General features: G+C 67.7%; 39 protein-coding genes and 1 tRNA gene (1 of these 40 running past the window's edge). 23 read left to right on the forward strand and 17 right to left on the reverse strand.

The genetic code is table 11. The features are described from left to right. Positions 1–1,189, forward strand: partial view of an SON protein gene (locus ACFWIW_RS19615; RefSeq protein ID WP_378369720.1) — the 3' portion only. It extends 65 nt beyond the left edge of the window; 1,189 of the gene's 1,254 nt are visible here — the last part of the coding sequence; its start codon lies off the left edge, out of view; the stop codon is at positions 1,187–1,189. A 67-nt stretch (positions 1,190–1,256) separates the two neighbouring features. On the opposite strand, the gene argG is transcribed toward ACFWIW_RS19615, so the two are convergent. Beyond that, a complete protein-coding gene (gene argG, locus ACFWIW_RS19620) occupies positions 1,257–2,705 on the reverse strand; it encodes an argininosuccinate synthase (RefSeq protein WP_240601050.1) in 1,449 nt (482 codons plus the stop codon). Between the two features lie 119 nt (positions 2,706–2,824). Between argG and ACFWIW_RS19625 the strand changes: the two genes are divergently transcribed. Continuing rightward, the gene (locus ACFWIW_RS19625; protein ID WP_378369721.1) at positions 2,825–4,381 is read left to right on the forward strand and encodes a molybdopterin-dependent oxidoreductase; all 1,557 of its coding nucleotides are present in this window, start codon (positions 2,825–2,827) and stop codon (positions 4,379–4,381) included. Between the two features lie 88 nt (positions 4,382–4,469). Next, positions 4,470–5,147 (forward strand): fasciclin domain-containing protein, encoded by a 678-nt coding sequence (locus ACFWIW_RS19630; protein ID WP_378369722.1) that lies wholly within the window; start codon positions 4,470–4,472, stop codon positions 5,145–5,147. A 59-nt stretch (positions 5,148–5,206) separates the two neighbouring features. On the opposite strand, the gene ACFWIW_RS19635 is transcribed toward ACFWIW_RS19630, so the two are convergent. The 5 genes from ACFWIW_RS19635 to ACFWIW_RS19655 form a co-directional block, all read right to left on the reverse strand. Then, positions 5,207–5,512, reverse strand: a complete 306-nt coding sequence (locus tag ACFWIW_RS19635; RefSeq protein WP_378369723.1) for a hypothetical protein — start codon at positions 5,510–5,512, stop codon at positions 5,207–5,209. Beyond that, positions 5,509–5,910 carry an Asp23/Gls24 family envelope stress response protein gene (locus ACFWIW_RS19640; RefSeq protein ID WP_378369724.1) on the reverse strand — a complete coding sequence of 134 codons (402 nt, stop codon included), beginning with the start codon at positions 5,908–5,910 and terminating at the stop codon, positions 5,509–5,511. Before ACFWIW_RS19640 ends, ACFWIW_RS19635 begins: the two co-directional genes overlap by 4 nt. Further along, a complete protein-coding gene (locus tag ACFWIW_RS19645; RefSeq protein ID WP_378369725.1) occupies positions 5,900–6,466 on the reverse strand; it encodes an Asp23/Gls24 family envelope stress response protein in 567 nt (188 codons plus the stop codon). Before ACFWIW_RS19645 ends, ACFWIW_RS19640 begins: the two co-directional genes overlap by 11 nt. Beyond that, entirely contained in the window at positions 6,457–7,038 is a 582-nt protein-coding gene (locus ACFWIW_RS19650) for an RNA polymerase sigma factor (RefSeq protein ID WP_378369726.1), read from the reverse strand. Before ACFWIW_RS19650 ends, ACFWIW_RS19645 begins: the two co-directional genes overlap by 10 nt. 147 nt (positions 7,039–7,185) lie before the next feature. Next, positions 7,186–7,959 (reverse strand): ABC transporter permease, encoded by a 774-nt coding sequence (locus ACFWIW_RS19655; RefSeq protein ID WP_378369727.1) that lies wholly within the window; start codon positions 7,957–7,959, stop codon positions 7,186–7,188. A 159-nt stretch (positions 7,960–8,118) separates the two neighbouring features. Between ACFWIW_RS19655 and ACFWIW_RS19660 the strand changes: the two genes are divergently transcribed. Continuing rightward, on the forward strand, positions 8,119–8,592 hold the full coding sequence (locus ACFWIW_RS19660; protein ID WP_378369728.1) for a MarR family winged helix-turn-helix transcriptional regulator: 474 nt from the start codon (positions 8,119–8,121) through the stop codon (positions 8,590–8,592). Between the two features lies 1 nt (position 8,593). On the opposite strand, the gene ACFWIW_RS19665 is transcribed toward ACFWIW_RS19660, so the two are convergent. Together ACFWIW_RS19665 and ACFWIW_RS19670 are read right to left on the reverse strand one after the other, a co-directional pair. Beyond that, entirely contained in the window at positions 8,594–9,757 is a 1,164-nt protein-coding gene (locus ACFWIW_RS19665) for an FAD-dependent monooxygenase (protein WP_378369729.1), read from the reverse strand. Positions 9,758–9,815: 58 nt separating this feature from the next. Next, entirely contained in the window at positions 9,816–10,961 is a 1,146-nt protein-coding gene (locus ACFWIW_RS19670; protein WP_378369730.1) for a CaiB/BaiF CoA transferase family protein, read from the reverse strand. Positions 10,962–11,098: 137 nt separating this feature from the next. Between ACFWIW_RS19670 and ACFWIW_RS19675 the strand changes: the two genes are divergently transcribed. From ACFWIW_RS19675 to ACFWIW_RS19710, 8 genes are all read left to right on the forward strand, one after another. After that, positions 11,099–11,917 carry an NAD(P)H-binding protein gene (locus tag ACFWIW_RS19675; RefSeq protein WP_378369731.1) on the forward strand — a complete coding sequence of 273 codons (819 nt, stop codon included), beginning with the start codon at positions 11,099–11,101 and terminating at the stop codon, positions 11,915–11,917. A 71-nt stretch (positions 11,918–11,988) separates the two neighbouring features. Beyond that, on the forward strand, positions 11,989–13,137 hold the full coding sequence (locus ACFWIW_RS19680) for a N(5)-(carboxyethyl)ornithine synthase (RefSeq protein ID WP_378369732.1): 1,149 nt from the start codon (positions 11,989–11,991) through the stop codon (positions 13,135–13,137). 69 nt (positions 13,138–13,206) lie between these two features. Beyond that, positions 13,207–13,476 (forward strand): hypothetical protein, encoded by a 270-nt coding sequence (locus tag ACFWIW_RS19685; RefSeq protein WP_378369733.1) that lies wholly within the window; start codon positions 13,207–13,209, stop codon positions 13,474–13,476. Between the two features lie 9 nt (positions 13,477–13,485). Continuing rightward, positions 13,486–14,877: a sensor histidine kinase gene (locus ACFWIW_RS19690; RefSeq protein ID WP_378369734.1), complete on the forward strand. Its 1,392-nt coding sequence runs from the start codon at positions 13,486–13,488 to the stop codon at positions 14,875–14,877. Continuing rightward, positions 14,874–15,536: a response regulator transcription factor gene (locus ACFWIW_RS19695; RefSeq protein WP_378369735.1), complete on the forward strand. Its 663-nt coding sequence runs from the start codon at positions 14,874–14,876 to the stop codon at positions 15,534–15,536. The genes ACFWIW_RS19690 and ACFWIW_RS19695 overlap by 4 nt, the downstream gene beginning before the upstream one ends. Before the next feature lie 60 nt (positions 15,537–15,596). Further along, positions 15,597–16,181 carry a DUF4956 domain-containing protein gene (locus tag ACFWIW_RS19700; protein WP_378369736.1) on the forward strand — a complete coding sequence of 195 codons (585 nt, stop codon included), beginning with the start codon at positions 15,597–15,599 and terminating at the stop codon, positions 16,179–16,181. Positions 16,182–16,210: 29 nt separating this feature from the next. Then, positions 16,211–16,942 carry a polyphosphate polymerase domain-containing protein gene (locus tag ACFWIW_RS19705; RefSeq protein WP_378369737.1) on the forward strand — a complete coding sequence of 244 codons (732 nt, stop codon included), beginning with the start codon at positions 16,211–16,213 and terminating at the stop codon, positions 16,940–16,942. A 57-nt stretch (positions 16,943–16,999) separates the two neighbouring features. After that, complete coding sequence (locus tag ACFWIW_RS19710) at positions 17,000–17,539, forward strand: hypothetical protein (protein WP_378369738.1); 540 nt, start codon at positions 17,000–17,002, stop codon at positions 17,537–17,539. Between the two features lie 25 nt (positions 17,540–17,564). Here ACFWIW_RS19710 and ACFWIW_RS19715 read toward each other — a convergent pair whose 3' ends face one another. Next, positions 17,565–17,720, reverse strand: coding sequence for a hypothetical protein (locus ACFWIW_RS19715; RefSeq protein ID WP_378369739.1), 156 nt, complete (start codon positions 17,718–17,720; stop codon positions 17,565–17,567). A gap of 222 nt (positions 17,721–17,942) precedes the next feature. Here ACFWIW_RS19715 and ACFWIW_RS19720 point away from each other — a divergent pair. The 6 genes from ACFWIW_RS19720 to ACFWIW_RS19745 all read left to right on the forward strand — a co-directional run bounded on the left by ACFWIW_RS19720 (position 17,943) and on the right by ACFWIW_RS19745 (position 32,889). Beyond that, positions 17,943–18,019 (forward strand) — tRNA-Ile (locus tag ACFWIW_RS19720). Between the two features lie 1,882 nt (positions 18,020–19,901). Next, entirely contained in the window at positions 19,902–23,426 is a 3,525-nt protein-coding gene (locus ACFWIW_RS19725) for a LamG-like jellyroll fold domain-containing protein (RefSeq protein ID WP_378369740.1), read from the forward strand. Positions 23,427–23,514: 88 nt separating this feature from the next. After that, positions 23,515–30,252, forward strand: a complete 6,738-nt coding sequence (locus ACFWIW_RS19730; protein WP_378369741.1) for a polymorphic toxin-type HINT domain-containing protein — start codon at positions 23,515–23,517, stop codon at positions 30,250–30,252. After that, positions 30,249–30,674, forward strand: a complete 426-nt coding sequence (locus ACFWIW_RS19735) for a hypothetical protein (RefSeq protein WP_378369742.1) — start codon at positions 30,249–30,251, stop codon at positions 30,672–30,674. Before ACFWIW_RS19730 ends, ACFWIW_RS19735 begins: the two co-directional genes overlap by 4 nt. Before the next feature lie 1,148 nt (positions 30,675–31,822). Further along, positions 31,823–32,527 (forward strand): DUF3558 family protein, encoded by a 705-nt coding sequence (locus ACFWIW_RS19740; protein ID WP_378369743.1) that lies wholly within the window; start codon positions 31,823–31,825, stop codon positions 32,525–32,527. A gap of 62 nt (positions 32,528–32,589) precedes the next feature. After that, positions 32,590–32,889: a Hint domain-containing protein gene (locus tag ACFWIW_RS19745; RefSeq protein WP_378369744.1), complete on the forward strand. Its 300-nt coding sequence runs from the start codon at positions 32,590–32,592 to the stop codon at positions 32,887–32,889. A gap of 379 nt (positions 32,890–33,268) precedes the next feature. On the opposite strand, the gene ACFWIW_RS19750 is transcribed toward ACFWIW_RS19745, so the two are convergent. Both ACFWIW_RS19750 and ACFWIW_RS19755 read right to left on the reverse strand, forming a co-directional pair. Next, positions 33,269–34,855 (reverse strand): TROVE domain-containing protein, encoded by a 1,587-nt coding sequence (locus ACFWIW_RS19750; protein ID WP_378369745.1) that lies wholly within the window; start codon positions 34,853–34,855, stop codon positions 33,269–33,271. A gap of 320 nt (positions 34,856–35,175) precedes the next feature. Continuing rightward, positions 35,176–35,454, reverse strand: a complete 279-nt coding sequence (locus ACFWIW_RS19755) for a DUF3892 domain-containing protein (RefSeq protein ID WP_038516826.1) — start codon at positions 35,452–35,454, stop codon at positions 35,176–35,178. Between the two features lie 246 nt (positions 35,455–35,700). Between ACFWIW_RS19755 and ACFWIW_RS19760 the strand changes: the two genes are divergently transcribed. Continuing rightward, entirely contained in the window at positions 35,701–36,243 is a 543-nt protein-coding gene (locus ACFWIW_RS19760; RefSeq protein ID WP_378369746.1) for a hypothetical protein, read from the forward strand. A gap of 67 nt (positions 36,244–36,310) precedes the next feature. Here the strand turns inward: ACFWIW_RS19760 and shbA are convergent, their stop codons facing one another. Then, positions 36,311–37,486, reverse strand: a complete 1,176-nt coding sequence (gene shbA, locus ACFWIW_RS19765; protein ID WP_378369747.1) for an RNA polymerase sigma factor ShbA — start codon at positions 37,484–37,486, stop codon at positions 36,311–36,313. A gap of 178 nt (positions 37,487–37,664) precedes the next feature. On the opposite strand from shbA, the gene ACFWIW_RS19770 reads away from it, so the two are divergent. After that, positions 37,665–37,916, forward strand: coding sequence for a WhiB family transcriptional regulator (locus tag ACFWIW_RS19770; RefSeq protein WP_378369748.1), 252 nt, complete (start codon positions 37,665–37,667; stop codon positions 37,914–37,916). 106 nt (positions 37,917–38,022) lie between these two features. Here the strand turns inward: ACFWIW_RS19770 and ACFWIW_RS19775 are convergent, their stop codons facing one another. Continuing rightward, the gene (locus ACFWIW_RS19775; RefSeq protein ID WP_378369749.1) at positions 38,023–39,588 is read right to left on the reverse strand and encodes an MDR family MFS transporter; all 1,566 of its coding nucleotides are present in this window, start codon (positions 39,586–39,588) and stop codon (positions 38,023–38,025) included. A gap of 37 nt (positions 39,589–39,625) precedes the next feature. Continuing rightward, the gene (locus tag ACFWIW_RS19780) at positions 39,626–40,252 is read right to left on the reverse strand and encodes a TetR/AcrR family transcriptional regulator (RefSeq protein ID WP_378369750.1); all 627 of its coding nucleotides are present in this window, start codon (positions 40,250–40,252) and stop codon (positions 39,626–39,628) included. Positions 40,253–40,352: 100 nt separating this feature from the next. On the opposite strand from ACFWIW_RS19780, the gene ACFWIW_RS19785 reads away from it, so the two are divergent. Together ACFWIW_RS19785 and ACFWIW_RS19790 are read left to right on the forward strand one after the other, a co-directional pair. Continuing rightward, positions 40,353–41,096 (forward strand): SDR family NAD(P)-dependent oxidoreductase, encoded by a 744-nt coding sequence (locus ACFWIW_RS19785; RefSeq protein WP_378369751.1) that lies wholly within the window; start codon positions 40,353–40,355, stop codon positions 41,094–41,096. A gap of 174 nt (positions 41,097–41,270) precedes the next feature. Next, positions 41,271–42,470: an LCP family protein gene (locus ACFWIW_RS19790; RefSeq protein ID WP_378369752.1), complete on the forward strand. Its 1,200-nt coding sequence runs from the start codon at positions 41,271–41,273 to the stop codon at positions 42,468–42,470. Here the strand turns inward: ACFWIW_RS19790 and ACFWIW_RS19795 are convergent. The 3 genes from ACFWIW_RS19795 to ACFWIW_RS19805 form a co-directional block, all read right to left on the reverse strand. Next, positions 42,379–42,741 carry a hypothetical protein gene (locus ACFWIW_RS19795; protein WP_378369753.1) on the reverse strand — a complete coding sequence of 121 codons (363 nt, stop codon included), beginning with the start codon at positions 42,739–42,741 and terminating at the stop codon, positions 42,379–42,381. The two genes, ACFWIW_RS19790 and ACFWIW_RS19795, sit on opposite strands and share 92 nt — an antisense overlap. A gap of 206 nt (positions 42,742–42,947) precedes the next feature. Beyond that, positions 42,948–43,262, reverse strand: coding sequence for a class I SAM-dependent methyltransferase (locus tag ACFWIW_RS19800; RefSeq protein ID WP_378369754.1), 315 nt, complete (start codon positions 43,260–43,262; stop codon positions 42,948–42,950). 355 nt (positions 43,263–43,617) lie between these two features. Beyond that, positions 43,618–44,871 (reverse strand): DUF222 domain-containing protein, encoded by a 1,254-nt coding sequence (locus ACFWIW_RS19805; protein ID WP_378369755.1) that lies wholly within the window; start codon positions 44,869–44,871, stop codon positions 43,618–43,620. Between the two features lie 351 nt (positions 44,872–45,222). On the opposite strand from ACFWIW_RS19805, the gene ACFWIW_RS19810 reads away from it, so the two are divergent. Continuing rightward, positions 45,223–46,602 (forward strand): neutral zinc metallopeptidase, encoded by a 1,380-nt coding sequence (locus tag ACFWIW_RS19810; protein WP_378369756.1) that lies wholly within the window; start codon positions 45,223–45,225, stop codon positions 46,600–46,602. Positions 46,603–46,632: the final 30 nt, after the last annotated feature.

Consider the following 46,632-nt stretch of genomic DNA (forward strand, 5'->3'; position numbering starts at 1 on the left):
GGTACCGGCGCCGCCCGTCCGGAAACCCCGGTGGCCGCTGTTCGCGGGGATCGCCGGGCTGGTGGTGGTGCTCCTCGCGGGTCTGACGACCTGGTTGCTGTGGCCCTCGAAAGGGGGCCGTGAACCCTTCGAGCAGGCACTGGCCGGGCTTTCCTCGGCGCCCGCCGTGCGGAACAGCACTTCCGCGGTCGGCGGGATGATCGAGACGGACGTCAAGACCACGGCGTACGGCGAGACCTCCGGCACGATGTCCTTCCAGGGCAAGAAGATCGAGATCCTGGTCGTCGGCGGCAAGGTCTTCTTCAAGGCGCCCGACGGCCTGCTGCCGGGGGCGCGGGCGGACTCGGCCGAGGCCGAAGATCTCAAGGATCGGTGGATCACCGGTGAGGACGCGCTGTTCGGCCCGGTCCTGCAGCAATTCGAGTCCCCGGAGAAACTCGCCACCCGGCTGCGGGAGGCGCTGGAGCGGGCGGCCGAGATCACCGAGGGCCAGAGCGTGCGTGACGTCCCGGCGCTCAAGGCGAGCACGCCCGCCGGCGATCTGTACGTCTCGAAGGAGGCACCGCACCGGCTTCTCCGCTACTCGGTGAAGATGCCCTCCGTGCCGGGCATGGAATCACAGCCGCGGATGCCCGCGGGCGCCGGTCTCGGAGAGTCCGATGTGGACGCTCTGTCGCCGGCGGAGACCGTGGCCGTCTACGAGAATCTGATGGCGAACACCCAGAAGCTGTCCGGTGCGGTCGATACCGGCGTGCGGTTCGACCTGGACGGCGCGGCCACGGTCGCGTGCGGTGCCTCGGGCTGCACGGTGACCGCGAACGTGTCCAATTCCGCGTCGGCGAACAGCGGCGGGAAGGTCACCGGCCAGGTCAACGCCACGATGACCGCCAACGTCACCATCGGCGGCCGTTCGGCGGGCAGTTGCCGGAACACGGCGACCCTGCCGCTGAACGGTTCGGCTTCGATCAGCTGCGTCAACGGCGGCGCGGGCAGTGTCTTTTCGGCCGTCGAGGCGGAGAAGAAGGCGGACGCGGAAGCCCGGTCGCGGGCGTCGGGCGGGGTGCCGGTGCAGTACCGGATCGAGAGCATCGCCTCGGTTTCCGTGCTGGCCGAGGCGATCGGGCAGGTCGAGATCACCCGGCTGATGGACGAACTGGGGCAGCGGCGGTCGAAACTCGGCGGCAAGTAGAAGAACAGCGCCGGGCGAACGGCTTCGATGCCGCGCGCCCGGCGCTTTCGCGTCCCGTTCGTCCGGGTCAGTCGGTGCCGGATTCGATCGCGGCGTGGTCGAGCAGTTCGTCGTCGCCCGAGGCCTTGCCGCGCGAGGCGATCGCCTGCGCGCCGCCCGCGTCCATCGCCCCGATCAGCCCGGTCGACGCGGCCTGCGCGGCGCCGATCAGCGTCGGGTGCCCGCCGCCGACCATGCCGAGCCCGGCGTACTGTTCGAGCTTGGCGCGCGAGTCGGCGATGTCGAGGTTCCGCATGGTGAGCTGGCCGATCCGGTCCACCGGGCCGAACGCCGAATCCTCGGTGCGCTCCATGGACAGCTTGTCCGGGTGGTAGCTGAAGAACGGGCCGGTGGTGTCGAGGATCGAGTAGTCCTCGCCGCGCCGCAGCCGCAGGGTGACCTCGCCGGTGACGGCCGCGCCGACCCACCGCTGCAGCGACTCGCGCAGCATCATCGCCTGCGGGTCCAGCCAGCGGCCTTCGTACATCAGCCTGCCGAGGCGGCGGCCCTCGTTGTGGTAGCTGGCGAGGGTGTCCTCGTTGTGGATCGCGTTGACCAGCCGCTCGTACGCCGCGTGCAGCAGCGCCATCCCCGGCGCCTCGTAGATACCGCGGCTCTTGGCCTCGATGATCCGGTTCTCGATCTGGTCGGACATGCCGAGCCCGTGCCGTCCGCCGATCGCGTTGGCCTCCAGGACCAGGTCGACCGCGGTGGCGAACTCCTTGCCGTTGATCGTGACCGGACGGCCCTGCTCGAAGCCGATCGTGACGTCCTCGGGCGCGATCTCGACCTCGGGGTCCCAGAACCGGACGCCCATGATCGGGTTCACGATCTCGATGCCGGTGTCGAGGTGCTCCAGCGATTTGGCCTCGTGCGTCGCGCCCCAGATGTTCGCGTCGGTGGAGTAGGCCTTCTCGGTGCTGTCCCGGTACGGCAGGTCGTGGGCCTGCAGCCACTCGGACATCTCCTTGCGGCCGCCGAGCTCGCTGACGAACGCGGCGTCCAGCCACGGCTTGTAGATCCGCAGGGACGGGTTCGCGAGCAGGCCGTAGCGGTAGAACCGCTCGATGTCGTTGCCCTTGAAGGTGGAGCCGTCGCCCCAGATCTGGACGTCGTCCTCGAGCATCGCGCGTACCAGCAGGGTGCCGGTGACCGCGCGGCCGAGCGGGGTCGTGTTGAAGTAGGTGCGGCCGCCGTTGCGGATGTGGAAGGCGCCGCAGGACAGTGCCGCGAGACCCTCCTCGACCAGCGCGGCCTTGCAGTCGACGGCGCGCGCGATCTCGGCGCCGTAGGCCTTCGCCCGGCCCGGGACCGACGCGATGTCGGGTTCGTCGTACTGGCCGATGTCAGCGGTGTAGGTGCACGGCACTGCACCCTTCTCGCGCATCCACGCGACCGCTACCGAGGTGTCGAGGCCGCCGGAGAAGGCGATCCCGACGCGTTCGCCGACAGGCAGAGAGGTGAGTACCTTGGACATGATGGAAGTATATGCATAGGTGTGTATGACCATGCAAGCCGGGGTGAGCGGCGCAACTCGGGTGGGTGGCGGGCGCAGAAGTGACCTGTCCGCGGCGGCGGCCGCCGCGAATACCTGGCATGAAGACTTCGCGGGCCGCTCGGGAACCACGCCTCCCCTTCTTCGGGGCGGCGCTGATCGGTGTCGTGGCCCTGGCCGCGGCGCTGGCGGCAGGCCATCTGGTGGCCGGGTTCATCGGCGCCAACGCCTCGCCGTACCTCGCGGTCGGCAATGGGGCGATCGATCTGACGCCGGTCGGGCTGAAGGATTTCGCGGTCCGCACGTTCGGCGTCTACGACAAGCTCGTGCTGCTCGCCGGGATGGCCGTGGTGATGGTGCTCGCCGCCGCCGTGGCCGGGATCGTCTCGCGCCGGTCACCCGTTCCGGGGACCGTGCTGATCGCCGCGTTCGGCCTGCTGGGCGGGCTCGCCGTGTCGCAACGGCCCGACCTCTCGACGGTCGCCCTGCTCGCGCCGCTGGCCAGCCTGATCGCCGGCGTCGGCGTCTTCTTCTGGTTGCATCGCCTGGCCTCGGCCGAGCCCCAGGCCGAGGCCGCGGGCACCGCGCCGTCACGCAGGTCGGTGCTGCTGGCGGGAGCCGGTGCCGTCGTGGCCGCGGGGGCGGCGGGGGCCGGAGGGCAGCTCCTCGCCGGCACGCGAGACGCGGAGTCCTCGCGGGCGGCCGTCGGCCGGCTCGTTCCCGCCGAGCCGGCGCCGCCCATCCCGGCCGACGCGGATTTCGCGAAACTCGGCACGCCGACGTTCCTCACCTCGAACCGTGACTTCTACCGCGTCGACACCGCGCTGTCGGTGCCGCAGGTCCGGGCCGAGGACTGGAGCCTGCGCCTGCACGGCATGGTGCGCGACGAAAAGCGGTACGGCTACGACGACATCTGCGGCCGACCGCTGATCGAGCGCACCATCACCATGACCTGTGTGTCCAACGAGGTCGGCGGGACCTACGTGTCCACGGCGAACTTCATCGGCGTGGACCTCGGGGAGCTGCTGCGGGAGGCCGGGGTCCTGCCCGGCGCCGAGCAGATCTTCTCCACCAGTGTCGACGGCTGGACCGCGGGCAGCCCGGTCGCCGCCGCGCTCGACCCGGAACGGGGCGCGATGCTGGCGATCGGGATGAACGGGGAACCGCTGCCGGTCGAGCACGGTTTCCCCGCACGAATGGTCATCCCCGGTCTCTATGGCTACGTTTCGGCGACGAAATGGGTCAAGGACCTGGAGATCACCACCTGGAAAGCGCGCCGCGCGTACTGGCTGGATCGCGGCTGGGGCGAACAGGCCCCGATCAAAACGCAGTCCAGGATCGACAGTCCGAAAGGATTCGAAACGGTACCCGCGGGCAAGGTCCGGATCTCGGGTGTCGCGTGGGCGCAGCACACCGGGATCGAGCGGGTCGAAGTCCGGCTCGGTGCGAACGGAAGCTGGCTGCCCGCAACGCTTTCCCGCGAGGTGGGAGTGAACACCTGGCGGATGTGGTGGACCGAATTCGATGTTCCGGCCGGCAGCCATCAGGTCACCGTCCGGGCTGTCGACAAATCCGGCTACACGCAGACCGACGCCCGCGCCGGAACCGTTCCCGACGGGGCGACCGGCTGGCACGTCATCAGTTTCACCGCGCGGTGATCGGCGTCACTCGAAAGGGTGGCAATCCGATTTCGTGGTGGTTCCGAATACCCGGTAAGAGTCCGAAAAACAAATGGAGTGATTTTCCGTGAACAAGCTTCGCGTCGCAGGAATCGGTTTCACCGCGGTCACCGCGCTGGCCCTGGCCGCCTGCAGCAGCAACGACAGCGCTTCGTCCGGCAGCTCCAGCAGCGCCCCCGCGCCCGCCCCGTCCTCGTCGATGTCGGCCCCGATGTCCAGCGCCGCTTCCGGTGACGGGGTCACCACCAACGCCGACGTGTTCGGCCCGGCCTGTTCGCAGCTCCCGCAGGGCAGCGCGCCGGGTTCGCTGGACTCGATGGGCCCGCAGCCGGTCGCCAGCGCCGCCTCGACCAACCCGCTGCTGACCAAGCTGGTCGCCGCGGTCAAGGCCACCAACCTGGTGGACACGCTCAACAGCCAGCAGGCCATCACCGTGTTCGCCCCGGCGGACCCGGCCTTCCAGGCGCTGGGCGACGCCAAGTTCGCCGAGCTGGCGGGCAAACCGGACCAGCTGGCGCCGATCCTTCAGTACCACGTCGTCGGCAAGCGTTACGACGCCAAGGGCCTGGAGTCCGCCAAGTCGGTGGAGAGCCTGAACACCGCCGGCGGCCCGGTCAAGATCGAGGGCTCCGGCGAGAACATGACCGTCAACGGCGCGAAGGTCCTGTGCGGCAACATCCCCACCAAGAACGCCACCGTGTTCGTCATCGACAAGGTGCTGACCCCGGGCACCAACAAGAACTAGGTCCCCGCCCCAGGATCGCGGTGGTCACGCCTTCGGGCGCGGCCACCGCGATCTTCGTGTCAGGGAACGAGTGCGGCGGCGTCCACATCGGTCACCACGAGCCGCAGGCTCGCGTTCTCCCAAGGGGTTCCGGTCAGCACGGCGCGCAAAGCGGCCCCGGCGGCTTCCGTGAGCGGCGGGATCGGCACCTCCAGCGCGACGACGCGGATCTCGACGACGTGCTCGGAGATGTCGACGGCCATCACGTCGAGATCCCACGGCACCGCCGACGCGGCGGCCGTGGTGGACGGCGTGGCCGCGCGCAGCCCCGGTATCCCGCGGAGGGTGCTGAGCAGTGAAGCGGTCAGTTCGGAACGTGCGGTCACAACAGTCCTCCACGGATTTCGATGTCCAAAATGGACACCGAGACGGCCGACGGGGTGAGCCCGGTCGCCTCGGTGACCGCTTTGCCCACGGCCCGCTGCACCGCCTGCGCGGTCGCGGCGGCCTGGTCGAGGCCGGAGAGCGAAAGGTCGATCTCCACCCGCACGTCCGGCGGGTCGTGCTCGACGAACGCGCGGACGCCTTCCGTGGGCGCCGGTTCGAGGCCCTTGATCCGCTGCCGCGCGATCCGGGTCAGCGAGCCTGCCAGCCCGCGCAGCCCGGGTTCCAGGCGGACCACGCCGGGGACCCGGGCCGCCGCGTGCGCGGCGATCGCCGCGATCACCGGCGGGGCGATCACCGTCTCGACCAGTTGCCGGGCCGGTGCCTGCTCACGCGTCATAGAGGTCCTCCACCACCAGGTCGAGCCGGGCCAGGCGGAGACCGACCCTGGCCCCCGCCGCCGCCGTGACCCGCTCGCGGACGACGTCCAGCGAGTCACGGTCGAAATCATGCGCGATCGCCAGGTTCAGCTCCACGTTCACGGCCAGCGGGTCGATGGTGTCCGGTGCGGGCAGGACCCGGCAGCGCCGAGCGCGGACGCCGTCGACGGAGTCCGCGGCGAACCGCAGCACGGCCGCGACCGCCTGATCGCTCACCTGGACCTCGCCCGGTTCCGGGCTCGCCAGCGGCACCAGATCGCGACGCCGCACCTCGGCGCGGATCGCGGACATGATGCGGCTGGTGAGATCCGGCGACGGCTCGGCGTCGTCTTCGGTCAGTTCCCTGGTCAGCCCGCGCAGCACCAGAAGACTCTCGCGGGTCGCCCGGCAGTGCGGGCAGTCGAGTTCGTGCGCGTCCGCCCGGCCGGCGTCGACCTCGTCGAGCCGTTCCCAGACCTGTTCCACATCACGGCCGCACGGCAGCAGGTAGTCGCGGGTCGCGTGGTTCATCGCCATGGCGCCATCACCTCCGCCAACTGTGCTCGTGCTCGCGCGATGCGTCCCCGCACCGCGGTGGTGGTCGCCCCGATCGCCTTCGCGATCTCCTCGTAGGAGCGCCCGTGGACCTCGCGCAACAGCCAGCAGGCCCGTTGCTCGGCGGTCAGCTGGTCGAGTGCCCCGGTCAGCGCCGCCATCTGCGCGCTCGTCTCGGCCGCGCGATCCGGCCGCCCCGACGAACCGGTGGACTCCTGCTGGTCCAGCTCGACGTCGGCCACCGGCTTCCTGGCACGGATCACGTTCAGGCACCGGTTGGTCGTCATCCGGTAGAGCCAGCCGACGAACGCCGCGTCCTCCTGCAGCTGCCCGAGCCGCCGCCAGGCGACGAGGAACACCTCCTGGACGACGTCCTCGGCGTCGCCTTTGTTCCCCAGCATCCGCAGCGCCAGCCGGTACATCGGCCCCTGGAACCGCAGGACGAGCTGCTCGTACGCGCGGATCTCGCCGTCGCGGGCGCGCGCCACCAGCGTCGCGTCGTCCAGCACCGTTTCGCCGGCCGCGAGTGGCTCGGTTCTCGCCGAAGTCGTCATCGAGCGCACCTGTGCAGCGCCGTCATGCCGAAGCTCCCTTCACCCCACCCGGGCAGGTGGTCATCCTTAAGACACCGCTTCCCCGGAAACGTCACGCGGGAAACTTCGTCCAGCCGACCACGGTGACGCGGATCGCGCACGCCGAAGTCAGGTGATCGCCCGGCGGCGGAACGCCCGGAGACCCGCGGGGGTGAGCACGACCAGCGCGAGGACCAGCGCGAGCGCGCAGAGCCACGCGGGCAGATGGGCGATCTCCGGGGTCAGCGCGCCGCGCAGGCCCTCGCTGACATAGGTCATCGGGTTCAGCGCGCACAGGGCGCGGAACCAGGGGACGGCGGTGAGCCCGGGGAACGGGAACTGGGCGGAGCCGGTGAACAGCAACGGCGGCATCACCAGCGAGAAGGTGATCCCGATCCGGGCAGGGGAGACGAGTGAGCCGATCGTCACCCCGGCCGCGCCGCCGGCCAGCGCGCCGAGCACGGTGTAGCCGAACGCCGCCGGGAGACCGGCCGCCCGCCAGGACAGCCCGCCGAGCACGAGCGCGCCGACCGGGACCATGAGGACCGCCGTGACCAGGCCCCGCGACGCCGCGGCGAAGATCCGCTCGACGACGATCCAGGCGAGCGGCACGGGAGCGCGCAGCCTGTTCTCGATGGTGCTGGTGGCGAACTCCATCGCCAGCGGGAAGGACGCGTTCTGCGCGGCGGCGAAGAACGCGTTCAGCGCGACGAGCCCGGGCAGGAGCAGCCGCGCGTAGCCCGGCGGGGTGTAGCCGAGCGCGCCGAGGACCTTTCCGAACACCAGGAGCATCAGCAGGGGTTGCATGAGCACCTGCGCCAGTACCCCGCCGAGCTGCTTCCGGGTGACGAGCAGATCGTGTTCCAGCAGTCCCCAGAACACACGCCACGGACTCGGGGTCATATATGAAGCATACGCTTGCTGATTTCCGTGAGGGTGGGTTGCTGTACCTCGCCCCGGGAGGGTTGCGAAAGTGGCTTTGGCAACTCCGCTTGCGCGCACCAGTGCGTGGGCGGCCATCGCGCCCCGAGTCGCCCAATTGCCAAGTGTTAGCGTTGTACCATGAGTGAAGCCACGCAGACCGCGGAGTCGGTGCGCTGGGCCGTGTCGCGGTTGTCGTCCCGACTCAGGGCCGAGCAGCCCGGTGACGAGCGGAGCTTGAGCAGGCTGGCTTCGTCGGTGCTGGCGAACCTGCGGCACAGCGGGCCGCTGACCGTCGGCGCGCTCGCCGCGATCGAGGGATTGCGGCCGCAGTCCCTGACCAGGGTGCTCAACGCGCTCGAATCGGAAGGCCGCGTGGCCCGGCGTCCCGACGAGCACGACCGGCGGGCTCAGCGGATCGCGATCACCGACGAGGGCCGCGAAGCCCTTCGCACACACGTCCGCGACGGCAACCGCTGGCTGGCCGGGGCCCTCGCCGAAACGCTGACCCCCGCGGAACGGGAGATCGTGCGGGTGGCCGCGGGCCTGCTGCTCCAGGTCGCCGAACACGGCGCCGGGGAAGGGCGCGGACCCGGTGCCGCGCCCCCGCTCTGAATCACCCCTGACGGGTGAGCGCGGGGTACTCGTCGAGGGTGATGTCGGTGGCGAACTTGTCGGTCACCCACAGCATCCCGCGCAGCAGCAACCGTCGCTTGAACATCTGATCGCGCAGTTTGATCCGCAGCTTCGTGGGCGGCGCGAGGAACGATCCGGCGTTGGCGTTGCGGGCGACCTTGGCGTAGTCCGAGAACTTCTCGTCGTACCGGCGGAAGGCGAGCTCGTGGTCGCCGTCCGCGGCGGCGAGTTCACCCGCGATGACATAGGCGGCCACGACGGCGAGCCCGGTGCCGAAGCCGCCCAGCGTGTTGCCGTACGCCGCGTCGCCGAGGAGCGCGACGCGTCCGGTGGAGTAGCCGTCCATTTTCACCCGGGCGATCGAGTCCAGGTAGACGTCGTCCGAGCGCTTCACCATCTCCATCAGTTCGGGCAGCCGCCAGCCGGCGCCGTCGAACGCGGCGGCCAGGATCTCCTTCTGCCGCGCGATGTCGTAGCGGTCATAGCCGATCTCGGGGGAGGCGAACACGAAGAACGCGGTCGCCTTGGGCCCGCCGGTGGCGGCCATCCGGCCGGGCTCGTTGTACATCACCGCCGGGCCGCCGTCGGCTTCGTCGGTCTCGACCAGGGCGTAGTAGTGGCCGAGGTGCTCCACGTAGCCGTCCTCCGGGCCGAACGCCAGCCGTCGCACGGTGGAGTGGATGCCGTCCGCGCCGAAGACGAGGTCGAACCGCCTGGGGGCTTCGCGCTCGAAGGTGACGTCGACGCCGTCGGGGGTCTCGGTCAGCGAAGTGATCGAGTCGCCGAAGACGTACTCGCAGTCCGACGAGGTCCGGTCGTACAGGATCCGGGCCAGATCGCCGCGCCGGATCTCGACGTCGCCACCGGTGAATTCGCCGGGCAGGACGGCGAGCGGCCGTCCCTCGGCGTCGACGATGGTCTGGTCGAGCCCGCCGGTCCGGTGCCGGTGGATCTCGTCGAGGATGCCCATCCGCTCGAGCACGGCGAGGTGGGTGGCGCCCTTGAAGTCGACCGCCTGGCCGCCGGGACGGAGTTCCGGCGACCGTTCGACGACGGTGACCGCGTAGCCCTGGCGGGAGAGCCAGAAGGCGAGCGCGGGACCGGCGATGCTCGCGCCGGAGATGAGGACTGTCCTGTTCGTCATGGCAGGAGGTTCGCGGCCGGCGTTGACGAAGCGCTGACAGCCCGCTGACCGCTCCCCGTCAGCTCCACCCCGGCAAGGGAAGGGCGAGTTGCCCGGGCACGTCCGGTGGCGCCGTCTCGTAGCGCGGTGGTGTCGCCGACAACCCGATCGGGTTACGGGTCAGCCGCACGGAGGTGCCGTCGGGCCGCGGGAGATCGACCGTCGGGGCCAGGCCGAGCCGTTCGGCCAGCGCGAAAGCGCCCGCGACGTCGTTGACCTCCCCGGCCGGCACGCCCGCCGCGCTCAGCTCCGCCGCCCACTCGGCCGCGGGGCGCTTGCCCAAATGGTCTTCGAGCAGCGCGCGGAGTGCGCCCCGGTTCGCGACCCGCGCCGGATTGGTCGCGAACCGGCTGTCCTCCGCGAGTCCCGGCAGGCCGATGACCTCGCACAGCGCCGCGAACTGCCGGTCGTTGCCGACGGCGAGCGCGAGTTCGTGATCGGCGCAGGGGACGAGTTCGTAAGGGGCGATGCTGGGATGCCGGTTGCCCATCCGCGCCGGGACGGTCCCGCCGGAGGTGTAGGCGCTGCCCTGGTTGACCAAGGCGGCGAGCAGACTGGACAGCAGATCGATCTCGACGCGCTGCCCCTGCCCGGTGCGGTCGCGGTGGCGCAGGGCGGCGAGGATGCCGACGCTCGCGAACAGCCCGGCCAGGACGTCGACGAGCGCGACCCCGACCTTCTGCGGCTCGCCCGCCGGGTCGCCGGTGATGCTCATCAGTCCGCCGACGGCCTGGATGAGCAGGTCGTAACCGGGCAGCGCGGCGCCGCCGCCGGAGCCGAAACCGGTGACGGAGCAAAGGACGAGACCTGGGTTCGCCGCCAGCAACGCCTCCGGGCCGAGGCCGAGACGTTCCATCACGCCGGGCCGGAAGTTCTCGACCACGACGTCGGCCTCCAGCGCGAGCGCGCGGGCCTGGGCGAGGTCGTCCGGATCGCCGAGGTCGAGTGCCACGCTCGTCTTGTTCCGGTTCACCGACTGGAAGTACGTCGCCTGACCGGCCGCGTCGTAGGGCGGGCCCCAGCTGCGGGTGTCGTCGCCGGTACCCGGCCGCTCCACCTTGATCACCGTCGCGCCGAGGTCGGCCAGCAGCATGGTGGCGAACGGGCCGGCGAGCACCCGCGAGAAGTCGAGGACGCGAAGCGGGCCGAGTGCGGTTTCGGACATGGACCCGACCCTAAGCGGCCACTCGCGTCCTCGAAGTTGTGATCGCGCTCACGAACCCAATACTTTCCTCTAGGTACCTACTATCACCAGGAAGGTAGCTTCGGTCGCGTCAACGCAACGTGATTCGAGGAGAGACCATGATCGTGGTGACCGGAGCGACCGGGAACGTGGGACGGCTGCTGGTGGAAACCCTTGCCGCCGCTGGAGAAGAGGTCACGGCGGTGTCGCGCCGGATCTCGGCGGCGGACGTGCCCGAGGGCGTGCGGACCGTGCGGGCCGACCTCGCCAGGCCCGACGGATTGAAGCAGGTCTTCGACGGCGCGGACCGGATTTTCCTTTTGACCTCGGGAGAATTCATGGCGGCGGGCGGCGACGTCGCGGAGATCGTCGCGGCGGCCGGGGGAGCGCGGATCGTGCTCCTGTCCTCCCAAGGTGTCGGGACCGGGCGGCACGCGCCCGCGTTCGAAGCGGCGGTCAAGGCGTCGAGTCCGGAGTGGACGGTGCTGCGGCCGGGCGGTTTCGCGTCGAACGCCTTCCAGTGGGCGCCGTCGATCCGGGCCGATCGGGTCGTCGCCGCACCGTTCGGCGACGTCGCCCTGCCCGTCATCGACCCGGCCGACATCGCCGACGTCGCGGCGGCCGTGCTTCGGGAACCCGGGCACCACGGCCGGACCTACGTGCTCACCGGACCCGAGCCGATCTCGCCCCGGCGGCAGGCGGCGGACCTCGGCGAGGCGCTGGGCGAGCCGCTGCGATTCACCGAACTGAGCGAAGCCGAGGCCCGCGCCGCGATGTCCGAGTTCATGCCGCCGGTGGTCGTGGAGGCGACGCTCTCCATCCTCGGCACACCCACGGAGGACGAACTGCGGGTCAGCCCCGACGTCGAAAAGGTGCTCGGGCGACCGGGGCGCACCTTCGCCGAATGGGCGGCGAGGAACGCGGCGGCGTTCAAATGACACTCGGCGCACCTAGACGGTGCCGTCGCGGCCCACTGTGCTTAGACTGAGGTCTAATTAAGGGGCCCCACGTGGACCAGCTCACTCTCGGTGTCATTTCCCGCTCGCGCAAAGAAAACGAGCGGCGGCTCCCGATCCATCCGCGCCACCTCGAACGGATCGACCCCGATCTCCGGCGGAACATCTATCTCGAGCACGGCTACGGCGACCGCTTCGGCCTCCCGGACGAGGAACTGGCGCCGCTCGTCGGCGGTCTCCGCTCCCGGGAACGGCTCATCGAGGACTGCGACGTCATCCTCCTGGCCAAACCGCTCGCCGACGACCTGGCCGAACTCCGGCCGGGACAGATCCTGTGGGGCTGGCCGCACTGCGTGCAGGACGACAAGCTCACCCAGCTGGCCATCGACCGGAAGCTGACCCTCATCGCCTTCGAAGCGATGAACCATTGGCGCCGTGACGGTTCCTTCAATCTGCACGTCTTCCACAAGAACAACGAACTGGCGGGCTATTGCTCGGTGCTGCACGCGCTTCAGCTGATCGGCTCGACGGGCGACTACGGCCGTCGTCTCCGCGCGGTCGTGATCGGCTTCGGCGCGACGGCGCGTGGTTCGGTGACGGCGTTGAACGCGCACGGGATCCACGACGTGCACGTCCTCACCCATCGCGGCGTCACCGCGGTCGGGTCGCCGATCCACTCGGCGAACATCGTGCATCTCGACCACGACCTGAAGGGCCCGGCGGATCTCCGCCGCAGTCACGCGATCACCGAGGACGGTCGCGTGCCGCTGGCGGATTTCCTCGCCGGGCACGACATCGTCGTCAACTGCGTTCTGCAGGACACCAAGGCGCCGTTGACGTTCCTCGGCGAGGAAGACCTCGCCGCGTTCCGGCACGGAAGCCTCGTCGTCGACGTCTCCTGCGACGAGGGCATGGGGTTCAGCTGGGCCAGGCCGACGACGTTCACGGAGCCGACGTTCGAGGTCGGCGGCCTCACCTACTACGCCGTCGACCACAGCCCGTCCTACCTCTGGGACTCGGCGACCTGGGAGATCAGTGGTGCGCTCCTGCCGCATCTGAGGCAGGTGCTGGCGGGGCGATCCGCGTGGGCCGCCGATCCGACGCTCGACCGGGCGATCGAGATCAGCGACGGCACGATCCGGAATCCGGACATCCTGGCCTTCCAGCATCGGTCCCCGGAGTATCCGCACGCGCACGCGTGAGCCCGCCGATGAGAAAGTTCTCATCGAGCCCTCATCGGCGGCTCACCCTCGCCGGGCAGCCTGGGTGACATGCGAGTCCGAATCATCGTCCTGGCCGGGGTCGCCGCCGTCGTGGTGGCGGCCACCGGCACGTTCGCCGTCATCGCGGCCACCGCGGCCTCGCCACCCGACCTCGGCCCGGCGGTCGTCGCCCCGGCCGGGCAGGCCGTCACTGGGCCGGGTGAAGCGGGTGCCCCGCCCGCCGTCGTCCCGCCCCGGCTGGCCGGGCACGACGACGACCTCGATGATGACCATGACCATGACTACGACGGTGACGACCATTTCGACCTCGACGACTGAGCGGGGCCGATGAGCGCCCGCGCCCGGATCCTCGCGTGGGTCCTGCTGGTCGTGCTGCTCGCGCTGGCCGGGTCGCTGCTGGCCACCCGGACCGTCCTGCACAACCAGCTGGACCAGCGCCTCGACAACGAGATCGCGCACGAGACCGGCAAACTCCGCGCCTTCCTGGCGTCGCCGGACGCCCGCCCGGCCGGGCAGCCCGCCACCGTCGAGGCGGTCCTCGGCCGCCACCTGGAACGGAATCTGCCCGAGAAGTACGAGACGTTCTTCTCGATCAGCGACGGTGCCGCGTCGAGGCGGAGCGCGATCGACCCGCCGGTCCGCCTCGACACCGACCCGAAGTTCGTCGCCGAACTCTCCCGTGCCACGAGCCCGGCGTACGGCACGGTCAGCACCGCGGTCGGGTCCGCGCGATACGGCGTCGTCCCGGTGACCATCGAGGGCTCACCGGGCCGCGGGGCGCTGGTGATCGTCGAGTTCGTCGACCACGCCGCGGGCGAGATCAACGACGTCGTCGGCGTGATGGCCGCGATGTCGGGGGCGGCGCTGGTGCTGGCCGGGCTGATCGGCTGGCTGGTCGCCGGCCGTATCCTCGCGCCGGTGCGGGAGGTGCGCCTTGCCGCCGAGCAGATCGGCGAAACCGATCTTTCCCGCCGGATCGAGGTGCGGGGTTCGGACGACGTCGCCGCGCTCGGACGCACCTTCAACACGATGCTGGACCGGCTCGAAAGCGCCTTCGCCGGGCAGCGCGACTTCATCGACGACGCCGGGCACGAGCTGCGCACGCCGATCACGATCGTCCGCGGCCATCTCGAGCTGATGGGTGAGGATCCCGAGGAGAACGCGGCCACGCGGCGTCTCGTCCTCGACGAGCTCGGGCGGATGCAACGGATCGTGGACGATCTGCTGGTGCTCGCGAAATCCGGCAACCCCGGCTTCCTCGCGCCCGGCGACACCGACCTCGCCGACCTCACCGTCGAGACCCTGGCCAAATCCCGGCCGCTGGCCGACCGGGTCTGGCGGCTCGACGCGGTGGCCGAGGCGAGGGTCCGCGCGGACGGCCAGCGGCTCACGCAGGCCTTGCTGCAGCTGGTCTCCAACGCGGTCCGGCACACTTCGCCCGGCCAGGAGATCGCCCTCGGCTCCGAGGTGACGGCGACGACGGCGCGGCTCTGGGTCCGTGACACCGGCGAGGGGGTCCCACCGGATTCGAGGAGCCGGATCTTCGAACGGTTCAAACGAGGCAGCAACTCCAGCGGCGACGACGGGGCCGGGCTCGGCCTGGCGATCGTCGCCGCGATCGCCGAAGCGCACGGCGGCCGGGTGCTGCTCGACACCGTGCCCGGCGAAGGCGCGACGTTCACCATGGAGATCCCCGTCGTGGAAGGTGCGGACCGGTGACCAGTGTGCTCGTGGTGGAGGACTCCGCCAGGATCGGCGCCTTCGTCGAGAAAGGCCTGCGGGCACAGGGTTTCGCGACCCGCTGGGTCAAAACCGGCTCCGAAGGGCTGACCGAGGCGCTGACCGGTGCGCACGACCTGGTCGTCCTCGACCTCGGGCTCCCGGACCTCGACGGCTCGGATCTGCTGCGGGCCCTGCGCGCGGCGGGCCGGACGGTGCCGGTGATCATCCTGACCGCGCGGGACAGCGTCGTCGACCGGGTCGCCGGGTTGTCCGGCGGCGCCGACGACTATCTGGCGAAACCCTTCGCGTTCGAGGAACTGCTGGCGCGGATCCGCTTGCGGTTGAGGGGGAATCCCGAAGCCGAGCCGGCCGTGCTGCGCGCCGGGGACCTCACACTCGACCTGCGCACACGGCGGGTTTCGGTGGCGGGGGAGGAGAAGGACCTCACCGCCCGCGAGTTCGCGCTGCTTGAGACGTTGCTGCGCAACCGCGGCCAGGTGCTGTCCCGCGAGCAACTGCTCGGCGGGGTCTGGGGTTTCGATTTCGATCCCGGCTCGAACGTGGTGGACGTCTACATCCGTTATCTGCGCGGGAAGATCGGCGCCGAACGGATCGAAACCGTGCGGGGGATGGGTTACCGGCTCGGTGAGTCCTGATGAGACGGTTCTCATCGGGATCTCACGACGGTCTCTTTCGCGGGCGGCACAGTGGTTTCCATGACCACGACACTGCTTCATCTCACCGTCGACCTCGTCGCCGCCGTGATCCTCGCCTACGGTATCTACGCCCGCCGCCATCACCGTGGTGACCTCGCCTGCGCCTATCTCGCGCTGAACGTCGGCGTCTGCGTTTCGGTCGCCGTGCTGCTGTCCGTGTCGACCGCGAGCGCGCTCGGGCTCGGTCTTTTCGGGGTGCTGTCGATCATCCGGCTGCGCTCCGACTCGATCAGCCAGCAGGAGGTCGCGTACTACTTCGTCGCGCTGGTGCTCGGCCTGGTGAACGGGCTGCCGTCCGCGGACTGGCGGATCGTCGCCGTCTTCAACGTCCTGTTGCTCGCCGTCATGTACGTCGCCGATCACCCGTCGCGCACTCGCGGCCCGCAGCGGCGCACGGTCGTGCTCGACACCGTGTATCCCGACGAGCAGACGATGCTGATGGAACTGCGGGCGCGGCTCGGCGGAACGGTCGTGCGGCACACAGTGTCCGAAGTGGACTATGTCCGCGAGGTCACCGTCGTCGACGTCCGGTTCCGGCCGGACGCCGCCGCGGTCGTCCACGGCGCCCCGGCGGGGCACCGGTGAGCGGGCGCGGGACCGCCACCGTCGCGGCGGTGGCGAAAAGGCTCCCCTCGCTGTCGCTGGCCGAAGTCATCGCCACGAGCGGGCTGATGAGCCGGACGGATCGCAAATACGTCTTGGCGCTCAACGACTTCCTGGCCGTCGCCGACGCGCTGTCGCCGCGCTGCCTGGAGATCGGCACGCAACGGGTGTTCGGCTACTCGTCGACCTATTTCGACACGCCGGACCTGGCGATCTTCCGGGCGCACCGGCAGGACCGCCGTCGCCGGTTCAAGATCCGCACCCGGACCTACACCGACTCGGCCGACACCTACTGCGAGCTCAAGGTCAGCGGACGGCGCGACGAAACGGTCAAGGTCCGCCGCCCGCATCCGGCCGAGGTGGCGCACGGCCTGACCGCGCCCGCTCTGGCGTTCCTCGACGACGCCCTCACCGCCGCCTACGGCCGTCCGGCGCCCCGGCCGTTGATCCCCGCGCTGGTCACCGACTACCGGCGGACCACCCTCGTCACCGCCGACACGCGGATCACCTGCGACACGTCGCTGGTCTGGCGTTCCGGCACCCGGAGCCTGGCGGCCGGTGACGACCTGGTGCTGCTGGAGGCGAAGTCGGCGTCCGAACGCAACAGCGTCACCGAGGCGCTGGCGAAACTGCGGATCCGGGAGCAGTCGGTGAGCAAGTACTGCGCGGGCCTGGTGGCGCTGGGGCTGGCGACCGGCGGGAACCGATGGCGGCCGGCGCTGCGACGGCTCGGGGTGGCGTAACGATCGCGGCACCGGCGGCGACCCTTGCTTTCGGGTTCCGAGCGAGGGAGGACGAACATGAGGACAAGGGAGAAGGCCGCGCTCGCCGTGGCGGGGCTGGCCGTCGCGGCGGCCGGGGGCACGGTGTTCGCCGGGACGTCCGGCGCCGTCGGCCCGTCACCGGCGCCGAGCGTGCAGGCCGCCGAGACGTCGTGCGTGACCGACGGCGCCGGGATGTGCACCGTGACGCACGCGCTGGGCGCGGTCCCGGCGGTGGTGGTCGTCTCGGCGAACACGCCGGGGCAGTTCAACGCGTACATGCTGAACACGGTGCAGGGTTCGTACACGGCGACCACGTTCAAGGTGCGGGCGATGTTCGACCAGACCACGCCGAAGGTGGGCGGGGCGATCTGGTTCAGCTATGCGGCCTATGGCGGGGCGCCGGCGACGACCAGCCCGACCCCGACGAAGACCAGCCCGACCCCGACGAAGACCACGCCGTCGACGACCATGCCGCCGACCACGACACCGACGCAGCCGACCACGACACCGACGCCAGCTGATCCGACCACGACGGGCGGTGCGCCATCTGGCGGTGGTTCGGGTCTGGGCGGCTGACCGTCCAAAAAGGACCGGTAATCGACTACCGGGGCCGCGGCGGCCGGTCGTCCAGCTCGTCGGACAGGATCGCGTCGATCCGGAGACCGGCTCGCCGCAGTACCCGGATGCTCGCCCTCAGTGACAACACGATGCCGACGACGACCAAGACACCGAGCCCGATGGCGACCGGATTCGCCACGAGCGCCTCCCTGCCCGATGGGCCCGGGCGGCGTGCCGCCCGGCGCTGGTACCTGAAACCTAGACGAGCCGGCTTTGCCCCGCGCCGGAAACCAGCTGATCGGCCTAGGCGATCGGGGCAGGTGAACGCTGTGATAGCTTGGAGCGAACTGGGACTTCTGTGCGTTCGCAAACCCACTGGTGGGGCTGGGACGGCTCCCGCGGAGGTGTCAGGGCACCGTTGGGGCCGGTAGCTCAGTTGGTTAGAGCAGGGGACTCATAATCCCTTGGCCGTCGGTTCGAGCCCGACCCGGCCCACCATATCGACATCGCTGCCGACCTGTGGGGATATTGCTCCTTCGGCGGCAATTTCGCCTTGGCGTTGATCGCGGCTGGGCTCCGTTATGTCTCCGTTTGCTCCGGTGTGCTCTGCGGGGCCGGTTGGTGGCGTAGCAGCCTTTCTGTTTGCTCGTCACAACCGCTGCGGTGGGGACTTCAGTAGGTTCGGAGTTCTTTGCTTCCGCAGCTGGACAAGCTGAGTGTGGTCGTAGGTCGGCTGGGGGTAATCCGTGTACTCGAGTACAAGGCCAGTGACGTCAACGGTTTCGCCCTCGTACTGCGCATTTTGGAACCGGTGTGGTCATGTCGGGCGGTCCCGGCGTCCGGGGTGGGCGCGACTGGACGCGGGTCTTCGGTGGGGTACGTGAAGATCGTGGCTGTGCCAGCGCTCAGTGTGCTGCTCTCGGGCAGCCGGTTTGAGCGGTAGGCGGATGACCTTGAACGCGGTGTCGCTTAGATCGAAGCTCGCTGAACTGCGAGAACAGCGTGCATGAACCATTTACTGCCAGTCTGGTTCGATCAAGGCGCTGACCTGCGATTATCGAGAACCCGCTGGTCGGATAGTGCAGTTGCGGGCTGACCGATGTGGTTCGGCGTCGGTGGGGGCAGTTGTGATCGACGCTGTGCTCCAGACCTGCTCCAGGAAAATTGGTGTGAGAGTTCAGGGTATTTGAACGGCAAGAGGATTGACGACCATGATCTTCGAGTTGGGACAGTCAGTAGCTGGCAATCCGGAATATCCGAAACAGTTCTCCTCGGTTGGAAGCCTATTCTCCATAGTAGCCACTGCATGCGGAAAACGGTTTCATTGGCTTTGAACTTGACTGCGGTCGCCGCTAGCGGTGGAATTCTGGCTTCTGGTGTTCCGCGTACGCTATCGGCGAACCGTTGCAGTCGCTCGATATTGCGACGGTTCTTCAATCGTCCATGGTGATCAAACAGTCGGCCACGACCTGCTCAGCGATGACATCATGGGTCCGTTGCTGTGCGTGCCTCGTCAACCGCCGCCGCACATGCGTGCCGTCCACTGGACCTGTCCCTGTCCTCGGCCATCGGCATGGGCATCCGTACCGCCGGTCATCGGTACGGATGGACCGTCGCCTTTCCTCCGCCGCTGCCTGGGCCCCGTCGGCGTGGAGCGCGCGACGGGATGCCCAGTTCACCCGGCGGTATGACTAGATGCGTGCAGCCTGGAACGCGCGGAACGCTGCTGAATGCCCGAACCCTGACTGCGAGACCCACTACAGCAGACATTAACGAGACTTGAGCTCCTGACACACGCCCAGCCAGTCAGGTCCGAGCAGGCGCTGACCTGCACGCGCTGGGGTGATCCGATGGCCGATTCGGTTTCAACATAGATGACGACGTGCTCCCCGCATGCGCGCAGGTGGTCCGTACCTCGACCTGGCCAAGAAGATCAGGGACGAATCGGTGTGCGATGAGCTGACCTGCGTCCTCTGATTTTCGCAACAGCCGGAGCGGGCCGCCGGGTGAGTAACGCGATGGGGCTTTGGTTCTACGCCTCTGTGGGCATGGCTAGGTTGCGGCACCTGTCGTAGAGGCTACGTGCTGAGGCCTTCTCGTCGGCCGAGGCAGTGGATTGTCGGGCACGGTTCATCACGGTTGCTGGGCCATCTGAGTGGCTTTGGCGATTCGCCGATCCTCGTCAGCCCTCGTGCGCTGGTGAGGTAGAGGCATGGGAGTGCCCGGTGGCTTTTGTTCAGGGCGGCGCACTAGTACCAAATGAACCAGTGGTCCGATGGTGAGTGATTGTTGTGTTACTCACAGCAAGATCGGCTAACGCGTGTAGTTGTCCATTTCGAGCCTCCTTGTCATGGCTCGAAAGTGCACGTGAGACAGGGAGGTGGCCATCTCGATCAGCGTTGACCGCAGACTGGTGTTGATAATTAACAAGACTGCGTTCTATCTTGTTTTGACTGGTCTGGTCGGCGTTGATACTTATTCGTCCGATCATTGCGAGGGAGTGCCTACCTGCCAGTTGAGAGCGGGACGTTCTTCTTGCTTCGTGTGGGACTTTGGGGAGGAAGTCGTGCGCTCTGCTCGGCGTGCCTTGGGTGCGGTGGCTTTGGCGCTGACGTTCGTCGTTGGCGCTTCCGGGGTGTCGGTGGCTGCGGAGCCCGGCGCGGTGTCGGGCGAGACGCCTGCGGTGGTCGCGGCGTTGGCCGCGGCGGAGAATTCCGGTAAATCGGTGGTGGTGCCTGCGGAAACCACCGAGTACGCCGAGGTTTTCGCCAATCCGGATGGCACGGTGACCCGCCGGGAGAGCTTCGATCCTCAACGGGTGCGGCGCGGTGATGCGTGGGTTCCGATAGACCTCACGATGGTCGCGCGCCCTGACGGCACCATCGGCCCGAAGGCGGCGATCGTCGATGTGCGCGTAGCCGATGGCGGCGAGGGCGAGCTACTGGCCACCGCGGCCAAGAACGGCAGCGAGATCGGCATCGGATGGGAAGGACCCCTGCCCGCTCCTAGGCTGAACGGCCCTGTCGCCACCTATGCCGAGGTGTTGCCCGGGGTCGATTTGACCGTGACTGCGACGGCGAAGGGCTTTAGCCAGCTGTTGGTGGTGAAGACGCCTGAAGCGGCGGCGAACCCGCGGTTGAAGGCGATTTCCTTTCGGAACCATGCGCGCGGGGTGACGCCGCGGAAGACCAGTACCGGTGGGATCGAGGCGGTCGACAGCGCCGGGCGGACGGTGTTCGGTGGGAACGCGTCGAAGATGTGGGACTCCAGTGGCGGGGGAGCGGCGGTCGCGGCTCGGTCGAGCGCGGCCGTGAGTCCGGTTCCGGGTAAGTCCGCGGTGGCGACAATGGACGTCGAGGTCACCAAGGACACGACGATCGTTCGCCCGGATACCGGGTTCTTGAGTGATCCGGCGAGGGTGTATCCGATCATCATCGACCCGGAGTACTGGTGGGACGAGGCCAAACAGAGCCACGCGGTGGTGCAGAGCGCATGGCCGAACGAGCACAACTTCAACCGCACTGACGGTGCGCTGGGAGATCTGAAGGCGGGCTATCAGAGCGGTTACGTCTCGCGGTCGTACTTCAATTTCAATGTTTCGGCCTTGCGTGGCAAGGTGATCCATCGTGCGAAGGTCCGTCCGCGGGTGATCCACTCGTGGTCCTGTAACGGCGGGGCGACGGAACTGCGCCTCGCCAGTGGCCTGGATTGGGGCACGACCTGGGCGAATCAGCCGAGCTTCGGCGGGAGCTTGGGCGGTATCGCCACGTCGAACAATGCGAAGTACTGCCCGACCGCGGGCGCCGCCGAGGTCGTGATCGACGGGACGATGCGGGATGCCGCGAATGGCGGCTGGACCAACATGGTCTTCCTGCTCAAGGCGGCGAACGAAGGCGCGGAAAACGACTGGCGCCGATTCGCTCTCGATCCGGTGCTCGAGGTGGTCTACAACTCGGTCCCGGGCTTGCCTGCGGATCTGGGGATGGAGGGCGGCCAGATCCCGTGCGCTTCGGGCGACGCGAGGCCGTTCGTGTTCACCCCGACGCCTCGGCTGCGCGGGCGGGTAGCCGATCCGGACGGTGGCATGTTGACCGCGCGTTTCTCGTTGCACAAGGGAAAGCTCGGGGCGAGCAGCGAGGTGTGGTGGACCACGATCGGGAACGTCCCGTCCGGTTCGTTCGCGGAAGTGACGGTCCCGACCGGGAAGATCACCGATGAGGGCGTCTACAACTGGTCGATGTACGCCAGCGACGGTGGCAGCTCGTCCGTGTGGGTGGGGAACTGCGAGTTCGCGGTCGACAAAACCCCACCTGGCGAGCCGGTGATCACGTCGGAGGACTATCCCGGGGGCGGTAGCACCCAGGCAGGCGGGATCGGCCAGACGGGAGCGTTCACGATCTCCGCCAACGGCTCGGCCGACGTGCGGCGTTTCCTCTGGTCTGTGACCGATCAGCAGAACGACGACCCGAAGACTCCGGTCAATGCGGACACGCTAGGAGGTAGCGGGGTCTTTCGCTGGACCCCTACGACCGACGGACCCCAGACGGTGTTCGCCCGCTCAGTCGACCGAGCGGGGAACCTCTCACCGATCATCAAGTACCCGGTCTATGTCCGTGCTGGCGATCCGCTGACAGGAAACCTGAACGGACACTGGAAGCTGGACGGCGACCTCGCCGACGCCAGCGGAAACGGGCGCACGTTGGCGAACGTGGGCGGCGTCGACACCACGGCGGAAGGTTATCTCGGCAAGACCGCGGTTCTCGGTTCGGGCAAACGCCTGCATCACGCCGGCCCTGTGGTCGACACATCGAAGAGTTTCTCGGTGTCGGCGTGGGTCCGGCTGGACCAGGTCGGCGGCTGGCCCGCGGCGGTATCCGAAGACGGGAAGCGAACCAGCGCGTTCCAGCTGCAGGCGTCGCCGGACGGCAAGTGGTCGCTGGCCATGTTCAGTTCCGATGTGGACGGTGGCGGTGCGACGCACGCACGCGCGCTGTCCGCGACAGCGGTGCAGACAGGCGTGTGGACACACCTGACCGGGGTGTACGACCAGGGCGCGGGCAAGCTGCGGATCTATGTCGACGGCGCGCTGAGCGGGGAGATCGCCTACACCAGCACCTGGGCCGCGACCGGTGACCTCCAGGTCGGGGCGGCGCTCTGGAACGGGGGGACGGTCGACTACTTCCCCGGAGCCGTGGACGATGTTCGCGTCTATCAACGTGTTCTGGTGCCGAGTGAGGCCGCGGCGCTGGCGAACCAGGCCGTCCTTCGTGCGCACTATCCGGTTGCCGAAGGAACCGGAGCCGTCACCAAGGAAGCGTTGACCGGCCAGGAAGCGAAGTTCAGCGGGACGGCTGGCTGGACGGAGGCCGACGGCTATCCCGCCGCGCGGTTCACCGGAGGCTACGGCACCGAATACGGGGCCGTGACCGGGCCGAGGCCGACGTTGCGGACCGACCGGTCGTACACCGTGTCCGCCTGGGTGCGTCTGGACGAAGCCGATGGCGCGCCGCGCACCGCGGTCAGTCTGCGCGACAGCAAGTTCTCCCCGTTCATGCTGCAGTACCGGTCAGAGGTCAAGAAATGGAACTTCTTGATGTCACTGGGAGCCGATCGCGAAGGTGGTTGGTGGATCCCCGCCGAGGACGAAGTGTCGGCGCAGCAGTGGGTCCATCTCACCGGGGTCTACGACCTCGCAGCGAAGGAAGCCCGGATCTATCTCAACGGCCGGTTCGCCGGCAGGCTCGGTGGCGTGACCGGATGGAACGGCACCGGTGAGGTGATGATCGGCGGCGGCGTGTGGGTCGGCCGAGACGTCGATCCGTTCCGTGGTGCGATACGCGATGTGCGCATGTACTCCGGCGCACTCAGTGACCGCGCCATCAGCCAGCTCCCGGCACAGGGATAACCGCAACCCCCAGACCTCATTCCTTCTTTCCTGACCTTTCCGGGAGCCAGGTTTGTCCAGAGGACGTTTTGCGATCGCGATCGCCTTCGTGCTGTCAGTGGTCATGGTCGCCACGACGACACAGGCGCTGCCCGCGACCGCCGCCGATCCGAGCTTCGTTCAGCTACCCTCGCTGCAACAGGAGAAGTCCGTGCCCGGCAAGCCGGTTCCGGCCCGGCCGGTCCCGGCGAACGAGGTCGACGCGGCGGCGGCGAAGACACCGGCCGAGCCGAAGTGGCCCGGAGCGGCAGCCGCGGACGTCGAACTCTCGAGCGGAGCGACGGCACGGTCGGTGAAACCGTCCGCCGGTTTCCAGCGGGCAGGGACACTGCCGGTGTCGGTCGCCGCCGAGGCACCGGCCGCCGAAGCCAGAAGTGCTGCGGCCGCGCCGGCGAAGGTCAGGGTTCAGACCTATGACCAGGCCCTGGCCGGGAAAGCCGGGATCACGGGTCTGGTCGTGGCCGTGGACGATGCCGGTGGTGCCGCGGGCAAGCCGATATCGGTGCAGGTCGACTATCGCGATTTCGCCAACGCATTCGGCGGCGACTACGGCTCCCGTCTCAAGCTCGCCGTCTTGCCTGAATGTGCCATCATGACCCCGGACAAACCGGAGTGCCGTGCCGGGCAGCCGTTGCAGACGGACAACAACACCAAGGCGCGCACCCTCACCGGGAAGATCACCCTGCCCAACAAGGAGAAGGACCAGGCCGGGACATCGAGGATGGTCCTGGCCGTCGCCGCTGCCCCATCGGGGGCGGGTGGTTCGTTCGAGGCGACCGGGTTGTCGCCCGCCGGGCAATGGTCGGCAGGCGGCTCCAGTGGTGACTTCACCTACTCCGTCCCGCTTCGGGTGCCGCCGCCGACGGCGGGTGTCGCACCGAAGCTCGGGCTCGGCTATTCGTCGGGAACGATCGACGGACGGACAAGCGCCACCAACAACCAGGCCGCCGCCCCGGGCGATGGGTGGGAGCTTTCCGCAGGCGGGTTCATCGAACGGCGCTACAAGGCCTGCGCTGACGATCTCGGTGGAAGCCAGGGGCAGCGGAAGACCGGTGACCTGTGCTGGGCCACGGACAACGCGATCATGCACCTCAACGGCGTGTCGGCCGAGCTCGTCAAGGACGAGAAGACCGGTGCGTGGCGACCCAAGAACGACGACGGATCGCGGATCGAACGGCTGACCGGCGCCGTCAACGGGGACGACGACGGTGAGCACTGGAAGGTCACCAGCAACAACGGCACCCAATACTTCCTCGGCCTCAACCGGCTTCCCGGCTGGGCCGAGGGCAAACCCGAGACCGGCTCGGCGTTCACGGTTCCGGTCTTCGGCAACAACGCGGGTGAACCCTGCGCGAAAGCCGCCTTCGGTGACTCCTGGTGCCAGCAGGCGTACCGGTGGAACCTCGACTACGTCGTCGATCCCAACGGCAACGCGACCACCTACTACTACGACCGTGAAACGAACTTCTACGGCCGGGACCAGGCCGCGGACAAGCAGACCTCCTACATCGCGGCCGGTTTCGTCCGGCGTATCGAATACGGCCTGCGGGCGGGTGCGCTGTTCGCCCCGGCGCCGTCGCGGGTGTGGTTCGACACAGCGGAACGGTGCCTGCCGACCAGCACGTTCGCGTGCAACCCCGATCAGCTGACCAAGGACACCGCGAAGTCCTGGCCCGATGTGCCGTTCGACCGCATCTGCAAGTCCGGTGAGAAGTGCGATGGGCGCACCTCGCCCGCGTTCTTCAGCCGTAAGCGGCTGGTGAAGGTGCTGACTCAGATCCGCCGCGACGACGTCACCGGTCCCGCCCAGTGGCGCGACGTGGACGCGTGGACGTTGCGACACCAGTTCCCCGACACCGGTGACGGACTGTCTCCGGCGTTGTGGCTGGCGGGGATCACGCACACCGGTCTGGCCGGAGGCACGGCCGTGTTGCCGGAGATGGTGTTCCACGGCCGGTCCATGCCGAACCGCGTGGAAGCCAACGACGGGCTGCCGCCGATCACCCGTCACCGCATCGAGCGCGTGCTGAACGAGGCCGGTGGTATCACCGAGGTCAAGTACTCCGACCGCGAATGCGTGACCGGCTCGGCGATGCCCGCCAACCCGGAAACGAACACCATGCGGTGTTTCCCCAGCTGGTGGCTCCCCGAATTCGGCTATGAAGCCGTCCTCGGCTGGTTTCACAAGTACGTCGTCGCCGCGGTCACGGAAGATGACCGGACCGGCGGCTCGGAACTGAAGAAGACCGAGTACCAGTACCAGGGTGGCGCGGCCTGGCACTTCGACGATGCCGAGTTCACCGAGATGAAGCACCGCACCTGGTCGCAATGGCGTGGCTTCGGTGAAGTCCGCACCATCGCCGGGGAGCCGGGAAAGACGCAAACCGTCACGGCCGAGCGATTCCTGCGCGGCATGGACGGCGATCGCCTGCCGGATGGCAAAAAGCGCACGGTCGAGGTCGCCGACTCGGAGGGCGGCAAGGTCACCGACTCCGAAGCACTCGCCGGGTTCAGCCTGGAAAGCCTCTCCTACGACGGCGGCAAGATCGTGTCGGCGTCCGTCAAGGAACCATGGCTCCGCGGCCCGACCGCGACCGCGGGCGAGGACAAGGCGTTCATGACCAACATCGCCACCGTCCGAGGGCGGACATTGCTCGGTGATGGTGCGTGGCGGCGCACCAAGGTGACCAACTCTTTCGATGATCACGGGAATGTCGTCCAGGTCGAGGATGCCGGAGACACCGGCGTCACCGGCGATGAAACCTGCTCGCGAACGACCTATGTCGCCAACAACGACGCTTGGATCCTGACCAGGCCCTCGACCGTTCGCACGGTCGCCCTGCCCTGCGCGGCAGGAGAGGGCACGCCCAAGGACGTCGTCGCCCACGTCCGTTCGAGCTATGACGGCCAAGCGTTCGAGGCGATTCCCGCAAAGGGGAACCTGACCGCCACCGAAAGGTGGACCGGCACGGGCTGGCAGCTGACACAGGGCACCACCTACGACGCGCTGGGCCGCCCGGCCGAGGTGGTGAACGCTCAGGGCCACAAGGTCACCACGACCTACAGCCCCGGCCCCGAATTCGGGGTCCGGACAGTGACCAAGAAGGATCCTCTCGGCTTCACCTCGGTCACCACCATGGACCCTGCGTGGGCGCTCACCACGACCGACGTCGGCATCAGCGGTGAGCGAGCCGACATCGACTACGACCCGCTCGGCCGGGTCATCCGTACCTGGGCGCCGGGACGCTCCAAGGTGGACGGCCGCACGCCGAGCAGCGAGTTCGACTACGAATACCGGACGGACGCGCCGACCGTCGTCACCACCCGAGTTCTCCGGGAGGACGGCAAGTACACGACCTCGTACACGCTCTACGACGGACTGCTGCGCGAGCGGCAAGCCCAGCTGTCGGCTGTCGCCGGCGGCCGCGTCCTGACCGACTGGTTCTACGATTCCCGTGGCCTCAAGCACAAGGTCAATGGCGCCTACTACAACGAGAAGGAACCCGAGAAAGCTCTCCTCGGCGTACTCGACAACGCGGTGCCGAACCAGACGCGCACCGTGTTCGATGCGCTCCAGCGTGAAACCGAGGTGGCCTACCACAAACTCGGTGTCAAGCAGTGGCAGACCTCGTCGTCGTACGAAGCCGATCGAGTCACGGTCATTCCGCCCGAGGGCGGTACCACGACGACGGTGATCCGCGACGTGCACGGCCGCGCGGTCGAAAAGCGCCAGCATCACGGGCGGCAGGCGACCAGCGATTACGACTCCACCAAATACGTCCACGACGTTCGTGGCCTGACGACGTCGGTCACCGGCCCCGACGGCGCGCAGTGGAGCTACGAGCATGACCAGCTCGGCCGTCGGGTCGCCGACCACGACCCGGACCGCGGAACCACCCGCTACACCTACACCGCACTCGACCAGCTGGAAACCGTCACCGATTCACGCGGTGCGGTGACCCGCTCCGAGTACGACCTGCTCGGCCGCAAGGTCGCGAGCTATGACACACGGGCACCGGGCCAAGCAGAGGTCAAGACGGCGACCTGGGCCTACGATGGCCTGAAGAGGGGGCTTGTCGACTCGTCGACCAGGTGGATCGACGGCAAGGCATACATCAAGCAGGTCGGCGCGTACGACTCAGCGAACCGGCCGACGATGACCAAGGTCGTCATCCCGGAAGGCGAAGGAAAGCTCACCGGTACCTACACCTTCCGGACTTCCTACGAGCCGAACACCGGACGGGTCGCGACTCAGACCCAGCCCGCGGCAGGCGGACTCGACGCGGAGATCATCAACCATCGGTACAACGAACTGGGGTTGCCGACCGAGACCTTCGGCATCGACACCTATGTACCGGAGCACCTCTACTCCAAGTACGGTGAAACGCTGCGGCTGACGATGGGCTCCGGCGCCAAGACGGTCTACACCTCGATGTTCTACGAGGAAGGCACCCGGCGGCTGTCCGGAGTCGATGTCCAGCGCAACCTCGAAGGCGGTACCTACCTCGCCAAGCGGAGCTATGGCTACGACCCTTCGGGCAACGTCACCAAGATCGCGGACACCCCGCCTGGGGCCGTGGGCGATACCCAGTGTTTCGCCTACGACTATCTCAAGCGCATGACCAGTGCCTTCACTCCGACGAGCGGGGACTGCGCCGTTCAGCCATCGCTCGCCGCCATGGGCGGTGCCGCGCCGTACTGGCACGAGTACGCCTACGACAAGGCGGGCAACCGTACTTCCGACGTCGACCACCGGCTCGATGGCGACGTCACCCGCACCTATGCCTACGGCGGCCAGAACGGGACTCAGCCCCACACCCTGCGGTCGGTGACGCAAACCGGCCCCCAGGGGACGTCGAAGGACGAGTTCGGCTATGACACGACCGGCAACATGACGACCCGGAACATCTCCGGGTCAACGCAAAAGCTCGACTGGGACCCGCTCGGCCGCACCGAGAAAGTCACCGAGGCGGACGGCCGCACGTCGGCCTACCTTTACGACGCCGACGGCGGGCGGTTGATCAAACGCGAGTCCGGGACCACCACGCTCTATCTCGACGGAATGGAGTTGGTGCTCAAACCCGCCACCCAGGAGTTGACTGGTCGCCGGTACTACGACCACGGCGGTACCGCTGTCGCGGTCCGGACCTCCGGTGCCGGTGGTGGGTTGTCGTGGCTTCTCGGGGACCATCAGGGCACAGCGGCTATGAGCGTCAATGCGAGCACGCTCGCGGTCAGTCAGCGGCGGCAGGACGCCTTCGGTAATCCGCGTGGTGAGGAACCGAAGAGCTGGCCGGACGACAAGGGCTTCGTCGGCGGGACGAAGGACGAATCCGGGCTCACGAACCTCGGTGCACGCCAGTACGACCCTGAGACCGGCAGGTTCATTTCCCCGGACCCGGTGCTCGACACCGACGATCCGCAGCAGATGAACGGCTACGCCTACGCCAACAACGCGCCGGCGACCAATTCCGACCCGAGCGGTCTCTACTGGAAGACCGTCAAGGTCGTCAAACAGACCGCGCATATCGGGTTCGTCTGGAAGATGTTCTTCCTCGGCCTTTTCTTCCCCATGTTCATGCTGGTCTCGTTCGTCTACTGGGTGGTGCAGACCTTCGTCTACCGGGTCTGGATCGACTCGCCTTGGTCGATGATGCTGAACAGCGGTGGTGGCGGCGGAAGCCAGAAGGAACAAGCGGTCAAAGACGCCGGGTTGAGTCAGGCGGAGTACGAGGAGGCGAAGAAGGCCGCCGCGGACAAGCGGGGCTGGATGGATATCGCGATCCAGGCGGGTGGCGACATCCTGCAGGAGATCGTCGGTGTCAAGGGGATCGTCGACAACTGCATCAAGAATTTCAGCCTGCTCAAGTGCGGCTGGGAGGTCCTGACCGCGCTGCCGTGGGGAAAGATCCTCAAGGGCGGGAAGATCGTCGACAAGATCGTCAACGCGTTCCAGGACACCTTGGCGTGGATCCGGAAGCGAGACAAGGCGCAGGCTGATCTGCGGCGGGTGCAAGAGGCAGAGGAGCGGTTGTCGAAGACGACGTGCAACAGCTTCGTGCCGGGCACTCTGGTGGTGATGGCGGACGGCAGTCGTCGTCCGATCGAGCAGCTGAAGCTCGATGATCAAGTTTTGGCGACCGACGCCGAGACGGGTAAGTCCACGCCCCGGAAGGTCGTCGCGACGATCATCGGCCAGGGCCAGAAACGCCTGGTCGAGATCAGCGTCGCCGGTGGCGCGCCGATCGTGGCCACTGACGGTCACCCGTTCTGGCTGCCCGAGCAGCGTAAATGGGTACCGGCGAAGGAGCTCGTGTCGGGTTCGCGGCTGCAGACCGGCACCGGCACCTCGGTGCAGGTCACCGCAACCCGCTCCTGGGACGCGCCCGCTCGTGTCCACAACCTCACCGTCGACGCCATTCACACCTACTATGTCGTGGCGAGAAACACGCCGATACTGGTGCACAACGCGAACCAGGATGACATTTGCGACCTAACGCTCGGCCCAAGTCTCCGGGGACAACGTGCTGATGGAGTGGCTGCCGAGCGAGGGGACAAGGTTCTGCCGCACGAACAGAAGATGGTCAACGAGTCCGGCGACCGCAACGGCTGCTTCACTTGCAAAGCAGGACAATCTGGCTATCGTGACGGCCACTGGACCGGGGACCACAACCCGCCTAATCGGCTGGCACCGAACGGTCCGTGGACGCTCTACCCGCATTGCAAGGATTGTTCCCGCAGGCAAGGAGGAATTGTGAACGGTTTGCGACAGGACTGGTACAAGTGAACATCGATTCGGCAATGATCGAGGAATACGGTGACCGACTCTATGGGGCAGGACTTGCCCGCTTCGATCATGGACTGCTCGTGGTCGCGGCACCGGACAGTCGCGACGATCACGCAGGTTGGGATCCCGCTGCGCAGAGCGTGCACGGCGGACCTGACTCGGTTTTCGTGGCGGTGCAGCAGTCTGTCAGTGGGCCGGTTGGTGTTGTATGCGTAGAGGCGCCGGCGGACGTCCGGCAACTGAACTTGCTGTTCGACGGCGAAATCCATCTGTCAAAGGCGTCCCTTGCGATCTATGACCCAAATCGGCAATTGAGCCTTCAAGTGCCGGTGGAGCGTGAGCGTAATAAGATAAAAATCTATGGTGACCATCCGGACGAATCGGCGGAGGTTATTATAGTTCTCGGCGCATTGCCTGAATGACTGAGGTATATCTTATTTTCGGGTTGAAACGATTTTGTGAATTAGGTTGACGCTTTGCGTGCGTGATCGTCGTTCGCCACGCCGGCCGTGTCGACAGAGCTTGCGGATCCGTAGGTTCTTTGCATGCGCGAACGAGACTGTTTCCAGTGCAGAACGGGAGGCCGCCGCGGTCCAAGCCGAAGCACTGCGCGCCGGCGCCTCCGTCGAAGAGGCCGCCGCTGCTGAGGCCAGGGCCGCAGAGGACGCGCGTGATGCGGCCAGCCTCGCACAGCAGGCAGCTGTGGAAGCAGCGATCACCTTGGATGCTGCCCCCGATATGGGCCGACACGCAGCGGCATTCGGCCCAGGGCTCAAACTGGCGTTGACCTGCACATAGCGGCAGGATTTGCCATCCAATGACCCTGGCTGCCATGCCGGAGTCGCGGTCTCATAATCCCTTGGCCGTCGGTTCGAGCCCCGACCCGGCCCACCACATCGACATCGCGGCCGACCTGCGGGGATGTTGGCCTTTCGGTGGCAATTTCGCCTCGTCGTTAATTGTGTCCGGGCTCCGTTATGTCTCCGTTTGCTCCGGTGTGCCGAGGGTTCGTGTGAGATGTTGATCGCCAGGGACTTCGGCGGTGTCCCTACGTTGGTTGTCAACTGGGAGTGGGTTTCCGCTCACCATGGTGTTGCGAGTTGTTTCCGGAAGGTTCTGGCGTCCTTGGGCGGAAGGGCGTGTGCGACGAGGATGAGGGTTCGTCGCAGTTCGGTCGGGTCGGGGGCAGCGTCGCGGCACGCCGCAGCCACGGTGAGGGCATGGGTTCATGGACGAACGGTTTCCAAGATTGAAGCGCTTCGGCGGAGGCTCTGGGGCAGAGCCGGGTGGGTTCGAGGCGGGCGATGTTGGTTCGTCCTCGTATCGGCCCGGTCACGAGCTGGTGATCTACGCGGCATTGCCCTTTCGGATGGTCGACATAACGTTCGCGGTGCGGTGGCGGTCAAGCCGCTTGGGTAGTGAGGGTGGTTGTGGAGCATGGCGTAGAGGACGCCGCAGCGTCGTCGAGTGAGGCAGATGAGGGCTGTGTGTCCGCTGACGAGCTCCCAGCCTGTTCGCAACTGCAGTCCTGGTAACCTCTGGTCACTTTGCATGGGGGGATGAGCGCAAGATGTCAAACGTGGAGTGCCTCGGCTATCTGAGAGCCGGTCGAATCGCAGTGTTCGTCGCCGCGTCGGCAATGCTATGGCTAGCCGGGTGTTCGTCGGACAAGTCTGGTTCGGCGCCACAAGGCAAGGCCGCCGAGGGTGTGGCCCCGTCGTCCGCTGACTCGGCTACCAAGACGTCCACTCCGGACGCTTTGTGTGAACTTCTCACACCGGCTGAGCTGTCGTTGCTTACCGGAGAGGTGTCCGATCCGAAGTCTTTGGCTGTCGGCGGATTGCCCGCGTGTCACTGGGAGACGCCTGCCGGGGGTCGCGTCCAGGTCATCGGTACGTCAGCAGAAAAGTGGGCAACGCAATTGCCCGCGGCAATAGAGCAGGTGAAGAGGTCCGGACTGCTCGACGATCCGGAGACGGCTCGCAAACTGGAAGCGGCTCGCGACCTGATCGCCTCTGGCAAGGAGATCGCGCCGGATCGTGCGTGTGAGCTGTTTTCTACGCTGCTGGAGGTTCAAGGACTACCGGCCGGCAGCTCCCGCACCGTGAACCTGATTCCCACTCGGGAGAACCCCAAAGCGATCAACGGACAAGTCTGCAGTGGAGGGAGATTTACGTCCGTCCAGCTCGTCGCGTCGAACCTTAGCGGCTCCGACGAGGAGGCCTCGAAACTGTCGAGCGTGCTGACCAAGGCACACGAACGCAACCGCGGCTAAGCACCATTCAGCCGCGGTTGTGTGCAACATGGCGGCGCGTTTCGATTTTGTCGAGAATCCAGATGTCGAACTCTTTTATCTGCGGTGCCGGGATTCCATCCATCTTGGTCTCAGGATTCAGCTCCGGCGGCTGCCCGGGCAATGATGTGCGGCGGGTGCACGAGGCCGAAGAGCGGTTGCCCAAGACGACGTGCAACAGCTTCGCGCCGGGCACTCTGGTGGTGATGGCCGATGGCAGTCGTCGTCCGATCGAGCAGCTGAAACTCGACGATCAAGTTCTGGCGACCGACGCCGAGACGGGTAAGCCCACACCCCGGAAGGTCGTCGCGACGATCACCGGACATGGCCAGAACTGGCGTTGACCTGCACAAACCGGCAGGATTTAACATCCAATGACACTGGCTGACATGCCGGAGCTGCGGTCTCATAATCTCTTGGCCGTCGGTTCGAGCCCGACCCGGCCCACCACCAGGCATTTTGCGCGGAGACCGGCCTGGCATCGTCCCGAAGGCCAAGGGATTACGGTCGTGAAGTGAAATCCCGGGCGGGGTATCCAACGCCCAGGTGACGAAACCTCTCCCTGTAGCGGGGAATGTCCGATGAGGACAGACGAGGTCGACCGGAACGCCCGGGTATGTCGCGAAAGCCACTTTCGCGACGTCTGATGTCCCGAAAGTGGCTTTCGCGACGTGACCGTGCGCGCCCCGGTCCAGCACACTCCACCCGGCAAGGCATGTTTGACTAGAACGGCCAGTCCGCGTCCCGCCCCGCTTCCAGGAGCGGAATCATGGTGAAAGCGGCGTCCGTGAGGCCGCCGAAGGTGTGCCGGTTACCACGCCCGGACGCCGAGTGCCCGCGCTCGTAGCCCGCGAGGTTCCACGTGTACAACGCCGTGTCCTTCGGCACGGCCTGGTCGACGTTGCCGGACGAGTGCTGCTCGTCGGTCAGGATCACCACCCGGTCGTGGTAGCCGGGACGCAGGTGACGCTGGACCGCGCCGATGAAGTAGCCGCCGTTCTTCCACCGGTCGAGTCCGCGAAGCAGCGATTCACCGCCGGGCAGGTCGAAGGCCTTCGAACCGGTGCCACCGTAGTAGCCGTTCGAGAAGGACACGACGTCCGCCGTCTCGCAGCGGGCGCCGAGCGCGATCCCGAAGATCGCGGCCGCGTCCCAGCGCATCAGCGTGCCGTCCTTGCTGAAACCCGCGTTCATCGAACCCGAGGTGTCGACGAGGATCAGCGTCCGCCCGGCGAGCCGCGGCACGTTCGCCAGCGACTCGGCGATCGCCTTCTCCAGTGCGTACGACCAGCGAAGCGACGGCGCCGCGCGATACGCGGAGAGGAACCTCATCGGGAACTGCCGCGACTTCGCGACCTGCTCCGGATCGGCCAGCCGCGCCGCGACGCCCTCGGCGGCCTCGTCGGACACTCCGGCCTCGTCGAAGTTCCGGAGGTTCCGCAGCAGCGCCATGTAGCCCATGGACGGGATCACGGCTTCCCAGGCGCGCGCGTCCATCGGGCCCTGGAGCCAGCCGGCCAGGGACTCCCACGTCATGCCCGCCCGCCGCAGAACGGACCGTGCGGAATCGGGGTGGCTGAAGAGATCGCGCCGCTTCTCCTTGTCCCACGCCATGAGTTCGGCGCGGGCGCCGAGGACTTCCAGTTCGGCGGGGATCTCACGGCCGGGGTTGAACCGGACGTCGACGATGTGCTCGAACAGCGCGTCCTGCGCCGGGTCCTTCGGATCCGGGTGGGTCAGGCCGAGGACGTCCGCGAACCGGAAGGCGCGCGCGTCGGAGTCCCACTTGAGGAACGACTTCTCGTGAAAGAGCCGGACGGCCGCGTCGGCGATGCCGCGCTTGAGCGGCTTCGGGATCTTCCTGCCGTACAGCGAAGTCCAATACGCGAGCAGTTCGCCGGGTTCGTCGGCGCGCTGGAGCACCGAGCCGACGACGGCACGGTTGGCGATGGTGGCGACATACGACGGGTCACCGGCGAGCCGGGCGCGGACGTATTCGGCGGCGCCGGCGAGTGCGGCGGTCCGCATGTTCGCTTCCGTGCGGAGCCAGCGCAGGAACCGCGCGGTCCAGTCCGGGTCGGCGAGCGCCGTCTCCCGGACGAGGTCGGCGTACCGCGTGTCACGCTTCTCGCCGGTCTCGTAGAAGGTGTTCTCGCCGACCATGTTGGTGACGGCGAGCAGGAACAGCTCGGACTTGGTGTCCCGCGCGTAGCCGTCCCCACCTTCGTGGGTGACGCCGCCGGGCCTCCGCTCACCGACGATCGGCGAGCTGGTCGCCGGCCGGGTGCCGGCGGTGTTGAACTTCGACACCCTCGACCTCGATTTCGTTCGAGGGAGCCGTGATTCCGGATGGGGCCCGAGAAAAAGTCGGTGACGGTGCTCGTCCATTGCTCTGCCGACTGAGCTACCGGCGGATGACCGCCGGGCGGGGCTCGAACCCGCGACCCATGGGTAAAAGGAAGTATCCGTCGCCTGCGCACCGGGCACATCTGAAATTGTGGCTCCCGAGAAAAGAACCGGTGACGGTGGCCTGTGAAAGAGGAAGTAACCGTCACCCGCGCACCGGGAGTGCTCGCTGAACCTAACAGAGTGCTCGTGCGCCCGTCTCCGGAATTAACCGGTCCGCCGCCTCAGAAGCGGGGAAGCTCCAGCAGGTTGTTCTTCCAGATCCCGTCCGCGCGCGTGCGGAGGAACTTCGGGCCGAAGGTCGGCTTGATGATCTCCACGGCCACCCGGTGGATCCCCTCGTCCACGTAGGCCTTCCCGTCGTCGTCCTCGAGCCACGCCACGATCGCCGAAACGAAACTCTCGCCGGTCTCACCGCTGCCGGGGTTGATCCAGCGGAGTTTCGTGATGCTTTCGTGGAACTTCCCACCTTCGAGCCGCGCTGCGATGATCTTGATGGCCATGGTGCTACCTCTTCGGCTGGGTGCCCTCGAAGCGAACAGGGGTAAAGCGGTACTCGCCACCTGCCCGCAGCCCGTTACGCCGTCCGGTCGCCGTGCCTCGAACGTTACGAGTTCGAGCGCGGGCGTCGCTCTGAGTCAGATGACGCAGACCGCGCGGGTTTCGCCATGTCACTGTCCTGACGCCGTCGGGAACACCGGACGGCGGAGAGGGGAACGGACATGTGCGCTGCCCACAGGAAATCGACCATGACGGGAATCGCGCTGGCCGCGGCGGTCCTGACCGGCTGCGCGGCGGATCCGGCACCGGCGGCCCAGCAGGCGGCGCCTTCGTCGTCCTCGATGGATCCGGCCGCGGCGGTGGCCTGGATGAACGGCTTCTGCGGCGCGGTCAAGGACTTCATCGAAGGCAACAACAAGATGCCGTCGGCGAGTGGCGAGACCGTGGAGGCCGTCAAGAAGAGCACGAGCGACCAGCTCGGGCATTACGCGGCGATTCTGACCAAGACGGTCGACGCTCTCGGCGCGCTGCCCGCCGCGCCGGTTCCGGCGGGCGACGCGGCGAAGCGGGAGTTCCTCGCGAAGTACACCTCGGCGCGCGACAAGACCGTGAAAGCGAAGGCGGGTCTGGACGCGGCGGGGAAGAACGACACCGTCGCGCAAGGCCGCGCGGTCGACGGGCTCATCGCCGCCCAGAAGGACACGCACGGCGCGCTCGACCCGGTCGCGGCCGTGTTGGGCGCTCCGGAGCTGAAGGCGGCCGCCGCCACCGCCGAACGCTGCCGCCCCTGACTCGTGAGTGGTGAGGACGGTTAGAACCGTCCTCACCACTCACGAGCCCCGGCACCCGCCGCCACCGTCACTCGTCGGCGAGGATCTTCCGCAAACGCGTCAAGGCCCGGTGCTGCGCCACCCGCACGGCACCGGCCGTCGAACCGACCACGCCGGCGGTCTCCTCCGCCGACAGGCCGACGACAATCCGCAACACGACGATCTCCCGCTGTTTGTCCGGCAGGATCCGCAGCAGTTCGCCCATCCGGTCGCTCAATTCGTTGTGCAGCGCCCGTTGTTCCGGGCCCACGGACTCCGAAATCCCGTCGGGGACCTCCGCGACGGGCTCGGTGCGGTTGCGGGCGGCGGCACGACGGGCGTCGGCGACCTTGTGCTGGGCGATGCCGTAGACGAAGGCGAGGAACGGCCGTCCCCGTTCGCGATAGGTCGGCAGCGCGCGGAGGATCGCCACGCAGACCTCCTGCGCGACGTCGTCCGCCGAGGCGTAGGTCCGCTCCTGTCTGCCGATCCGCGACCGGCAGTACCGGATCACGAGCGGGCGGACGGTGGTCAGCAGCTGGTTCAGCGCCCGCCGGTCGCCTTTCCCGGCGGCCGCGACGGGTTCGTCGAGGGTGTACCACTGCGACGGCGCCACCTGCTCGGGTTCCGACTCCGCCGGGGTCCCGGGCGCCACCAAGGCGAGTTCCCTGACCATCGCGCGGTTCTTGATCCGGGCGAGGGTGTCTTCGGCGTCCAGCCCCATCCGCAAGGCGTCGAGGAAGGCGGCGTTGGCGCCGTCCAGCCGGTCGGCGAAACCGGGATCCTGTTCCGCCAGCCGGCCACGCGCGTGGCGCAGGGTCGTGCCGACTGCCTCGTCCGAGATCCCGAGCAGCCCGGCGATCTCTTGAGACGAGTAGCCGTCCATCGTCCAGGCCATGGCGAGTTGCTGGCGTTTCGGCAGCCTCCCCAGCATCGTCAGGACGGCCGACGCCTCGTCGGCGAGCGCGGTGAGCTTGTCCTCCCGGCCGGCGTCGGCGGAGGCCCAATCGGCCCCGACCGAGGTCTGCTCCTTCGCCCTCCGGTGCCCGACCCGGCGGACCCACGCTTTCGGCTGGGTGATGCCCTGCCAGTCTTCGTAGGCGTTGAGCATCGCCTCCGCGGCCGCGTCGCGTGCCGGGTCCAGTGCGAAGCCCGCTTTGCACAGGAAGCCGGTGAGCAGCGGAAATTCGGCGTGGAAGAACTCGTCGAACCCGTCGTGGCCCATCACCCGCACTCACCGCTCTCAGCCGCCTGACGCGAATGCCCTCACAGGACAGGTGCAGTGAGCGGGCCGCTGAGTGTAACGATTCGGTCAAGGTGATGTTTGCGGTGCGTACCCGGCCGGATACCCGGAAGTCGTTTGACGGGGAAGGGAAAATCGAAAAAAAGGAGGTGATAGGAAAATGGAAATGAGGATGGCGGGTGACCTGAGTGAGGCCGCTTGCCGCGGTGAGGATCCCGAACTGTTCTTCCCGGTCACCGAAACCGGCCCCGGCGCACGTCAGGCGGCCAGGGCGAAGGCCGTTTGCGTGCGGTGCCCGGTCGTCTCGGCCTGCCTGGCCTACGCCGTGGACAACGGATTGGCCCACGGCGTTTTCGGTGGGCTGACCGGCAGCGAACGGCGCCACTTGATTCGTGTCGGCAATGCTGCCTGAAGCCGCCTGAAACCACTTGATCGCGTTCATCGAATTTCCATCGTGTTCTTCGTGCGCGCGAAAAGAGGGGCCCGGTTCCGCGAACCGGGCCCCTCTGTCGTGGCGATCAGGCGACGGCGGATTCCTCGGCCAGCCGCTCGTTGCCCGACTGGGTCTTGAGCGGCTTGTGCTTGAGGAAGGCGACGGCGACGATCACCAGGAGCGCGATCGGCGCGCTGATCAGGAACAACTCGCTGGTCGCCTCGCCGTAGGCCTCGCGGACGACGTTCGCGACCGGTTCGGGCAGCGTGGCGATGTTCGGCACCGCGCCGCCTTCGCCGCCCCCGGGCAGCGGCCCGAGCTTCTCGCTCATCAGCGCCAGCACCCGGTTCGCGAGCACCGCGCCCAGCGCGCTCACCCCGATCGAGCCGCCGAGGCTGCGGAAGAACGACAGCGTCGAGGTCGCCGTGCCGAGGTCGTGCGCGTCGACGTCGTTCTGCGACACCAGCACGAGGTTCTGCATCAGCATGCCGACGCCGACGCCCAGCAGCACCATGTACGCGCCGAGGACGACGAGGTTCGTCTTCGCGTCGATGGTGCCCAGCAGCGCCAGGCCCGCGGTCATCAGCGTCGCGCCCAGCAGCAGGTGGCTCTTCCACTTGCCGGTGCGGCTGATCAGCTGACCCGACACCGTGGACGACACGAGGATGCCGAAGATCATCGGCAGGCTCAGCAATCCGGCCACCGTCGGCGACTTGCCGAGCGACAGCTGGAAGTACTGCGAGAGGAACACCGTCCCGCCGAACATCGCGACACCGACGAGGAAGCTCGCGAGGGTGGTCAGGGTGACCGTGTGGTTGCGGAAGAGCGTCAGCGGCAGGATCGGCTCGGCCACCTTCGACTCGACGTAGACGGCGAGGGCGAGGATGACCACGCCCGCCGTCACCAGGCCGACCGTCCACCACGAGCCCCACGCGAACTGGTGCCCGGCCAGCGACGACCAGATCAACAGCGTCGAGACACCGGCCATGATCAGGAACGCGCCGAGATAGTCGACCTTCACGTCACGCCGGATCGTCGGCAGGTTCAGCGTGCGCTGCAGCAGCAGGATCGCCGCGATCGCGAACGGGACCCCGAGGAAGAAGCACCAGCGCCAGCCGAGCCACGACGTGTCCACCATGACGCCGCCGATCAGCGGGCCCGCGATGGTCCCGACGGCGAACACGGCACCGAAGATCCCCGAGTACTTCCCGAGTTCACGCGGCGAGACGATGGCGGCCATGATCACCTGCGCGAGCGCCGTGAGCCCGCCCGCGCCGATGCCCTGCGCGACCCGGCTGCCGATCAAGAGCTCGATGTTGCCGGCGAACCCGGCGACCAGCGAACCGACCACGAACAGTCCGAGCGAGAGCTGGATCAGCAGCTTCTTGTTGTACAGATCGGAAAGCTTGCCCCAGAGCGGCACCGTCGCGGTCATCGCGAGCAGTTCGGTGGTGACCACCCAGGTGTAGGAGGCCTGCGAGCCGCCGAGTTCGGAGACGATCCGCGGCAACGCGTTCGCGACCACCGTCGAGGCGAGGATGGCGACGAACATGCCCATCATCAACCCCGACATCGCTTCGAGGACCTGTCTGCGGCCCATCGAGCCCGCCGGGGCCTCCGGTTCTCGTGGTTCGGTCATGGATACGGACATGGTGGTCCCCCTTCGTGTTCCTGTGGTGCCGGGCGCGTCAGCGCGCGCGGCCGCCGGGCTCCGGGAGCCCGGCGAGAAGCAGTTCGACGGCGTCGTCCAGCAGGTCGAGCGCGGAGACTCGGCCGTCGTGCTGGTACCAGAGCATCAGCACGGCGTTGACCGCGCCGCCGAGCGTGGACAGCAGCAGCGCCGGGTACAGATCGGTCTTCGGGTCCACACCCGTGCGGCGGGCGATCGCCTCGATCATCGGCGCGATGGTGTCGTGGTTCATGGCCACCGCGCGCGAATGCAGGGTGGCGTTCTCTTGAATGGCCTTCATGCGGCCGAGCCACTCTTCGCGGTTCTCGTCGACTTGGGCGAAGTCTTCCTGCAGCGCGTCCACGAAAGCACGGGGAGTGCTGACTTCCTTCGGTGCGGCGAGGAACTTGTCGATGGTGCGCTGGGTCCGCTCGGCACTGTCGGCGTGCGCGATGACGACAGCGTCCTCTTTGGACGCGAAGTAGTTGAAGAACGTGCGCGGGGAGACCCCCGCCGCCGCGCTGATGTCTTCGACCGTCACCTGGTCCAGACCACGTTCGGCGACGAGCCGGACGGCGGTGGTCGCCAGCGCGCGGTGGGTTTCCAGCCGTTTGCGCTCGCGGAGACCTTTGACGGGTTCGGGCATGGGCACCACGATACGCCTAAAGGTGCAGATACTGCAAAATTGCAGTTTGTGAACCGTGCCACTGCCTGCCGGCGCCGGGCCACCTGGCAGACTGCGGCGGGTGAGCGGAACGGTGCTGGTACTGGGCGGACGCAGCGAGATCGGCCTCGCGGTCGCGGAACGGCTCGCCAATGGCGGGGCGCGCCGGATCGTGCTGGCCGCGCGACGGAGCGCGGACCTCGGCGCGGAATCCGAGCGGCTGCTGGCCGCGGGGGCGGAGACCGTCGCCACCGTCGAGTTCGACGCCGACGACCTCGCCGGACACGGGCCGTTCCTGGAAAAGGTCGTCGAGGAACACGGGCCGCTCGACGTCGTCGTCACCGCCTTCGGGATCCTCGGCGACCAGGCGCGCGCCGAAGCGGACGCCGGACACGCCGTCGCGATCGTCCACACCGACTATGTGGCCCATGTGAGTGTGCTGACGCATGTGGCCAATGTGCTTCGTGAGCAAGGAAACGGCAGCCTCGTGGTCTTCTCGTCGGTCGCGGGCGTGCGGGTCCGGCGGGCGAACTACGTCTACGGATCGGCGAAGGCGGGCCTCGACGGTTTCGCGAGCGGGCTGGCCGACGCCCTGTACGGCACCGGTGTGCGTCTGCTGCTCGTCCGGCCCGGCTTCGTGATCGGCCGGATGACCGAGGGCATGTCGCCTGCCCCGTTCTCCAGTACTCCCGATCAGGTCGCCGACGCGACGGTCGCCGCGCTCCGGAAGGGCCGGGGCACGGTGTGGGTGCCGGGACTCCTGAGGCCGATGTTCGCGGTGATGCGCGTGGTGCCACGCGCGATCTGGCGTCGCATGCCCCGCTAGGGAGCGCTGCGCGGTCGGTCCGGCACTCGGTGTCGCCGCCGGCTGTCTGCTTGATCACTTCGAATGGTCCGAACGGGCTTTAAGACCCGGTTATGACACGTTTCTCAGCTAATTCCCAGCTAACGCGGTGATCCTCGAACGCGGGGGATCATTCACGGAAGCGGGGAGAAGGTCGTGCTGCTCACGTCGCGAGGACGGCGGATCGGCGGCCGTGTCGCACTGGGCCTGGTGTCGACGGCCGTCCTGGGGGTCACGGGTTTCGCGTGGACCCAGTTGAGCCGTTTGGACGAAGCGCTCGTCACGGCCGACGTGATCGCTCCTTCCGCGCAGGTGCCCGACGGTCCGGCGGGCGAACCGCTGAAGGTGGCGCAGAACATCCTGCTCGTCGGAATCGACTCCCGGACCGACACCAACGGGAACCCGTTGCCGCAGAACGTCCTCGACGCGTTGCACGCCGGAAGCGGCGACGACGGCGGCGACACCACCGACACCATGATCGTGGTCCACATCCCGGCGGGTGGGGCGGGCGCGACGGCCATCTCCATCCCGCGTGATTCCTATGTGGACATTCCGGGCGGATTCGGCAAGCACAAGATCAATTCGGCGTACAGCCGCGGCAAGAACGCCGCGATGAACACGCTGCGCGCACAGGGACTTTCCGGGCCGCAGCTCGAGGTCAAGGCCAACGAGGCGGGCGCCAAACTCACGATCCAGACGATCGAGCAGTTCACCGGCCTGTCCATCAACCACTACGCCGCCGTCAACCTCGCCGGGTTCTCCGCACTGAGCGAGGCCGTCGGCGGTGTCGAGGTCTGCCTCAACAACCCCGTGCAGGACAAGTTCTCCGGCGCGTCGTTCCCGGCGGGCAAGCAACTGCTTTCGGGCCCGCAAGCGCTGGCCTTCGTGCGGCAGCGGCACGGCCTGCCCAGCGACCTGGACCGCATCGCGCGGCAGCAGGCGTTCCTGTCGAGTATGGCCAAGACCGTCCTCGACGCCGGGACCTTCACCGATCCCACCAGGCTGAGCTCCCTGATCGGCGCGATCCAGGGCTCGGTCGTGCTCGACCGCGGCTGGGATGTGCTCAGCTTCGCGCAGCAGCTGCGGGGCATGAGCTCGGGAGCGCTGAAGTTCCAGACGATCCCGGTGCAGAGCCTTTCCCTGCCGACTCCTTCCGACGGCGACGCGGTGAAGGTGGATCCGGCCGAAGTGAAGGCGTTCGTGAAGTCCGCGCTGAACGCGACGACCGTCTCCGCGGTGGGGGACCCGGCAGGCGGGATCGGGATCAAACCGGTGGCGGCCACTTCTTCGATCGCCGCTCCGCCTTCGTCGTCAGCTGCTTCCACGCCGCCCGCGATGGCAGGCTGCGTGAACTGAGGCTCGGCGCTCGCTGTCCGAGACGGAGGACGCTCAGATAGCGGCGTGGTGCCCGGTCGCCCATTCGGTCACGGATGCGCTGGGCGATGGCGTCGAGCAGGGGCTCGCGGACGTCGCGATCGAGCCCGCGGTACAGGGACGTCGAGCGAAGGAGGTCGGCGAACCCTTCGCCGTCGAACCATTGAACGGCCGGATACCAGCGCACGATCGCCGGACCGAACAATCCGCCGGGATCCTCGACCAGACCCCAACCCTCGCCGGTGGTGCGCACGTCGTCCTCCGACGGCGGATGACCCCAGCCAGGGTTCCCGGCACAGAACCGCTCATGGAGATCGGCGGTCTCGGCGAAGACTTCCGGCTCTCCCGGCCTGCGGACGACGACGTTGCCAAGCAGCGCCAGCCAGCCTCCGGGACCAAGCGCCTCGTACGCTCGCCGCCAGCCGATCGACGGGTCGAGCCAGTGCCATGACGACGCGGCTAGGACGGCATCGACGTCTCGACTTCGACGTTGCTCAAGGTGGACATCCGTTCGCGAGCGAGTGTGGCCATGTCGGCGCCCGGCTCGATGGCGGTCACCGAGCATCCCAGTGCCGCCAGGGAACGCGTGGCCTGACCGGTGCCGCAGCCAATCTCCAGCACCGACGACGTCTTGCCGATGCCGGTGATGGCGCCGAGGTCCGCGAACAGCTCATCGGGATATCCCGGACGGACCCGGTCATAGAGCTCCGGCACCTCGTTGAACACTCGGCCGAGTTCGTAGCGGTTCGCGGGTATCTCCGGCTCGTCGGTCACGAACACACAAGCTATGGGGCTCCTTTGCGGAAACGCCACTGGTTTACCGGCAGGCCGGGTAGGGGCAGGACGGCATGGCCGGGCTCGGATACGGAGGCCACCCACCGGCCCGGCGGAATCGAGCTGGAACCGTCCCGGCCGCGCGGCCCGCATGTAGCGGACGGCGTTGGTCACATCCGGACCGAAGATCCTGCTGAGCTGTATGAGATCGGTGCCGTGGTGCGCCTTGTCGAGGATCCGATGACCAGGAGCCCGGGGAGCGATCCCGATGCTGTCGGCGATCGGGAAAGCCTTGGCCGAGCTGTGGGCATGCCGAGGAGCCCGTCGTCGGTGTGCCCGACGGGCTCTTCGGGGTTCAGACGTGATGCAGGGTGTTGCGCCGGGGTATTCGGAGCGGGTCTCGGTATTGGGGTGAGATGAATTCCGGTAGCCCGTCGGCGGCCATGCGTACTTCCCAATCACCGTGATGAATCAGGCGATGGTGGAAGCCGCACAGCAGGACCAGGTTTCGGAGGTCTGTGGGTCCGCCGTCTGCCCAGTGGTGAATGTGGTGGGCGTGGCAGTTCTTGGGTTTCCGGTGGCATCCGGGGAAGGCGCAGCCTCTGTCGCGGATGTTCAACGCGCGTCGTTGGCCTGGGGTGACGAACCGTCGGAGGCGCCCCATGTCGAGGGGTTCGCCCGAGGTGCTCATCACGACCGGCAGCATGAGGCAGTCGCAGGCGGCGAGCCGTGCTTCCCGGGCGGTCATCGTCCCGACGAAATCGAGGCACGCGGTGCCGAGGCCGGATTTGAGTTCGTCGAGTCCGATGGTGACGTTCACGAGGGTGCGGTAGCCGCTGGTGCCGGGTTGGTCGGGGCAGGCGATGGCCAGGTCGAGCAGGTCGGCCCAGGCGTCGCCCATGCGCTCGCATTTCATCCGCAGGTCGGCTTGGCCGAATTCGTCGACTGGCCGTGGCTGGGCGTGCGCTTCTAGGGCGGCGGCGGTGCGGGCACCGGTTTCGTCGTCGAGCAGGCCGGTGAGTTTCCAGAAGCCGTCTTTGCGGCGTTCCAGGGTGATCTCGCGGCGTGGTTCCTTAGGTTCGGGTTCTTTGGGTTCCTTGCCGTCGGGATCCAGCCAGCCCAGCAAGTTCGCCTCAGCCTTGGTGAGCTGTGCGGGTCCGGCATTCGGGGCCAGTTCGGCGAGGATCTTCTCCGCCTTCGCCCGATCCTCAGCAGACGTGTCGGCGGGGAGCCGTTTCAAGATCTCCAGGATCTGATCGATCCGTTCATTCCCCACCAGACCCTCCGCCGCAACCGCAGCAGTAGCGGGAGCAACAGGCGGAACCTCAGTGCCATCCAAGGCGCGAGTCGGGTTCAACGCGATCGCCCGGTTCACCACAGCGCGCGCCTCGCCGACCGACAGCCCCGCCATATCGGCGAACCACTTATCCGTACGGCCATACCCGTACAAATCCTTGACGCCCCGAGACTCGATCTCCGCCAAGAACTGCCCCAGCGCGGCAGTTGCCACCCGAATCACCTGCAAGGACTGCTGCACGCCATGAGCAAGCTCCAGCTTGCCGGCGCGCCACAGCTCCTGCGGCAACTCGGGGAGGAAGGTCTCGGACACGACTCCATAATAGCACCTTGCTTCGAACACGTGTTCGTAATTTTAAGCGACCAGCGAAACGTGCGAACAACACTGAAGAGTGAAACTATTGCCAACGTCGAATCACCTTGGGCAACCCCCGCATTTAGCCGGCTAAATGCGAAGGGATGCCGCGGTTAGTCGACTAAGTGCGGGCCGCGCGGGGCTGAAAGGGGAAAGCCCCGGGGTGAGCAGGACCGCCCGCCCAGGCCTTGCCCGGCTACCCACGGCGCGGGCAACGGCCCCTGGAAGCCGGCCAAGATTCTTTTGAACCGCATCGCGCCGCCGTCCGTGTCCCTGGAGCCGGGGAAGCCACGGACACGGGATGGTGTGATGAAACGCTGGACGATTCTGGTGAGCCTTTCCCTCTGCCTCACCGGTTGTGCCGCGACCGTCGGGGGTGTGGCCCAGCCGGTGGATACGACCCGGGTGGCCGGGCTCGAGATCACCGACGGGCCCAGCGGTTTCAAACCCGGCGTGCTCGACGCCGGGCTCCCGGTCGACGGCGGTGACGGCGGCGAGATCGACAGGCTCGCGGCCAACGCCGTCGCCGACGTCCAGCGGTATTGGCGCGAGCATCTTCCCGCGACCTTCGAACGCGAGTTCCGGCCGCTGACCACGCTCGTCTCCTACGACTCGGGCGGCCGCGGCCGCGAGATCTGCGGCACCTCGACCGCCGGGCTGGTGAACGCCTTCTATTGCGCGGGGGAAGACGTCGTCGCGTGGGATCGCGGGGAATTGTTGCCGATGCTCAACGATTCCTTCGGTCCGGCGGCGGTCATGACCGTGCTCGCCCACGAGATCGGCCACGCCGTCCAGTTCCGGCTGGGCCTGCCGGGCACGGCTCCGTCGATCGTCAAGGAGCAGCAGGCCGACTGCTACACCGGCGCGTACCTCCGCTGGGTCGCCGAGGGCAAGTCGCCCATGTTCCAGGTCTCCACCGGCCGCGGGCTCAACGAGGTGCTCACCGCGTTGTTCCAGATCCGCGATTCCGCGGGGGTCGCCTTCGACGACGACGGGGCGCACGGCAACGCGTTCGACCGGGTTTCGGCGTTCCAGTTCGGCTTCACCGACGGGCCCGCCCGGTGCGCGAAGATCGACGAGCGCGAAATCGAAGGCCGGAGCACACAAGGCGGATTCGGCTCGGCCGCGGCGAACGTCCGCCTCGACGACCGCCAGGCCCTGGCCGACCTCACCACCAGCCTGCGGCAGGCGTTCCGGCTCGCGGCCACGCCGCCGGCGCTCACCACCGGAGCGGCCTGCGGCGTGACGGCGGAGGACGCGCTCGCGTCGTATTGCTCGGAGTCCAACCAGATCAACCTCGACCTCGACGGCCTCGTCCGGATCGGGACCCCGCCGCGCAGGGGGCGGCAGGGCGGCATCGGTGACTTCGCCGCGTTCGCCGAGGTCGCGTCGCGCTACACGCTCGCGGTCCAGCAGGAAGGCGGGTTCCGGCTCGACGGGCCGGTGGCCGCGCAGCGCACCGCGTGCCTCACCGGCTTTTGGGCTTCGACCCTCACGGACGGTGGCGCGCTCACGTTGTCGCCGGGCGACCTCGACGAGGCGATCGCCGAGATGCTGACGCGGAACAGCCTGATCGCGGCGGACGTCCGGGGCCGGACGCTCCCGGCGGGTTTCGCGCGAGTCGCCGCCTTCCGCGACGGTTTCTCGTCCGGCGCCCAGGACATCTGCGGCAAGAAGTACCGCGCGTGAAGGCCCCCTTCCCTCGGCTGAGCCGAGGGA

This window comes from Amycolatopsis sp. NPDC058340 (genome assembly GCF_042723975.1).
GTDB lineage: Bacteria > Actinomycetota > Actinomycetes > Mycobacteriales > Pseudonocardiaceae > Amycolatopsis.

Coding starts and splice junctions, on each gene's coding strand:
- argG (WP_240601050.1), bottom strand. CDS start 2,705: ATGTCCAAGGTACTCACCTCTCTGCCTGTCGGCGAACGCGTCGGGATC.
- ACFWIW_RS19700 (WP_378369736.1), top strand. CDS start 15,597: ATGACCACGACACTGCTTCATCTCACCGTCGACCTCGTCGCCGCCGTG.
- ACFWIW_RS19690 (WP_378369734.1), top strand. CDS start 13,486: ATGAGCGCCCGCGCCCGGATCCTCGCGTGGGTCCTGCTGGTCGTGCTG.
- ACFWIW_RS19685 (WP_378369733.1), top strand. CDS start 13,207: ATGCGAGTCCGAATCATCGTCCTGGCCGGGGTCGCCGCCGTCGTGGTG.
- shbA (WP_378369747.1), bottom strand. CDS start 37,486: ATGGGCCACGACGGGTTCGACGAGTTCTTCCACGCCGAATTTCCGCTG.
- ACFWIW_RS19640 (WP_378369724.1), bottom strand. CDS start 5,910: ATGACGCGTGAGCAGGCACCGGCCCGGCAACTGGTCGAGACGGTGATC.
- ACFWIW_RS19745 (WP_378369744.1), top strand. CDS start 32,590: ATGTCGAACTCTTTTATCTGCGGTGCCGGGATTCCATCCATCTTGGTC.
- ACFWIW_RS19645 (WP_378369725.1), bottom strand. CDS start 6,466: ATGGCGATGAACCACGCGACCCGCGACTACCTGCTGCCGTGCGGCCGT.
- ACFWIW_RS19650 (WP_378369726.1), bottom strand. CDS start 7,038: ATGACGACTTCGGCGAGAACCGAGCCACTCGCGGCCGGCGAAACGGTG.
- ACFWIW_RS19775 (WP_378369749.1), bottom strand. CDS start 39,588: ATGTCCGTATCCATGACCGAACCACGAGAACCGGAGGCCCCGGCGGGC.
- ACFWIW_RS19675 (WP_378369731.1), top strand. CDS start 11,099: ATGATCGTGGTGACCGGAGCGACCGGGAACGTGGGACGGCTGCTGGTG.
- ACFWIW_RS19655 (WP_378369727.1), bottom strand. CDS start 7,959: ATGACCCCGAGTCCGTGGCGTGTGTTCTGGGGACTGCTGGAACACGAT.
- ACFWIW_RS19760 (WP_378369746.1), top strand. CDS start 35,701: ATGACGGGAATCGCGCTGGCCGCGGCGGTCCTGACCGGCTGCGCGGCG.
- ACFWIW_RS19710 (WP_378369738.1), top strand. CDS start 17,000: ATGAGGACAAGGGAGAAGGCCGCGCTCGCCGTGGCGGGGCTGGCCGTC.
- ACFWIW_RS19660 (WP_378369728.1), top strand. CDS start 8,119: ATGAGTGAAGCCACGCAGACCGCGGAGTCGGTGCGCTGGGCCGTGTCG.
- ACFWIW_RS19625 (WP_378369721.1), top strand. CDS start 2,825: ATGAAGACTTCGCGGGCCGCTCGGGAACCACGCCTCCCCTTCTTCGGG.
- ACFWIW_RS19770 (WP_378369748.1), top strand. CDS start 37,665: ATGGAAATGAGGATGGCGGGTGACCTGAGTGAGGCCGCTTGCCGCGGT.
- ACFWIW_RS19810 (WP_378369756.1), top strand. CDS start 45,223: ATGAAACGCTGGACGATTCTGGTGAGCCTTTCCCTCTGCCTCACCGGT.
- ACFWIW_RS19755 (WP_038516826.1), bottom strand. CDS start 35,454: ATGGCCATCAAGATCATCGCAGCGCGGCTCGAAGGTGGGAAGTTCCAC.
- ACFWIW_RS19665 (WP_378369729.1), bottom strand. CDS start 9,757: ATGACGAACAGGACAGTCCTCATCTCCGGCGCGAGCATCGCCGGTCCC.
- ACFWIW_RS19740 (WP_378369743.1), top strand. CDS start 31,823: ATGTCAAACGTGGAGTGCCTCGGCTATCTGAGAGCCGGTCGAATCGCA.
- ACFWIW_RS19780 (WP_378369750.1), bottom strand. CDS start 40,252: ATGCCCGAACCCGTCAAAGGTCTCCGCGAGCGCAAACGGCTGGAAACC.
- ACFWIW_RS19670 (WP_378369730.1), bottom strand. CDS start 10,961: ATGTCCGAAACCGCACTCGGCCCGCTTCGCGTCCTCGACTTCTCGCGG.